Source organism: Pseudomonas sp. GW821-FHT10C09 (assembly GCF_059415465.1).
In genome coordinates, this window is the sequence record NZ_JBWKNG010000022.1 from 54,899 (window position 1) to 112,404 (window position 57,506).

Genomic DNA, 57,506 nt, shown 5'->3' on the forward strand with positions numbered 1-57,506 from the left:
AATAAGAATTCTTTTGGTTACTGAGCTTGTAGACGTATACAACGCACGCAAGTTCCTTGGCTAGTGTCATTCTGACACGGTATGCGCGCTTAACAATTCAGGGGTGTTGAGGTTGGCCAGTCGAGGGTCATTGTCTGCGCATTGCAGGGCGGTAGCCTCCAGTTTGCGCATGATACGTCCAGGGCTGCGTTCACCTTCATTCCATGCCGTGTCGAACGCGGCGCAGAGCGCCACAGGGATAACGCACAGCAACGGTTCCCAATGTGCGCCCTGGCGCAGCATCAGCGGTTTGTCCGGATGCTGGCTGGCGGTTTCGCGCATGCTGTGGAGCAAGTCGGCGTTGATGCGGGGCACGTCGCACGGTAAGACCAACAAATAAGGATGACGGGCAGCCTTGAGGCCGGCGCGAATCCCGGCGAGGGGACCGGGGAAATCGCCTTCGTCGTCATGAACCAATTGATCGGCGTAAGGCGCGTAGGTGTCCAGGTTCCTGTTGCACGAGATGATCAAGTCATCGCTCAGGTCGCGGGTCTTGTGATGCAGGTGCGCGATCAGCGGCTTGCCGTGCCATTCCAGCAAGCCCTTGTCCTGCCCGCCCATGCGTTGGCCGCGGCCACCTGCCAGGAGCAGAATGGAGCAGGGTGGCAATGCTGGGTTCGAGGTCATGGCAGGTCTCCATGGGGGCGCTGAAAAAGTGAAGCGCTGTGATATAACACCGAGCTGTTTTTCCTACAACTGGACGAGCCTATGAAAGCCAAGGCTGATGTACCTTTCGCGCCGCTCAACATCGCGGTGCTGACAGTCAGTGATACCCGAACCCTGGAAACCGATACGTCAGGCCAGGTTTTCGTCGACCGCTTGAGCGCCGCCGGCCACAACCTGGCCGCTCGGGTGTTGCTTAAAGATGATCTCTACAAAATCCGCGCGCAAGTCGCCAACTGGATTGCCGATGAGGTGGTGCAGGTTGTGCTGATTACTGGCGGCACCGGGTTCACCGGGCGTGACAGCACGCCAGAAGCGGTGAGTTGCCTGTTGGACAAGCAGGTGGATGGTTTTGGTGAGCTGTTCCGGCAGATTTCCGTTGCCGACATTGGTACTTCGACCGTCCAGTCCCGTGCGCTGGCTGGTTTGGCCAACGGTACGCTGGTTTGCTGCTTGCCCGGTTCGACCAATGCCGTGCGCACTGGCTGGGATGGCATTCTCGCCGAACAGCTGGATTCGCGGCATCGCCCCTGCAATTTTGTGGCGCATCTGAAGCAGGCGGCACCCTGTGAATCCCGTGGGTAAGCCAGGTAAAGCCGGCAGCCTGATGCCGGTCGAGGTGGCGCTGGCGCGTTTGCTGGAAATGGCAGAGGCGTCGCCCATCCGCGAGCGTGAACGTTTGCCTGTGGCGCACGTTCAGGGGCGCGTGCTCGCCGATGACCTGATTTCAACCCTTGATCTGCCACCTTGGCCAAACAGCGCCATGGACGGCTACGCCCTGCGGGTCGCTGACTGGACGGGTGAACCGTTGGTGGTCAGTCAGAAGATATTTGCAGGACAGGCGCCCGAACCGCTGCAACCTGGTACCTGTGCCCGAATCTTTACCGGTGCACCGGTGCCAGCAGGCGCCGACTGTGTCGAGATGCAGGAAAATGCCGAGGTTCAGGTGGATGATCGAGTCCGTTTCATCGAGCCCATGACCCCCGGTCAAAACATCCGGCCTCAAGGTCAGGAAACAACGGTTGGCGAGCTTGTTTTGCCGGCCGGTACGCGCCTTGGATCAATCGAACAGGGCTTGGCGGCGTCGCTGGGATGCGCTGAGCTCGATGTCGTTCGCAAGGTCCGTGTTGCGGTTCTCTCAACCGGAGATGAATTGGTTGAGCCGGGCCAGGCCCTGGGCCCGGGACAAATCTACAACAGCAATCGCGTATTGCTGTGCAGTTGGTTGCAACGCCTGGGTTGTGAAGTCATCGATGCCGGTATTCTTCCAGATGATTTGGTGACCACTCGTGCTCGTCTGGGCGAGTTGGAGGATGTTGATCTGATCCTCTCAACTGGTGGGGTGTCGGTCGGCGAAGCCGATTTCCTGGGCATCGCCTTGCGCGAAGCCGGCGAGTTGACGCTGTGGAAACTCGCCATCAAACCGGGAAAGCCGCTGACCTTCGGGCATTTTCGCGGTGTGCCTGTGATTGGTTTGCCCGGCAATCCGGCGTCGACACTGGTCACTTTTGCGTTGTTGGCAAAACCCTATCTTCTGCGCCGTCAGGGTGTAAAAGAGGTCGAGCCGCTGAAGTTTCAGGTGCCGGCAGGGTTCGTCTGGCCAAAGGCTGGCAATCGTCGAGAGTACTTGCGTGGACGCCTGGAGAATGGCCGGGCGATCATTTACAAGAATCAGAGCTCCGGCGTACTTCGCAGTGCCGCCTGGGCTGACGGCCTGGTTGAAGTGTTGGAAGATCGCACGTTGATCGAGGGTGAACAGGTAATGTTCATTCCTCTGAGCGAAGTCCTGAACTGATCTCGTAGTGCCCATTTGCCGCAAGCCCGATAAAGCTGTCGGGTCTTGCGTGCATGGCCAACGCTTAACGAACCAGAAGTGTCACGACCTGATCGAAGCGGCTGTTGGCAACCCAACCCAACAGCCCGAGGACGACCGCTGCCCCGCCTGCCGAATAGGCAAGTCGGTGCTTGATGGATTTGACGTCATTGCGCACTTCATCCATGTCTCTTCGGATGTATTTCAGATGAGTTTCCAGTTCAATGACGCGAGGTTCCATGTCAGCTCCTGCAGCGGGTTTTGCGTTGTTATTGAATTCAGCCTGAGGATTGGCGCGATTTTCCGAGAACGGCTTCGCCGGGTTGAACGGTAACTTGATGTCATGAGTTTGCATGGAGAAAAACGCTCCTTGCATCAACGCCCTTTGAATGGCCGAAGCTCGTATGGCGTGTGTTTTTTGTAGCCCTTGATGAGTGTCTGATCATTGCTTGCACATCCCTGTGTATTTGCTTTTGATGACGGATAGCCGCCGACTCCAAGGTGTACCAATCGCCCTCATGGGTCAATTGAGCCGATTCCTCATATATCGTAAGAAAATATCCCGACCTGTAGGACCGCAAACCTCCGCGCCTCGAAATATCTCAACGCCGAGCGACCTTTATAGGGGGCAGTGAGGTCAACATCTCCAGAATGAATTCCAATCAGGAGCTACAACAATGAGTGAGCGCAAGGCGCTGTTGATTCTGCATGGCAAGCAGGCACTCAACGAGGAGGTACGCGCGGCCATCGAAGGTAAGCGCAATCAGGGGTGGACACTGGCCGTCCGACTGACCTGGGAAGCGGGTGACGCGCAGCGATTGGTGGAAGAGGCGCTGAGCGCAGGCTATACGCAACTGATTGCCGGTGGCGGCGATGGCACGTTGCGCGACATTGCCGAAGCCCTGGCGGCGCACCCGAATCAGGCCAGCCTGGTCTTGATGCCATTGGGTACCGCCAATGATTTTGCTCGCGCGGCTGGCGTGCCTCTAGAACCAGCGCTGGCACTGGATCTTCTTGAGGCTGCACCACACGCTATCGATCTGGGAGAAGTAGGAGGGCAGGTCTTTCTGAACATGGCCACCGGCGGTTTCGGCAGCCAGGTCACGGCGAATACGTCGGAAGACCTGAAAAAAGTCCTCGGCGGCGCAGCGTATCTGTTCACCGGCTTATCACGCTTCAGCGAGTTGCATGCGGCTTATGGCGAGTTGCAGGGGCCGGATTTTCATTGGCGCGGCGAGCTATTGGCGCTCGGTATCGGCAATGGTCGGCAGGCGGGAGGCGGGCATGTGCTGTGCCCCGAGGCGCTGGCTGACGATGGTCTGCTGGATATCAGCATTTTACCGGCGCCACAGGAAGTGGTCGGTACCTTGAAGAACCTGCTGGCCGATGGCTTTGGCATCGACAACATGTTTGTGCGTGCTCGTTTACCCTGGGTCGAGATCAAGGTTTCGGAAGGTCTGCACATCAACCTTGATGGCGAACCTCTGGAGGGTGACAACCTGCGGTTTACGGCGCGTGCCGCGGCATTGCGCGTGCATTTGCCGGAGAATTCCCCGCTGTTGAGTGCATCGCGGTCAGCTAATCGTCCAGGCTGATGATTTGTTCGCGTACGGCAAACAAAACCAGGCCGGCCACATCGTAGATCTGCAGGCGCTTCATGATCTGCGAGCGGTGGGTTTCAACGGTCTTGATACTGAGGCCCAGGCCATTGGCGATTTCCCGGGTAGATTTTCCGCGAACAATCAGTCGCAGGATTTCCAGTTGCCGGGCCGTCAGGTTATGGGATTCGTGCGTTTCCGGCTGTTGTTTCTGGTTCCGGATCAGCGCCTGGTTGATCACCGTGTGGGCGATGGCAGGGCTGAGGTAGCGTTCGTTGTTGCGCAGGGCATCCAGGGCATGTTCCAGCTCGGTGGCCGTGGTGTCCTTGAGCAAATAGCCATGGGCGCCAGACTCCAGGGCTTGCATGATGAGCGCGGGATCGGTGTGCATCGACAGGATCAGCACCTTGCTTTGCGGGCGCACCCGCTTGAGTCGCTGCAAGGCTTCAAGGCCGCCGGTCTCCTTCATGGAGATGTCCAGCAGAACAATGTCAGGGGACAGTTTCTCGACCATTTCGAGCAGCTGCGAGCCGTCATTGGCCTCGCCAACTACCGCATAGCCGGGAATGTCCAGCACCAGGGCGCGTACGCCTGCCCTGATCAGCGAGTGGTCGTCCACCAGAAGTAAATTACAAGTCAATGCAAAACCTTATTCGTACTGGCCCGTTCGAGCGCACGCGGCGCCCAGGGGAAGAGTGCTTCGATTTGAGTACCTTTGCCCGGCTCGCTGGTCACGGCCAAGGTACCGCCCAACTGATCGATCCGTTCTCGCATCCCGGCCATCCCACGCTGCCCCTCTCGACCGGGATCAACCGCAGGTGCGAAACCCTGGCCGTCGTCGCTGATGAATAATGTCAGGCCTTGGGGCGTGCGTTGCAGTCGTACCAGAAGATTTTTCGCTTCGGCGTGACGCAAAATATTGGTCACTGCTTCCTGGGTGATTCGAAAGGCCGCCACTGCCATTTCTTCCGGTACACCGGTCAACCGTTGATGGCATTCCAGGCTCCAGTGCACCGAAGTATTGGCCAGGGTCTTGAGCAGATGCGCACGCAGACTGGCTTCCAGCCCGAGGCTCGCCAACTGCCTGGGATTAAGAATGGCGGAGACGTCACGAACCTTGGTCAGGGTTTCTTCCAGTGTGTCGCAGAGCACCGAGCATTGGGCCTGCATTTCATCAGGCATCCGGCGTCTGAGCCATTCACTTTGCAGTTTTGCGGCGGTCAGCAACTGGCCAATATCGTCGTGCAATTCTCGACTCAGACGATGGCGTTCATTTTCCTGTACTTCCAACAGGCGGTCCGCCAGCTCTTGCGGTTCGAATTTTATCGACTTGCCAGAGAGGCGATCCTGGACCCAGACGCAGGCCAGTGCCGCGATATTGAGCGCCAACAAGCTCAGTGCAAGGGGGGTGGAGAGACCGAAGACCAGCAGGCTGCCAAGTACCGAGCAGGTGCACAGCAATAGCGTGAACCGTCGAGCGTTTTTCTGGAAAGGTGGCCATGAGGTGACTGACTTGAGGCTGGCGTACATAGCGGATGGAGCCAATGAATGTTCGCTGCGGGCAGACCGGCCATAGTGGCTGACGGGTCTCTGTCTGAAAATCTGTAGTGACTCGTCTTGAGCAGAGCGGGCTCCAGTGGTTGAACTACAGCCTTTATCGGCCTGCTCTGATCTGAAGTCCACTTTGCCATTAATTGGCGTCAACTAATGGGCGGCATAATACCACTTAAGATACCGTTGGTCGCGCTTGGTATATATGTCCATAAAGTCAGGAAATAACGCCGTGGACGATAGTTCCACTATGGAAAAGTTTTACGGAGGGGAGTAACGATTAATATCGAGTTGTCGCGCAAAGGTATGAAGTATTCAATTGCGACATGAGCCCACTCAGTTATAGAGCGGCTGCATGGCAATTAGAATATGCACTGCTAGTTGTCTGACTAATTCAAGCCTGCCGTTCCGAATAGGAAACGAGCGTAAACGGTTTGGAATTAGCCGGTAACTGAAAATGACTCTGTCCGACCTGAAGCGCAAAGGCTTCGATCAGGGAGGTCTGTTCGCTGTCGTCCAGGCTGAGCTGCCCGGTGGTCTGATCGATGAGTTCGAGTTGCCAGGCCATCAACGTGAAGCAATCCTTCAGCGCGCCCAGTGCTTGCTCGTGCAGGTCGATGTGGGTGTGGGCGTGGTTCAGCAAACCGTGAATATGCAGGGAAAATTCCGACACGGCTTCAAGCGCCAGGGCATCGGCGCGGCTCGCCAGTTTGAGCAGGCTGCTCAGCATGCAATCGATTGCGTCCTTGTCATTGCTGATCAATTGCAGGTGGCTCAGGCACTCCTCCGATTTGGCCAGGAGGGTTTCCGCCTCGACAAGAAACTCGGGTAAGCGCTGAGCCCACTGCTTAGGTTTGTTCGGCATGCTTATCTCCACAACGTCATGTCAAATGAGGGGATGTCGCGTATGTCGACCAGGACGTCCAACGTCCCGACGCTGCCATGCCGGCATGAGATCGCGCTCCTGCAGGCCTGAGGGCAGGCTTGGGAACTCGAGAGGGTGGATGGCCACTTACCTGCGATCGCACACAAAAGCCTGACTCCGTTCATGCAATGAGAATGGCGTCACATTAATGGCTATTGGATATTGCGAATATCAGGTTGGACCTGATTGTTACTAGGGGAATCCCTTACGCGAGGGAACCTATCGTGCAAACCATGGTCGCGCGGCAGGGAGTGAAGCAGATGAATCGCAGATGCAGTAAAGCATGATGTTAATGTGACATCAATGCTCGATCGTGGCATTTTGTCTCAGGGTCAAGATCTGCCATTAACAGCCGATAACCCACTTTAAGTGAATTAATCAGAACAAGCCCAGGAGTCATTAATGGCCGGCATTCTCGACACGGTAGACCAACGCACGCAACTGGTGGGTGAGAATCGCCTGGAAATTCTCATGTTTCGCCTGGCCGGCCGGCAATTGTTCGCGATCAACGTCTTTAAAGTGCAAGAAGTGCTGCAACTGCCCAAGCTGACCCTGATGCCCCAGCGCCATCCGTTCGTCTGCGGCGTGGTCAATCTGCGCGGCCAGACGTTGCCGGTGATCGATCTCTCCCAGGCCATCGGCATGCGCCCGCTGATTCCGAGTCCGACCAGCACGATCATCGTCACCGAGTACAACCGGTCGGTGCAGGCGTTCCTGGTTGGCGGTGTGGACCGCATCGTCAACATGAACTGGGAAGCCATTCTGCCACCGCCGGCCAGCGCCGGTCGTCAGCATTACCTCACGGCGATCAGCAAGGTCGATGACCAGTTAGTGGAAATCATCGACGTCGAGAAAGTCCTGGCCGAAATCGTGCCGTACAACGCCAAGGTCTCGCGCGAAAAACTCGACGACCCGGTACTTGAACGCGCCCGTGGCCGTGAAGTGCTGTTGGTCGATGACTCCAATGTCGCACTGTCGCAATTGCGCGACACCCTGGGTCAATTGGGTGTGAAGATGCACATTGCCAGCGACGGTCTGAAGGCGCTGAACATGCTCAAGGCCTGGGCGGATACGGGCGTGTCCATGACCGACAAACTGTTGATGGTGTTCACCGACGCCGAAATGCCGGAAATGGACGGCTATCGCCTGACTACTGAAATCCGTAATGACCCGCGTCTGCGTGGCCTTTATGTGGTCCTGCACACCTCCCTGTCGGGCAGCTTCAACGACTCGATGGTGAAGAAAGTCGGCTGCGACAACTTCCTCTCCAAATTCCAGCCGGACAAGCTCGTCGACGTGGTGCGCCAGCGCCTGATGCTCGACGAAGTCCCGGCCTGATCACGACCTGTGGGAGTGTCCTGTTTTCTGCCTTTGATTCGGTGACCCAGCTCGTATAGGGTGGCCTTTTTTGACCATCAGGGAGCTGGCCATGCTGCGTCTGAGCGCGCTTTACCGTTATCCGTTGAAATCCGGCAAGGGCGAAACCTTGCAACAGGTCGGCCTCGACAAACTGGGGCTGGACGGTGATCGTCGCTGGATGCTGGTAGATGAGGCCAGCGGACGCTTCCTGACTCAGCGCGCCGTCGCGTCCATGAGTCAGTTGTCGGCGTTGTGGAATGCCGACGGTGGCTTGACCCTCAGCGCCCCGGGTCGCTCGCCGATCGACATCGCCTTGCCCTCCGGCAATGCTGAACTGCGTGGCGTCACGATCTGGCGCGACACCTTGCGCGTGCCGGATGCCGGTGACGAGGCGGGCGCCTGGGTCAGCGAGTTCATTGGCAAGCCGACGCGCCTGGTGCAGGTTCCCCTTGATCGAGCGCGCATGACCGAGGCCGGTTACGGCAAGGACGATGATCAGGTGGCGTTCGCCGATGGTTATCCATTGTTATTGATCGGGCAGGCGTCCCTGGAAGACTTGTCGCAAAAAGTCGGACGGTCCTTGGAAATGCTGCGCTTTCGACCGAACCTGGTGATCGAGGGCAGCGAAGCCTATGCCGAAGACAGCTGGAAGCGTATTCGCATCGGCGATGTCGAGTTCCGGGTGGTCAAGTCCTGCTCACGCTGCATTCTGACCACCATTGATCCGCAAACCGGTGAGCGCAGCAATGACCGGGAACCGTTGGCCACGTTGCAGAAATACCGTGCCGAGACCGACGGCGCGATGTTTGGGCAGAATCTGGTCAACGACAGCAATGGTCGTCTCGAAGTCGGGATGCCGGTGACGATTCTCGAATAAAAAACCCCTGAATGAAAAATGCCCGTGTCCAAAGACACGGGCATTTTTTTATCGCTTTGAAAACCCGGGGGGTTAGCCGCGGTATTCACACAGGTAAGCGGTGTCGACGGCCACTTTCAGCTGGAATTTGCTGTTGGCAGGCACGTTGAACTGGCTACCGGCGGCGAAGGTTTCCCAGTCGCTGCTGTCAGGCAGTTTGACGGTCAGGGCGCCGCTGACCACGTGCATGATTTCACGTTGGCTGGTGCCGAATTCGTATTCGCCCGGAGCCATGACGCCAATGGTCGCAGGACCTTCAGCGGTGCCAAAGGCGATCGACTTGACGGTGCCGTCGAAGTACTCGTTGACTTTAAACATGGGCGATTCCTCGAAAAGGGCTAAAAAGGGCCGGCCAGTATGCACAAGGCTTTGAGTGCCGTCACCACTCTAGGTGGGGAGAGTCAGCGGTAATAAGCGTGCTGTATTGCGTGCATCTTCCAGTGCCCGGTGTTGCTGCCCGGTGAATTGCATGCCCGCCAGTTGCAGGGCGCCATTGAGCCCCAGCGGGCGTTCCAGGCGCCGGGCCTTGGCAAAGCGCTGCTTGAGGTTCATGTGCGGCACGCGGCTCAAGGCGCTGTCGAGCTGCAGACGCTCCCACTCCTGAACCAACTGTTTGCGATCGTAGTCGCCCCAGCTCGCCCAGCCTTCCAGGCGTGAATGATGCTGGCTCAGCCAACGCTCAAACGCTGGCCAAACCTCGGTCAGCAGTTGCGCGGTATCGATATTGCCTTGGGTGATGTGCGTCAGCTCCCGGCAAAACGGTGTCAGCAGGGGCCGCCGCAGTGGTCGCACGAAACGCTGGAAATGGTCCAGTTCGCGACCTTTACGGTCCACCAAGGTGGCACCGATTTCGATGATTTCCATTTCCGTTACTGGCCAGCCACCTTCATCGGTGGTGGCTTCCAGATCTATCACCAGCCAGTGAGGCATCGCAGGTTTCCTGGTATCCGCGTCCTGATAGGGCTTGAGCGTAGCCAAACCCGGCGGATCCGCCTAGCGGCTTATTCGACCTCCAACAAAATCTGACGATTTTTGACCTGATCGCCAACCTGAACCTGCAAGCGTTTCAGTACGCCGTCGATGCCCGACTTGAGCGGATGCTCCATTTTCATGGCTTCGAGCACCACCAATAGCTGGCCTTTGCTAACTGTGCTGCCCTCACTGACCAGGACGTCAACGATGGCGCCGTCCATCGGTGCCTTGAGCGTGCCGGAACTGACGCTGGCCTGACTGCTGGCCAGCGCCTGGGTCCGATCCAGCAACTTCAAACTGCCGGGGCGGGCGAATAACCACAGATGCCCGGCCTCGAGACGATAGGCATGACGCTGGTGGATGCCGTCGATCTCCAGCATTGCCCAGCGCCCATCGCTACGGATGATTTTCAGTTTGAGCAGTTGCCCGGCGACCTGAACCTGAAACGCACCGTCAGGCAAGGCGTTCAATTCCACCGGCCAATCCTGGTCATTCAGACCGATGCGATAGTGCAACGGCACACTCGCATTGTTGCGCCAGCCCGCCAGCGGTGCCGGATGAGCCTGTGCCGACGCTTGATAGAACAATGCCGCAGCGATGGCCAGCTCAAAGGCGCTCGGGACATGCGCCTGCAAGCACGGATCGTCAGCAAAGCAGGTCGGGATGAACCCGGTGCTGAACTCGCCGCTGATGAACTGCGGGTGTTGCAGCAGGCTGGCAAGCAGGCGCTGATTGCTCTGTACGCCCAGCAGCACGCTGTCCTGCACCGCCCGCAACAACTTGCGCCGGGCCTCTTCACGGGTTGCACCGTGGGCGATGATTTTGCCCAGCATCGGGTCATAGAACGGGCTGATGTCCTGGCCTTCAAGCAAGCCATGATCGATCCGCACACCGTTTTGCAATGCCGGTTCCCACGCCATGACTTGACCGGTTTGCGGTAGAAAGTCGTGAGCGGGATCTTCGGCGTACAAACGCACTTCCATGGCATGCCCGTTGAGCTGAACCTGCTCCTGTCGCAGCGGCAGCGGCTGTCCTTCGGCGACGAGCAGTTGCCAGGCCACGAGGTCCAGCCCGGTGATCAGTTCGGTCACCGGGTGTTCCACTTGCAGCCGGGTGTTCATCTCCAGAAAGTAGAATTGCCCGCGTGCATCCAGCAGAAATTCCACCGTGCCGGCGCCAACGTAATTCACCGCCCGACCGGCCTTGAGCGCGGCCTCGCCCATGGCCAGGCGCAACTCGCTGGTCATCACCGGGCACGGCGCTTCTTCGATGACTTTTTGATGGCGGCGCTGGATCGAACAGTCGCGCTCGCCGAGGTAGATCAGGTTGCCGTGCTGATCTCCAAACAGCTGAATCTCGACGTGACGCGGGTCGATCAAGGCTTGTTCGAGAATCAGTTCGTCGCTGCCAAAACCATGCTGCGCTTCGGAGCGTGCAGTGCGCAGTTGCTCCAGCAATTCACCGGCATCCTGCACCAGGCGCATGCCACGTCCGCCCCCGCCAGCACTGGCTTTGATCATCAGTGGGTAACCGATGCGTTCGGCTTCGCGACTCAGGGTTGCGTCGTCCTGTTCGGCGCCTTGATAGCCTTTCACACAGGGCACGCCCGCATCGATCATGGCGATTTTCGACAGGCGTTTGCTGCCCATCAGCTCAATGGCTTCGGGGCTGGGGCCGATGAAGGTGATCCCTGCGTTTCGGCAGGCAAGGGCGAAGCCAGCGTTTTCCGAGAGGAAGCCGTAGCCGGGGTGGATCGCATCGGCGCCGGTGCGCCGGGCAGCGTCGATGATGGCCGGGATGTTCAGATAAGACTGCTGCACCGGGGCCGGACCGATGTTGACGGCTTCGTCGGCCATTTGTACGTGCAGGGCATCGGCGTCGGCGTCGCTGAAGACGGCGACGGTGCGATAGCCCAAGGCCTGGGCGGTGCGCTGGAGGCGGCAGGCGATTTCACCGCGGTTGGCGATCAGGATTTTTCTGAGTCCGGGCATGGGGTCTTCCCTTGGTTTTTGCGGTGGATGTGATGGCCTCTTCGCGAGCAGGCTCGCTCCCACATTTGATTTGTGTCGTTCACAAAACCTATGGGAGCGAGCCGGCTCCGGGCGGCGTTCCGACGAAGCTTTTAGGAAGCCCACCCCGGTTTACGCTTTTGCACAAAAGCCATCGTCCCTTCGACGCCTTCCGCCCCCGTCACCGCTTCGCTAAACCACTGCGCCGCGTCATCCAGCAGCGCATCCGACGGTTGTCCGGCGCTCGCCAGCAGCAGTTTTTTTGTCGTCGCATTCGCCCCCGGCGCACAGCACAGCACATGGGCGAGGATTTCATCGAGGCGTTCGGCCAGCGCTTGCGCGTCATGCTCGACAAAATGCACCAGCCCCATCCGTCGCGCCTGCGTACCGTCGAAACGCGCGGCGGTCAACGCCAGGCGTCGAGCCTGGGTCAGGCCGATGCGCTGGACCACAAACGGGGCGATTTGCGCGGGCAGCAAGCCGAGGCTGGTTTCCGGCAAACCGAACTGCGCCAGGTGATCGGCCAGGGCGACGTCACTGACACACGCCAGACCCAGGCCACCGCCCAACACCGCGCCTTGCAGCACCGTAATCACCACTTGCGGCGCGTGTTGCACCTCTTGCAGCAGTGCGCCGAACGCCCGGTTCAACTCGCGATAGGCGTCCGGACCTTGGGCACGTGCGCTGGCCATGTCCTTGATGTCGCCACCGGCACAGAAATGCCCGCCGGCACCGCCGATCACCAAGGCCCGGACCGCTCGATCATCGCGCACTGCTGCCAGTACCGCGCGCAGTTCGGCGACCATCTGCAGACTCATGGCATTGCGGATTTCCGGGCGATTGAGGGTGATGTGCAGCACGCCGTTATGTGGCTCCAGCAGCAACGTCTGGCAATCGGGCAGAGTGCTCATTTCTTTTTCCCCGGCAGGATGCCCATGAGCTTGCAGATGATCCCCAGCATGATTTCATCGGCGCCACCGCCAATCGACACCAGCCGCACGTCGCGGTAAGCGCGGGCCACCGGGTTGTCCCACATGAACCCCATGCCGCCCCAATATTGCAGGCAGCTGTCGCTGACTTCACGGCCCAGGCGCCCGGCCTTGAGTTTGGCCATGGAAGCCAGGCGGGTGACGTCCTGGCCTTTGATGTATTGCTCGGTGGCCTGATAGACCAGCGCCCGCAGGCATTCAATTTCGGTTTGCAGCTCGGCCAGACGGAAGTGGATTACTTGATTGTCGATCAGCGCATTGCCGAAGGTTTTACGTTCCTTGCAGTACTCGATGGTGCTGTCGACGCAATATTCCAGGCCCTTGATCATGTTCGCCGCGCCGAACAGGCGTTCCTCCTGAAACTGCAGCATTTGCATCATGAACCCGGCGCCTTCATGGCCGATGCGGTTGCGCTGCGGCACACGCACATTGTCGAAAAACACTTGGGCGGTTTCCGAGCTGCGCATGCCGAGCTTGTCCAGGTGCGAGCTGAGGCTGATGCCGGGCGTGTTCATCGGCACCATGATCAGCGACTTGTTGATGTGTGGCTTGTCGTCCGAAGTGTTAGCCAGCAGGCAGATGAAATCGGCGCTCGGCGAGTTGGTGATCCACATCTTGCTGCCGTTGATCACGTAGTCATCGCCGTCCTTGCGGGCGGTGGTTTTCAACCCGGCGACGTCGGAGCCGGCACCGACTTCGGAAACGCCGATGCAGCCGACCTGTTCGCCGGTGATGGCCGGGCGCAGGAATTCTTCACGCAACTCATCGGAGCCGAAGCGGGCGAGGGCGGGCGTGCACATGTCGGTCTGCACGCCGATGGACATCGGAATGCCGCCGCAATGGATGGTGCCGAATTCTTCGGCGGCGACGATCGAGTAGCTGTAGTCCAGCCCCATGCCACCGAATTTTTCCGGTTTGGAAATCCCCAGCAGGCCGAGGTCACCGGCCTTGCGGAAGATCTCGTGGATGGGGAAACGACCGGCCTTTTCCCATTCCTCGACGTGCGGGTTGATCTCGTGATCGACGAACTGGCGGACGGTGCGGCGCAGTGCTTCGTGTTCCTGGGTGAAGATCATTTTTATTGTTCTCCTAAAGACCGGTCTAGAACCTGGCGACGCCAAAACTGTTGGTTTGCAGCGGCCGCACTTCGGCCTCGTGACAGATATCCAGCAAGTAACCGAGTAACGTCCGGGTATCCCGCGGATCGACCAGCCCGTCGTCCCACAGGTTGGCGCTGCCGTAGAGGGCGGTGGACTGGCTGTCGAGTTTCTGCGCGGTGACCTGCTCCAGCATGTCGAGCATTTTCGGGTCCGGCACCAGACCGTCCTTGAGCTGTTTGGCTTCGGTGACGATGCGCAGCACCTTGCCGGCCTGGGCGCCGCCCATCACGGCGGTGCGACTGTTGGGCCAGGCGAAGATGAAGCGCGGGTCGAGGCCACGCCCGCACATCGCGTAGTTGCCGGCACCATAAGAGCCGCCGACGACAATCGTCAGTTTCGGCACCCGAGCGTTTGCCACCGCCTGAATCATCTTCGCGCCGTGCTTGATCACGCCTTGCTGTTCCGATTCGGTGCCGACCATGAACCCGGTGGTGTTGTGGAAAAACAGCAGTGGCGTCTGACTCTGGTCGCACAGCTGGATGAATTGCGCGGCCTTGCTCGCGCCCTTGGGCGTGATCGGGCCGTTGTTGCCGATGAAGCCACAGGCACGCCCCTGGATTTTCAGGTGGCCGCAGACGGTCTGCTGATCGAACTCAGCCTTGAATTCGAGGAAGCTCGAACCGTCGGCGATACGCGCGATGATCTCGCGCACGTCATAAGGTTTTTTCGGGTCGTCCGGGATCAGGCCCAGCAGCTCGTCGATGGGGTAGAGCGGCTCTTCCCAGCGCTGTTCCGGGCGCCGGGGCAACTGATCGTTCCAAGGCAACAGACTGACAATCTCGCGCACCTGACGCACGCCGTCGGCATCGTTCTCGGCCAGGTACTCGGCGGTGCCGGCGGTTTGTGCGTGCATCTCGGCGCCGCCGAGTTCTTCGTCAGTGGCGACTTCACCGGTCGCCGCTTTCAGCAGGGGCGGGCCGGCGAGAAACAGCTTGGCTTTGCCGCGCACGACCACCACGTAATCCGACAGTCCCGGCTGATACGCGCCGCCCGCGGTGGCCGAACCGTGTACCACGGTAATCTGCGGCAATCCCATGGCCGACATCCGCGCCTGATTGGCGAAGCTGCGCGCGCCTTCGACGAAAATGTCCGCGGCGTAATTCAGGTTGGCGCCACCGCTTTCGGCGAGGGTGATCACCGGCAGTTTGTTCTCCATGGCGATCTGTTGCAGGCGCAGGGACTTTTTCAATCCGCTGGGGGAAATGGTCCCGCCCTTGATCGCGCTATTGTTCGCTACCACCAGCACGCGCACGCCGGACACATAACCGATCCCGGCGATCAAACCACCACCGGCCGCACTGCCGTCCTTGTCGTCGTGCAGCTTGTAGCCGGCCAGGCTCGCCAGTTCGAGGAACGGCGCGCCGGGGTCGAGCAGCAGGTTAAGCCGTTCACGCGGCAGCAGTTGGCCACGCTTGTCGAATTTCGGCTTGGCTTCGGCAGCCTTGTTCAACAGGTTCTGCTCGAGCTGGCGCACGTGTTCGATCACGGCCAGCATCGCGTCGCGGTTCTGGGCGAACTGCGCGTTGAACGGGTCTACCTGGGATTCAATCACCGGCATGGGCTATTCCTTGTCCTTGAGTACGTCAGGTAAGTACGCGCGGTGAAAACCGTTGTACGACTCACTGTTCGTAGCCTTGTGAATCGGCCACGCCCGCCCGCCGAGGCTGGCAGCGCCGTCGATGCGCAAGGTGCTGCCGCTGACAAACGCCGCGGCCGGGCTGAGCAGGAACACAATCGCCGCGCTGACTTCCGATTCGGTACCGATGCGTTTCAGCGGCACGTGTTCGCGCAAGGTCGGAATTACCGCTTTGAATGCGCCTTCGTAAGTGTCCATGCCACTGGACGCGATCCACCCCGGCGCCACTGCATTGACCCGTACCCCGGCGTAACCCCATTCGAAAGCGGCGGTCTTGGTCAGGTTATCCATGCCCGCACGCGCCGCGCCTGAATGCCCCATGCCGGGCATGCCGCCCCACATGTCGGCGAGCATGTTGACGATGGCGCCGCCATGCTTGCTCATGGATTGATTGAACACTTCCCGGGCCATCAGGAAACCGCCGACCAGATTGGTGCGGACCACGGTTTCGAAACCTTTCTGATTGATCGAGGCCAAGGGGGAAGGGAATTGCCCGCCGGCATTGTTGACCAGCCCGTGGATCGGCCCGTATTTGCGAATCAACTCGCTGACCAGGTGCTTGACCGCTTCCTCCTCGCGAATATCGCACGCGGCCCAATCCGCCTTGCCGCCGTCTTCGGCAATCTCGGCGGCGACGCTTTTCAACTTGTCGGCCTTGCGCCCGACCAGCAGCACATGCGCGCCCAGCGCTGCCAGTTCATGGGCGGTGCAACGGCCGATGCCGCTGCCGCCACCGGTGACAAGAATGGTTTGGCCCGCAAACAGATCGGTTTTGAAGATCGAATCGTAAGCCATGGCGGCAGTCCTCTAGTTGACCTGGTCGGCGATGCGCTGCGGCACCGGAATCTGGATTTCCAGCAGCTGCTGGGCGAAGGCCTTGCCTTGCGGGTCGATCCGCAGGCTGGCCACGCCACCGCCGCCGAGGGCGTTCTCCAGGAGAAAATTCAGGCTGTGGGTGCCGGGTAAATACCAACGCTCCACACGCCCGTGAACGGGGTCGAGGACGTGGCTCATCCAGTCGACCATGACCTCCGGTGTCAGCGCTTCGGCGATCCACGGCAGGTACTCGGGCTCGCGGGCCATGACCCCGATGTTGCTGTGATTGCCTTTGTCGCCGGAGCGCGCGACGGCGAGTTTGATCAGGGCCACGCTGGCGTCGGCGCGGTCGCCGGGCTGCGGTGGGTCGAACGGGGCAGGCAAGTCATCCGGATCGAGCACATCGACGGCGGGCAGGGCGCAGGGATGGCGCTGGCCGTTGAAATCAATGTCCAGCGTGCAGGCGGTTTTGTCGATAAGGAAGGAGAACAGCCGGATCAGCGGATACACCGTTGGCCGTCCGCCAACAATGCCGGTCAGCCCCGGCGCCATGCCCGTTGCGGCCTGGGCGATTTCCCGGGAGAACACGATCAACGCCTGTTTGCTCGGGTGGCGCACGGCGAGTTTGATCACCACTTCGCGGCTGTCCGTGCGCTGGCCGTGGGGGCCGTACGTGGCCTCGCTGCCGAGCAGTTCGATGCTCACTTCGCTGTAGGGTGCCCAGCCGCGCTGGCGAAAAATATCCGAAGTCTTGTTGATGATCGCTTCGCTGACCCGACGCGCCTTGTCCACCGCATCGATGCCGGCGATCAGGCAACTGGCGGTGCAGCGGAAACCGTCCGGGTATGTCGCGCTGACCTTGTACTGATCGGTCGGCGGCAAGCCCTTGGCGCCGTGTACTTGAACCGCGTTTTTGCCCTGTTGTTGAAGTTTGACCTGAGTGAAATCACAGACCACATCCGGCAGCAGGTAAGCCCGAGGATCGCCGATTTCATAAAGCATCTGCTCGCCGACGGTCAGAGCCGTGACCAGGCCGCCGGAGCCTTGCGGTTTGCTGACGATGAACTGGCCGTCGGCGCTGACTTCGACGATGGGGAAGCCGATGTGTTCGTAGTCGGGCACGTCACGCCAGTCGGTGAAATTACCGCCGGTGCATTGGGCGCCGCATTCGATGATGTGGCCGGCCAGCGCAGCTTGGGCCAGTTTGTCGTAGTCGTGCCAGGACCAGCCGAATTCGTGCACCAGTGCCGCGCTGACCACGGCGCTGTCGACCACGCGCCCGGTGATGACGATGTCCGCACCCAGGCGCAAAGCCTCGACGATGCCCGGCGCGCCGAGGTAGGCGTTGGTCGATACGCACAGGGGCGGCAATGGCGCGCCGCTGAACATTTCATGAATGCCCTGGCTGCTCAGCTGTTTGAAGTGCGGTTGCAGGTCATCGCCCAGCAGCACGGCGATTTTCAGCGCCACGCCGGCCTTGTCGCAGGCGGCTTGCAGGGCGGCGGCGCAGGCGAGCGGGTTGACCCCGCCGGCGTTGCTGATGACACGAATGTTTTGTTCGGCAAGTTGCGCCAACAAAGGGCTGAGGACTTCGATGAAGTCGCCCGCATAGCCGGCCTGCGGGTCTTTCATCCGTGCGCCGGCCATGATCGACATCGTGATTTCGGCCAGATAGTCGAAAACCAGGTAGTCCAGGCGTCCGCCTTCCACCAGTTGCGCGGCGGCGGTCGAGGTGTCGCCCCAGAAGGCGCTGGCGCAGCCGATGCGAATCGTTTTAGGCACAGTCAACTGCATAGCCACCTCCCAGTGAAGTGAATCGAGACTACCAAGCAAGCGCTTGGTTTGTAAACGCCTGAAATATCTTCTGCCCGAGCGCTTGCTTGGTTGTCCTTGCCAGCTTAAATTGCCCGCGCAACCCCGTTGTTTTAGCGGCGAGCGGCGTATTTGATTGATCGACTGTAGGAGAGAACGGGTGGACGAGCAAAAAGCCCTGAGGGTCATGCGCGAATTGGTCGACAGCGGCCAATTGACCGACCCGGACAGCGCCCGCGGCAAACTGCTGCAAGTGGCGGCTCACCTGTTCCGCAACAAAGGTTATGAACGCACCACCGTGCGCGATCTGGCGGGTGCCGTGGGCATCCAGTCAGGCAGTATTTTTCATCACTTCAAGAGCAAGGACGAAATCCTTCGCGCCGTGATGGAAGAGACCATCCGCTACAACACCGCGTTGATGCGTGCGGCCCTGGCCGAGTCCGCCAACGTCCGCGAACGGGTGCTGGCGCTGATTCGTTGCGAGTTGCAGTCGATCATGGGCGGCAGCGGCGAGGCCATGGCGGTGCTGGTGTATGAATGGCGCTCGTTGTCCGAAGACGGGCAGGCGCAGGTATTGGCGCTGCGTGATATTTATGAAGAACTGTGGCTGCAGGTGTTGGGCGAAGCCAAAGAGGCAGGTTTCATTCGCGGCGATGTGTTCATCACGCGGCGTTTCCTGACGGGCGCATTGTCCTGGACCACCACCTGGTTTCGCGCTGACGGCAGCATGAGCCTCGATCAATTGGCCGAGGAAGCCTTGATTCTCGTGCTGGAAGAAAAACAATAAGGTTGTGCCAATCTAAGGAAACTGGCTAAGTGGCCGAAACCGCCTAGCTTGAATGCATTGATGCGTATTTTTTGGGGAGTGGGTTGTTTTGATGTCTTCGCCAATCAGGATGGCTTCGCAGCTTTTGCTGGCGTCGCTTGCGGCGCTCTGGGTATTGCCGTCCCACGCGGCACAACTGGTACGAGTGGGGGCGGCGCATTTTCCGCCCTATACCATTCGCCCGGAAACCGGTGTCGACACCGGCCTGCTGCCACAGCTGGTCGAGGCGTTGAATCGCGAGCAAAGCGATTATCAATTTGTCCTGGTGCCCACTTCCATTCCCCGGCGCTTTGGTGATTTCAAGCAGGGTCGGGTCGATATGGCGATTTTCGAAAACCCGGATTGGGGGTGGAAGGACATTCCGCACATCGACGTCGATATGGGTCTTGAAGACGCCGAGATTTTTGTCGCGCAACGCCTGCCGGATCGGCAGCAGAACTATTTTGCCGACCTCTCCGGCAAGCGGCTGGCCCTGTTCAGCGGCTATCACTACGAATTCGCCAACTTCAATGCCGACCCGAAATTCCTCGCGCAAAACTACAACGCGACGCTGACCTATTCCCACGACAGCAATTTGCTGATGGTGCTGCGCGGGCGGGCGGACATTGCCCTGGTGACGCGCTCGTACCTGAGCGATTACCTGCTGCGCAATGAGAAAGTCGGCGATCAGCTGTTGGTGTCCCAGCGCATCGATCAGGTCTATCACCACTACGCCATCCTCCGTCCCTCCGCGCCCATCACTGGCGAAGCGTTCGGCAAGTTGCTGCAAGGATTGCGCGACAACGGCCAGATGCTGAAGATTTTCGATCCATACAAAATCGCCGTGGTGCCGGTGCCGCGAACCTGATATCGCGTCACAGTATTTGCGCACTTGTCTTAAATTTCCGGCCCCGGCTCACGTCACATCGTTGAACTGTCGACGATTAACGTGAGCCCGACCCATGCCCGATTTGAATGACCTGACTGCGCTGGCCTTGCCAGCCGAAGGGCCGCTTGTAGCGGATGAAAGCGAAAATCGCCTGCACCTCAGCCTGCAAGGGCTGCCGTTGATTCAGCTGCGCCTGACCCGCGAGCCCGAGTTACAGGTGCAGGTGGAAGAGCACTTTGGCCAACCGCTCGGACATGGCATCCGGACGGCGTGTTATTGGCTGTTTGCCCGTGATCCTGCTTGCCAGCGCCTGGCCTGGCAACTCGATGAAGTCCCCGACGATGCACTGCTCAGCGGATTGCTGATTCCCACCGAAGTCGTCGGCCAGTATTACTGCTTGCGTACCCTGTTCTGGCAATTGCCTCAGCCATGGCTGGGTGAATCGCTGACCGTCAGTTATCCGCAGCATAAGGTCATCAGCAACGGCAAGCGTCATCCACTGCGCCCACCGAAGCCGCAGGGCGAGGTCTATCGGCGCTTTGATGCGCATCTCGGTGCCTGGATTTCCCTGCGCACGGTGGACATTGAATTGGACCTGGAACGTTTCAATCGCTGGCAGAACAGCCCGCGCGTGGCGAGTTTCTGGCAGGAGGAGGGCAGTCTCGAACAGCATCGCGACTACCTGGACAAACTGGCGGCGGACCCGCACACGGTAACGCTGATCGGCTGTTTCGATGATCAGCCGTTTGCCTACTTCGAAGCGTATTGGGCCAAGGAAGACCGCATCGCGCCGTTCTATGACGTCGATGATTACGACCGTGGCATCCATATGCTGGTGGGTGAAGAAAATCACCGGGGGCCGCACAAAGTGGCGAGCTGGTTATCGGCGCTGGTGCATTACCTGTTTCTCGACGATCCGCGCACGCAACGGGTGGTGGCCGAGCCTCGCGCCGATAACGCGAAGATGATCGGGCATATGCAGGGGCAGGGTTTTTACTGCGAGAAGGAGTTCGACTTCCCGCACAAGCGCGCGGCGTTGATGGTGGTGGGGCGGGAGCGGTTTTTTGATCGGTGTGCTTTGGCTTGATGCTTAAGGCTCAGGACCTGCATGGGTCTTGAGTCTGCCTTCGCGAGCAGGCTCGCTCCCACAGTAGATCTTCAGTGTTCACAAATCACGTGTTCACCGTAGATCCAATGTGGGAGCGAGCCTGCTCGCGAATGGGGCAACGCCGATTTCAGCTCTTAGCGACGAGCAAAAGTATCCGCCCGACTCCCCGACACCTTGCGGCAATGCACCAGCGCATCGCGAATCATGAAGTTCACCAGGGTCGGCGATACGCCGAGTTCCTTGGCGATGTCCTTCTGCGGCACTCCGTGCAGGCGGTACATCTCGAAGGCGTAACGGGTGCGGCTCGGCAACTCCGTCAGCGCATCGGCGATGTGCTCGAGGGTAGAGAAATTGATGTGCGAGGTTTCAGGTGAAGCGCCTTGAATCACCACGTTCAGACCTTCCTCTTCAGGGCCGGAATACTTCTGCTCCAGCGCCTGCTTGCGGTAATGGTCGATCGCCAGGTTGCGCACGATCTGGAACAGGTAGCTGAGCTGAGCCTTGAACGAGGACGTGATCGCCGGTGCTGATTGCAGCCGGAAAAATGCATCCTGCACCACGTCTTCAGCGCGTGACCTGCAACCGGTAATGCGGGCTGCAATCTTGACCAGAATCAGTCGATTGTCGACGAAGGCCTGAAGTAGCGGTGAATCGCACCTGCTTGTGGATACTTGTTCCGTCATGGAAATCACCCTGCTGCCAATAGGTTGGTGGGACGGCACGAAACCTGCGCCGTCCGACACGTCGAGCGACAAATTAGGCTGAATGATAATGATTGTCAATTGAGAAAGAGAAGTAATGCGCCTCGTTGGTGCAAAGTGCGAACTGCCGCACGCCGACGCCCTCGCTTGCACCACCCATCCCCGCTGGCTATCCGGCCTGTCGACTAATTATTTGCAGACGTCATCCGTTCTCATTGGTGAAAGGCGCCGGGCAAATCCCGGCCACAGCCGCATTCCCAATGCCTTGCGCGGTCGGCGAAGACCGCGTCCTGCACGCCTTCCCATGGGCGTGACGCCAGAAAACCGATTCCACTTGCAAGCCGAAATCAGGCAGGAAAACTCATGACCGACGCGTTCGAACTCCCAAGCACACTGGTCCAAGCCCTACAGCGCCGCGCGGCCCTGACGCCGGATCGGGTGGCCTTGCGTTTTCTTGCCGACACCCCGGATCAGGCTGTAGTCCTCAGCTACCGCGAACTGGATCGGCGTGCGCGAACCATTGCCGGTGCGTTGCAAGCCGAGGCGGAATTTGGCGATCGCGCGGTGCTGCTGTTTCCCAGTGGCCCGGATTACGTCGCCGCGTTTTTTGGCTGCCTGTATGCGGGGGTGATTGCGGTGCCGGCCTATCCGCCGGAGTCGGCCAAACGTCATCATCAGGAACGCCTGCTGTCGATCATCAGCGATGCCGAGCCGCGCTTGCTGCTGACCAGCGCTGATCTGCGCGACGCGTTACAGCAGATCGAAGGTGCGCCACCGCTGCTTTGCGTCGACACCCTCGACACAGTATTGGCGGATCGCTGGGTCGAACCAAACCTCGAAGGCGACCACATCGCCTTCCTGCAATACACCTCCGGTTCCACCGCATTGCCCAAAGGCGTGCAAGTCAGCCACGGCAATCTGGTGGCCAACGAATTGCTGATTCGCCACGGCTTTGGCATTGATCTGAACCCTGACGATGTGATCGTCAGTTGGCTGCCGCTGTACCACGACATGGGTTTGATCGGCGGTCTGTTACAGCCGATTTTCAGCGGCGTGCCGTGCGTGTTGATGTCGCCGGCGTACTTCCTCGGCCGGCCGTTGCGCTGGCTGGAAGCGATCAGCGAGTACGGCGGCACGATCAGCGGCGGGCCGGATTTTGCCTATCGGCTGTGCAGCGAGCGGGTCAGCGAGTCGGCGTTGGAGCGACTCGACCTGAGCGGCTGGCGTGTGGCGTACTCCGGTTCCGAGCCGATTCGTCTCGATACCCTGGAGCGCTTCACCGAGAAATTCGCCCCGTGCGGTTTTACCCCGGACAGTTTCATGGCGTCCTACGGCTTGGCCGAAGCGACGCTGTTCGTGGCCGGCAGCCCTCGTGGCCGGGGCATTGGCAACCTGCGCGTGGACGATCAAGCCCTGGCGCAAAACCGCGCGGAACCGGGCGAGGGTAGCGCGATCATGAGTTGTGGTATCAGCCAGCCGGATCACGCGGTGTTGATTGTCGACCCGGTTGCGCTCACTGAACTGGCCGACAACGCTGTCGGTGAAGTCTGGGCCACCGGGCCGAGCATTGCCCTCGGCTATTGGCGCAACCCCGAGGCCAGCGCCAAGACCTTCGTACAGCACAAAGGCCAGACCTGGTTGCGCACCGGTGACCTGGGGTTTATGCGCGACGCTGAACTGTTCATCACCGGGCGCCTGAAGGACCTGCTGATCGTTCGCGGTCATAACCTTTATCCACAGGACATCGAGCAAACCATCGAGCGGGAAGTGGAGGTGGTGCGCAAAGGTCGCGTCGCTGCATTCGCGGTCAATATCGACGGCCAGGAAGGCATTGGCATCGCCGCGGAAATCAGCCGCAGCGTGCAGAAAATCCTGGCGCCCGAAGCGCTGATCAAAGCCATCCGCCAAGCCGTGGCCGAGGCGTATCAAGAAGCGCCGAGTGTGGTGGTGCTGCTGAATCCGGGCGCGCTGCCCAAGACGTCGAGCGGCAAGTTGCAACGCTCGGCGTGCCGCCATCGTCTGGCGGATGGGAGTCTCGACAGCTATGCGCTATTTCCGTCAGCGGCCACCGAGCGTGAAGCAAACACCGAATCCGCTTCTGAGTTGCAAACCCTGATCGGCCAGATCTGGTGCGAACAATTGCAGGTCAAACAGATCCATGCCGACGACCACTTCTTCCTGCTCGGCGGCAACTCCATCGCCGCCACCCAAGTAGTCGCGCGTCTGCGCGAAGCACTCGGCCTGGAGCTGAACCTGCGCCTGTTGTTCGAAGCGCCGACTCTCGGCGCATTCGCCAATGCAGTGGCTCAGCAACAACAGGATGGCGGCCTCGCCCAAGGCGCGATCACCCCGTTGCCGCGCACCGACGCCATGCCGCAATCCCTGGCGCAAAACCGCCTGTGGATCACCTGGCAACTCGACCCGCACAGTAGCGCCTACAACATTCCCGGTGCGTTGCGCTTGCGTGGTGAATTGGATGAAGACGCGCTGCGCGCCAGTTTCCAGCAACTGATCGAGCGCCACGAATCCCTGCGCACGCGGTTCTTCGAGCGTGACGGTGTGGCGCTGCAACAGGTGGATGCAGCCACCCGGTTCAACCTGCAATTGATCGACATCAGCGACCTGCCGGCCGCCGAGCGTGAAGCCCGCGCCGAGCAGATCCGTGAGGACGAAGCGCGTACCCAGTTCGATCTGGAGAAAGGCCCGCTGCTGTGGGTGACGCTGGTGCGCCTCGACGATGAAGATCACCAGTTGCTGGTAACGATGCACCACATCATCGCCGACGGTTGGTCGCTGAACGTGTTGATCGACGAGTTCTCGCGCCTGTACGCCGCTGCATCCCAGGGACAACAAGCAACACTTCCTGCGTTGCCAACCCAGTACGCCGACTACGGCAGCTGGCAGCGCCAATGGCTGGCGCAAGGGGAGGGTGAACGACAACTGGCTTACTGGAAAGCCCGGTTGGGCGATGAGCAGCCGACGCTCAACCTGGCCACCGACCACCCGCGTTCGGCACAGCACACTCACAGCGCGGCGCGTCATTCCGTCAAGCTGGACGCGACCTTGAGCGACGCCATTCGCCGGACCGCGCAGGTGCATGAATCAACCCCGTTCATGCTGCTGCTCGCCGCGTTCCAGAGCCTGTTGCACCGCTACAGTGGCCAGCGCGACATCCGCATCGGCGTGCCGAATGCCAACCGTCCACGCCTGGAAACACAGGGTCTGATCGGCTTCTTCATCAACACTCAAGTGCTGCGTGCCGAAGTGGATTCGCGGCAGCCTTTTGTTGAGCTGTTGGCGCAAACCCGTCAGAACGCATTGGGCGCCCAAGCGCATCAGGACCTGCCGTTCGAACAACTGCTCGAAGCGTTCCCGCAAGCCCGTGAACAAGGTCTGTTCCAGGTCATGTTCAACCACCAGCAACGGGACTTGAGCGCACTGCGCCGGTTGCCGGGATTGCTTGCCGAAGAGCTGCCGTGGCACAGCCGCGAAGCCAAGTTCGACCTGCAACTGCACAGCGAAGAAGACCAGAAGGGTCGCCTCAGCCTGTCCTTCGACTACGCCAGCGAACTGTTCGACGCATCGACCATTGCGCGTCTGGCCGAACACTTCAGCAACCTTTTGCGCGCCATTTGCGAACAACCCGACACGGCCATCGGCGACCTGCCGCTGCTGACGTCGAGCGAGCACGCTGAGCAAGCAGCCTGGAACGCTGAGCCTTGCACGCCGGCCAGCCAATGGCTGCCGCAACGGCTCAACGAACAGGCAAAACTGACACCGGAACGCATCGCCCTGCTGTGGGACGGTGGCGCCATGGACTTCGCCGACCTGCACACCCGAGCCAACCGCCTCGCGCATTACCTGCGCGACAAAGGCGTCGGCCCGGACGTGTGCGTGGCCATCGCTGTCGAGCGTTCGCCGCAATTGCTGATCGGCCTGCTGGCGATCATCAAGGCCGGTGGCGCGTATGTGCCGCTGGACCCGGACTACCCGGCCGAACGCCTGGCCTACATGCTCGGCGACAGCGGCGTCGACTTGCTGCTGACCCAAACCGGGTTGCTTGAACGTCTGCCGGTCACCGAGGGCGTCAGCGTGATTGCCATGGACGCGCTCAACCTCGACGGTTGGCCGAGCCATGCGCCGGGGCTGCATTTGCATGGCGACAACCTCGCCTACGTGATCTACACCTCGGGTTCCACCGGTCAGCCGAAGGGCGTCGGCAACACCCACGCAGCGTTGGCCGAGCGGCTGCAATGGATGCAAGACACCTATCGCCTGAATGACACCGACGTGCTGATGCAAAAGGCGCCGATCAGTTTCGACGTGTCGGTGTGGGAATGCTTCTGGCCGCTGATCACCGGCGCCCGTTTGCTGATGGCCGGCCCCGGTGAACACCGTGACCCGCATCGCATTGCGCAGTTGGTCCAGCAGTACGGCGTGACCACGCTGCACTTCGTACCGCCCTTGCTTTCGTTGTTCATCGACGAGCCGCTCACTGCTGAATGCACCAGCCTGCGCCGCATATTTTCCGGCGGCGAAGCCTTGCCGGCAGAACTGCGCAACCGTGTGCTGGAACAATTACCCTCCGTGCAACTGCACAACCGTTATGGTCCGACCGAGACCGCGATCAACGTCACCCATTGGCAGTGCACCACGGCCGACGGCGAGCGTTCGCCGATTGGCCGTCCGTTGGGCAACGTCATCTGCCGCGTGCTCGACGACGACCTCAACCCCGTACCGGCGGGCGTACCCGGTGAGTTGTGCATCAGCGGCATCGGGCTGGCGCGTGGGTATCTAGGGCGTCCGGGCCTGACCGCCGAACGTTTTGTCGTTGATCCGCTGGGCGAGCAGGGCGCACGCCTGTATCGCACCGGCGACCGTGCGCGCTGGACCGCCGACGGCGTGATCGAATACCTCGGCCGGCTCGATCAGCAGGTCAAATTGCGCGGCTTCCGTGTCGAGCCGCAAGAAATCGAAGCGCGGTTGCTGGCGCAGGATGGCGTAGCGCAAGCCGTGGTGCTGGTGCGCGAGACAGCGGTCGGCGGGCAGTTGATCGGCTACTACACCACCACGGAAACCAGAGAAACCGAAGACGCCCAGATCACACGCCTGATTACCGCGCTAGCGGGCGAGCTGCCGGAATACATGGTCCCGGCGCAGTTGATGCGCCTGGAGCAAATGCCCCTGAGCCCGAGCGGCAAGCTCGACCGTCGCGCCTTGCCCGAGCCGCAATGGCACGTGCGTGAACACGTCGAACCGGTCACTGCGCTGGAACAACAGATCGCCGGCATCTGGCGCGAAGTGCTGGGCCAGACGCAAATCGGTCTGCGCGACGACTTCTTCGCCCTTGGCGGGCACTCGTTGCTGGCCACACAAATCATTTCCCGCACCCGCCAGTCCTGCGACGTCGAATTGCCGTTGCGTGCGTTGTTCGAGAACAGTGAACTGGGCGCGTTTGCCGAGCAGGTTCGGCTGATTCAGGTCAGCGGCCACACCAACAAGCAACCGCCGATCGAGCAAGTCGACCGCAGCCAACCGGTGCCGTTGTCGTATTCCCAGCAGCGCATGTGGTTCCTCTGGCAGATGGAACCGGACAGCCCGGCGTACAACGTCGGTGGCATGGCGCGGTTGCGTGGCGTGCTCGATGTCGGGCGTTTCGAAGCGGCGCTGCAAGCGCTGATCATGCGCCACGAAACCCTGCGCACCACGTTCCCGAGCGTCGACGGCGTGGCCCGGCAACAGGTGCATGGGCAAACCGGAATGCGCATGGACTGGAAGGATTTTTCCGCACTGGCGGGTGAAGTCCGCGAGCAACGCGTCCAGCAACTGGCTGACGACGAGGCGCACACGCCGTTCGATCTGGAAACCGGCCCGCTGCTGCGTGCCTGCCTGGTCAAGACCGCCGAACACGAACATTACCTGGTGCTGACCCTGCACCACATCGTCACTGAAGGCTGGGCGATGGACATCTTTGCCCGGGAGCTGAGCGCGCTTTACGAAGCCTTCGTCGATGACCGCGAATCACCGCTGGCGCCGCTGCCGGTGCAATACCTCGATTACAGCGTGTGGCAACGGCAGTGGCTGGAGTCCGGCGAGCGTCAGCGCCAACTCGATTACTGGACGGCGCAACTGGGCCGTGAACACCCGTTGCTGGAACTGCCGGCGGACCGTCCGCGTCCACCGGTGCAAAGTCACCAGGGTGAACTGTTCCGTTTCGACCTGAGCGATGATTTGGCGGCACGCGTGCGCGCCTTCAATGCGCAAAACGGTTTGACCCTGTTCATGACCATGACCGCCGCGCTGACCGTGCTGCTTTACCGCTACAGCGGCCAGACTGATCTGCGCATCGGTGCGCCGGTGGCCAACCGGATTCGCCCGGAAAGCGAAGGGCTGATCGGTGCGTTCCTCAACACCCAAGTGCTGCGTTGCCAACTCGATGGGCAGATGTCCGTCGGTGAATTGTTCGAGCAGGTGCGCCACACCGTGATCGAAGGCCAGTCCCATCAGGACCTGCCGTTTGATCATCTGGTGGAAGCGTTGCAGCCACCGCGCAGCGCCGCGTACAACCCGCTGTTCCAGGTGATGTGCAATGTGCAGCGCTGGGAGTTCCAGCAGAGCCGCACCCTGGCCGGCATGACCGTCGAGTACCTGGCCAACGATGCGCGGGCGACCAAGTTCGACCTCAACCTGGAAGTCACCGACCTTGATCATCGTCTCGGTTGCTGCCTGACCTACAGTACAGATTTGTTCGATGAACCGCGCATCGCGCGCATGGCCGGGCATTGGCGCAATCTGCTCGAAGCGTTGCTGACCGACCCGCAACAGCGCCTCAGTGAACTGCCGTTGCTCGACACCCGCGAACAGCAAGCATTGCTCGATAGCCTTGGCGTCGAGCCGGGCGAGCATCGCCTCGATCAGTGCATTCATCACCTGTTCAGCGAGCAGGCACTGGCCCGCAAAGACGCGCCGGCCCTGACTTTTGCCGGGCAAACCCTGAGTTATGCCGAACTCGACAGCCGCGCCAATCAACTGGCCTGGATGCTTCGCGAGCGTGGCGTTGGCCCGCAGGTGCGTGTCGGCCTGGCGCTTGAACGGTCGCTGGAAATGGTCATCGGCCTGCTGGCGATTCTCAAGGCTGGCGGTGCCTATGTGCCGCTGGACCCGGAATATCCGCTGGACCGTTTGCACTACATGATTGAAGACAGCGGCATCGGTCTGCTGCTCAGCGATGCAGCGATGTTCGAAGCGCTGGGCGAGTTGCCAACAACGGTCGCGCGCTGGTGCCTGGAAGAGGACACGGCCGGGCTGGTCAATTACCCGACCACCGAGCTGCCGTTTATCAGCCTGCCGCAACATCAGGCCTACCTGATTTACACCTCCGGTTCCACCGGCAAGCCGAAAGGGGTGGTGGTGTCTCACGGTGAAATCGCCATGCACTGCCAAGCGGTGATCGAACGCTTCGGCATGCGTCCGGACGACTGCGAGCTGCATTTCTATTCGATTAACTTCGATGCCGCGACCGAGCGTTTGCTGGTGCCGTTGCTGAGCGGTGCGCAAGTGGTGTTGCGTGCGCAGGGGCAGTGGGATGCGCAAGAAATCTGCGGCCTGATTCGGCAACATCACATCAACATCCTCGGCTTCACCCCGAGCTACGGCAGCCAGTTGGCGCAATGGCTGGCGACCCAGGGCGAAACCCTGCCGGTGCGCATGTGCATCACCGGCGGCGAGGCCCTGACCGGCGAGCACTTGTCGCGGATTCGCGCAGCCTTCAAGCCCAGCCTGTTTTTCAATGCTTACGGCCCGACCGAAACCGTGGTCATGCCGCTGGCCAGTCTCGCGCCTGAACAGCTGGAAGAAGGCTTGGGTAGCGTGCCGATTGGCAGCGTGATCGGTGCGCGGGTGGCTTACATTCTCGACGCCGATCTGGCGTTGGTGCCACAAGGCGCGACCGGCGAGTTGTACGTCGGCGGCGCCGGTCTGGCGCAGGGTTATCACCAGCGTCCGGGCATGACCGCCGAACGTTTTGTCGCCGATCCGTTCGCCAACAATGGCGGACGCCTGTACCGCACCGGCGACCTGGTGCGTCAGCGTGCCGACGGGTTGGTGGAGTACCTCGGACGCATCGACCATCAAGTGAAGATTCGCGGTTTCCGTATCGAGTTGGGCGAGATCGAAACGCGCCTGCTGGAACATGAATCGATCCGTGAAGCCGTGGTGCTGGCCCTCGACACACCGAGCGGCAAGCAACTGGTGGGCTATCTGGTGACGGAGGTCGCCGAGCAGGACGAAGCGCAACAAGCCGAACTGCGCGAATCCCTCAAGTCGCACCTCAAATCCCAACTGCCGGATTACATGGTGCCCACGCACCTGATCCTGCTGGCCAGCATGCCGCTGACCGCCAACGGCAAACTGGACCGCCGTGCATTGCCGGCACCGGACCCGGAGCTGAATCGTCAGCAGTATGTTGCACCGAGCAATGCACTTGAACTGACCCTGGCCGCGATCTGGTGCGAAGTGCTGAACGTCGGGCAGGTTGGGCTCAACGACAATTTCTTCGAACTGGGCGGCGATTCGATTCTGTCGATCCAGGTGGTCAGCCGCGCGCGGCAACAGGGCATCCATTTCAGCCCGCGTGACCTGTTCCAGCACCAGACTGTGCAGACTCTGGCCGCGGTGGCGACCCGCACTGAACAGGTCACTGCCGAGCAAGGCTTACTCACCGGCGAGTCGCGTCTGACACCGATCCAGCATTGGTTCTTCGATACCGACATCCCCGAGCGCCAACACTGGAACCAGGCATTGCTGCTGGAACCGACCGTGGCGCTGGAGCCCCATCGCCTGGAGCAAGCGCTGCTGGCGGTGATCGAACAGCATGACGCCTTGCGCCTGCGCTTTACCCAAACCGATGCGCACTGGCGCGCCGAACACCAACCGCTGTCCGATGTCCCCGTGCTGTGGCAAGTACGTGTTTCGTCGATGGACCAATGCACCGCGCTGTTTGCCGATGCCCAGCGCAGCCTTGATCTCGAAGCGGGGCCGTTGCTGCGTGCGCTGCTGGTCGATGGGCCTGAGGGACAACAACGGCTGTTCATCGCCATTCACCACCTGGTGGTCGACGGCGTTTCGTGGCGCGTGCTGCTGGATGATCTGCAAACGGTTTACCGTCAACTGGACGCGCAACAATCGGTCAACCTGCCGGCGAAAACCAGTGCGTTCAAGGACTGGACGGCGCGCTTGCAGGCGTACGCTGGCAGCGAATCCCTGCGCGAAGAACTGAGCTGGTGGCAGTCGCAACTGGCCGGCCCAAGCGTTGAATTGCCCTGCGAGCGTCCTCAGGGCGGGCGGCAGAATCGTCACGCGCACACCGTCAGCGTGCGCCTTGATAGCGAGCGCACCCGCCAATTGCTGCAACAAGCGCCAAGCGCGTACCGCACGCAAGTCAACGACCTGCTGCTGACGGCACTGGCCCGCGTGCTGTGCCGCTGGAGCGGCGCCGAATCGACGCTGATTCAACTGGAAGGCCACGGCCGCGAAACCCTGTTCGACGAGATCGACCTGACCCGCACCGTGGGCTGGTTCACCAGCGCCTATCCGTTGCGACTGACCCCGATCGGCGGGCAGGGCGACTCGATCAAGGCGATCAAGGAACAATTGCGCGCCGTGCCGCACAAAGGTTTGGGGTATGGCGTGTTGCGTTATCTGGCCGACGACCTCTGCCGACAGGCGATGGCCGGGCTGCCGGCAGCGCCGATCACCTTCAACTACCTCGGTCAGTTCGACCAGAGCTTTGGCGTGGATGCCTTGTTCCGTCCGCTGGATGAAGCGGTCGGCGCGGCCCACGATCCGCACGCGCCGCTGCCCAATGAGCTGAGCGTCGACAGTCAGGTCTACGGCGGTGAACTGGTGCTGCGCTGGACCTTCAGCGCCGAACGCTATGACCCGCAAACTATCTCCGACCTGGCTGACGCTTACGTACGTGAACTGCACAGCCTGATCGAACATTGCCTGCAAGACGAGGCGGGTGGCCTGACACCGTCGGACTTCCCGCTGGCGAAACTGACCCAGACGCAACTCGACGCGCTGCCGGTTCCGGCCGCCGTGATCGAAGACGTCTACCCGCTGACCCCGATGCAGGAAGGCATGCTGTTGCACACCTTGCTGGAGCCGGGCACCGGGCTCTACTACATGCAGGACCGCTACCGCATCAACAGCGAGCTCGATCCGCAGCGTTTCGCCCAGGCCTGGCAAGCGGTGATTGCCCGTCACGAAGCCTTGCGTGCGTCATTCTGCTGGAACGTCGGCGAAGACATGCTGCAGGTTATCCACAAGCCGGGCAGCACACCGATCGAGTACCTCGACTGGAGCGCGATGCCCGAAACCGAGCAGGAACCGACGTTGCAGGCCCTGCTGAAAAGCGAGCGTGAGGCCGGGTTCGATCTGCTCAATCAGGCCCCGTTCCACCTGCGCCTGATCAAGGTCGGTGCGGCGCGTTACTGGTTCATGATGAGCAACCACCACATCCTGATCGATGCCTGGTGCCGTTCGTTGTTGATGAACGATTTCTTCGAGATCTACACGGCCCTCGGTGAAGGCCGCGAGGCGCAACTGGCCGTGCCGCCACGGTATCGCGACTACATCGGCTGGCTGCAACGCCAGAGCCTGACTGACGCGCGGCAGTGGTGGAAAACCAACCTGCAGGGCTTCGAACGCACTACGCCGATCCCGAGTGATCGACCGTTCCTGCGCGAACACGCCGGTGACAGCGGCGGCATGATCGTCGGCGACCGCTACACCCGGCTTGATGCCCGTGACGGTGCGCAATTGCGTGAATTGGCGCAGGCGCATCAGCTGACCATCAACACCTTCGCCCAAGCGGCGTGGGCGCTGGTGCTACGGCGCTTGAGCGGTGATCGCGACGTGCTGTTCGGTGTCACCGTGGCCGGGCGCCCAGTGGACATGCCGCAGATGCAACGCACCGTGGGGCTGTTCATCAACAGCATCGCGCTGCGGGTGAAAATGCCCGAAGACGATCAGCGCTGCAGCGTGCGCCAATGGCTCAGTGGTTTGCTCGACAGCAACATGCAACTGCGCGAGTACGAATACCTGCCATTGGTGAGCATTCAGGAACACAGTGAACTGCCCAAAGGTCAGCCGCTGTTCGACAGTCTGTTCGTGTTTGAAAACGCCCCGGTGGAAGTGTCGGTGCTGGACCGTGCGCAAAGCCTCAACGCGACCTCGGACTCGGGCCGCACCCACACCAACTTCCCGCTGACGGCGGTGTGTTATCCGGGCGATGACCTGGGTTTGCACCTGTCTTACGACCAGCGTTATTTCGACGAATCGACCATCGAGCGCATGCTCGGTGAGTTCAAGCGCTTGCTGCTGGCGCTGGTCGAAGGGTTCCATGGCGACATGGCCGACTTGCCGCTGCTGGGGGCCGAGGAGCAGGAATTCCTCATCCATGGTTGCAACCAGAGCGAACACGATTACCCGCTGGAACAGAGCTATGTCGCGTTGTTCGAAGCGCAAGTTGCTCGGCATCCGCAGCGGATCGCCGCGAGTTGCCTCGATCAGCAACACAGCTACGTCGAACTGAACCAGCGCAGCAACCGCCTCGGTCACGCCCTGATCGCCGCCGGTGTCGGGCTGGATCAACCGGTGGCGTTGCTGGCCGAACGTAATCTCGATCTGCTCGGCATGATCATTGGCAGCTTCAAGGCAGGGGCGGGGTATCTGCCGCTGGACCCGGGGTTGCCGAGTCAACGTCTGAGCCGGATCATCGATCTGAGCCGTACGCCGTTGCTGGTGTGCACTCAGGCCTGCCGCGAACAGGCGCTGGCGTTGCTGGATGAGTTCGGTTGCGCCCAGCGGCCTAAATTGTTGGTCTGGGAAGAGGTCCAAGCGAGCACTGTTTCGATGGGCAATCCAGGCATTTATAGCGGGCCGGATAACCTCGCCTATGTGATCTACACCTCGGGCTCCACCGGTTTGCCCAAAGGCGTGATGGTCGAGCAGCGCGGCATGCTCAATAACCAGTTGAGCAAGGCGCCGTACCTGAACCTCAGTGATGCCGACGTGATCGCCCAGACTGCCTCGCAAAGCTTCGATATTTCGGTCTGGCAGTTCCTCGCCGCGCCGTTGTTCGGTGCGCGGGTGGACATCGTGCCAAACACCATCGCCCATGATCCACAGGGGCTGTTGGCGCATGTGTCGGCGCAAGGCATCACCGTGCTGGAAAGCGTGCCGTCACTGATCCAGGGCATGCTTGCCCAGGAACGCATGAGCCTCGACGGTCTGCGCTGGATGCTGCCGACCGGTGAGGCGATGCCGCCGGAACTGGCGCACCAATGGCTGTTGCGCTACCCGCAGATCGGCCTGGTGAATGCCTATGGCCCGGCGGAATGCTCGGACGACGTGGCGTTCTTCCGCGTCGACCTGGCCTCGACGCGCGGCAGCTATTTGCCGATTGGTACACCGACCGACAACAACCGTTTGTACCTGCTCGATGGCGCACTGGAACTGGTGCCGCTGGGTGCGGTGGGCGAGTTATGCGTGGCCGGCACCGGTGTCGGTCGCGGCTATGTGAGTGATCCGTTGCGCACGGCGCAGGTGTTTGTGCCGAACCCGTTCGGCGCACCGGGGGATCGGTTGTATCGCACTGGAGACCTGGCCCGCCGTCGCAGTGACGGGGTGCTGGAGTACGTCGGGCGTATCGACCATCAAGTGAAGATTCGCGGATACCGCATCGAACTGGGGGAAATTGAAGCGCGCCTGCATGAACAGCCGGAGGTCCGCGAGGCGGCGGTGGGGGTGCAGGAAGGGGTGAATGGCAAACATCTGGTCGGCTATTTGGTCGCGGCTGATTCCGCCTTGAGTCCGAGCGAACGACTGGAACGCATCAAGCAACGCCTGCGCGCCGAACTGCCGGAATACATGGTGCCGCTGCACTGGTTGTGGCTGGATCGCATGCCGCTCAACGCCAACGGAAAACTCGATCGCAAGGCACTGCCGGCGCTGGAGATCGGCCAGTTGCAGAGCCAGGATTATCTGGCGCCGCGCAATGATCTGGAACAGACGCTGGCGGACATTTGGGCTGAAGTGTTGAAGGTCGAGAAGGTCGGTGTGCGCGACAACTTCTTCGAGCTGGGTGGGCATTCGTTGCTGGCGACGCAGATTGCGTCGCGGGTGCAGAAAGCGCTGCAACGGGATGTGCCGCTGCGGGCGATGTTCGAGTGCAGCACGGTGGCGGAGTTGGCGGAATACATTGATGGGTTGGCGGCGAATGACATTACCGAGGAGAAGGTGGATCGGCTGAATGACTTGATGGCGGAGTTGGAGGGGTTCTGATTCTTTAGCGTCTGGTAAGGCCTCTTCGCGAGCAGGCTCGCACACATTGGAATGCAATTACCTGTGGGAGCGAGCTTGCTCGCGATGGGGCCGGTACAGACACTCCAACTGTTGACTATGGGGCCACCGCAGCACAGTCTCCCCGCTCCAGTTTTCACCAAGGAACCCGTCAATGCCCTTCGCAACGATTGAGGGTCAAGCCCTCCATTACCTGGATCAAGGCACCGGCCCGGCGGTCCTGCTGGCCGGCAGTTACCTGTGGGACCAGGCCATGTGGGCCCCGCAGATCGCCGCCCTGTCACCGCACTACCGGGTCATCGCTCTGGACCTGTGGGGCCACGGCGAATCCGGGCCGCTGCCCGCCGGCACGCAATCGCTGGACGACATTGCGCGTCAGGCCTTGGCGTTGCTCGATCATCTGGACATCGATCGCGTCACGCTGGTCGGCTTGTCGGTCGGTGGCATGTGGGGCGCGCGGCTGGCGCTGTCTGCACCGCAGCGAATCAACGGTCTGGTGCTGCTGGACACCTACCTCGGGGTCGAACCGGAACCGACTCGCCAATACTATTTCTCGTTGTTCAAACAGATTGAAGACACCGGTGTGATCTCGGCGCCGTTGCTCGACATCGTGGTGCCGATTTTCTTCCGTCCGGGTATTGACCCGCAGTCGGCGCTGTATCAGGAATTTCGCGCGAAGCTGGCTGCACTGCCGCCGCAGCGCCTGCGTGAAAGCGTGGTGCCGATGGGGCGGATTACCTTTGCGCGTGATGATCTGTTGCCGCGTCTGGGGGCGTTGAATCCTGAAACCACGCTGGTGATGTGTGGCGATCAGGACAAGCCGCGGCCGCCGTCGGAAGCGAAGGAAATGGCTGAACTGATCGGGTGCCCGTCTGTGCTGGTGCCGGAGGCGGGGCATATCTCCAGCCTGGAGAATCCCGGATTTGTCACTGAGGCGCTGCTGAAGTTTTTAGCCGAGGTAAATTAGTTGATTCTACTGGCCTCATCGTCGGAACGCCGCCCGGAGCCGGCTCCGGGCGGCGTTCCGACGAAGGGGCCGGTAAGGCCTACTTAGGTCCCAAAATCTTCGCCAACTTGTCCGGCGAAGGTGCGCCCTGCTGCTGTTGCAGTTCACCCTTGTCATCCATATAGAAAATCGCCGGAGTCGCCTGCAGCTCCAGGTCTTCCATCAATTGCATGTTCGCCGCCAGTTTCAGCTGAATCGCCGGCGGCACTTCCTTCAGCGCCTTGAGCGAACTCTCCTTGCCAGCCTTTTCGTGTTCTTCCAGCGCTTTGCTCGGGTCCTTGGCCGCCAGCAATGCCGCCGATTTGCCCGGGCTGTCTTCGCGAATGATCCCGACCATGATGTGCCTCAGCTGTACTTTGCCAGCCTTCACCCACGGCCGCGCCTGCTCCCAGAACACATTGCAGTAAGGGCAGTTCGGATCGCTGAACAGGTACACGACACGCGGGGCATCCTTTTTACCGTCGCCGATCCAGTTACTGGCTTCCATCTTGCCCCAGACTTCCTTGGACATTGGCGCGTAGACCAGTTTCTGCAACGGCGCCGTGGACAGGTCATTACCGTCGGCATCGTAGAGGTTACCCAGCAACACGTGTTTGCCATCCGGGGTCAGGTACAGCGCCATGCCACGGTTCTGGTATTGCGCGGCATAACCGCGCAAGCCATCCGGTGCATCGAACTGGCCGACGATTTTCGCACCCTTGGCTTCAATCTTCTTGATTGCTTCAGGCAGTTCTTCGGCGGCCTGCACCGACGGCAGGTGCAGCAGGGCGGCGCCCAGGGTCAGCGTCAGCAGGTGGCGGAGGCGGGGCATGGCAGTTTCCTTGGAGAAGTGGACGGTGCGGCAGAAGAAGGGCTGTCGAAGTTTTCCAGGGCGCGGGCCAGGCTGGCTTCCGAGAGTTCGCCCAGGTGGCTGCCCAACAGGCGACCGTCATTGCTATAGAACAGCGTAGTCGGCAAAGCCATGGAACCCACGGCCTGCCCCAGACGACCGCCGCCATCGAACAGCACGTTGGTCAGGCTCAAGCCCTGGGTTTCGAGAAAGGTGGCGACGCTTTGCATGCTTTCGGCCTGATTGACGAACAGGAACGTCAGGTCCGGGCGATGTTGCTGGGCGTTTTCCAGTACCGGCATTTCCCGACGACACGGCGGACACCAGGTGGCCCAGAGGTTGATCACCAGCGGACCACCCTTGTAATCGGCCAGTTGCACGGTTTCACCGGCGGCATTGCGCAGGCTGATTTCCGGCAGGCGCGTGCCTTGCTCGTAAATGCTCAGGGAGACGGTCGCCAGCAGCCAGAACGCCAGGCCGCTGCCCACGCCGAATCCCAGAGGACGGCGCAATCCCGGCCGACGCCAGCCGCGATATAACGTGGCCAACAGCAGCACAATCACCCCCGGCCAGGCCAGAAAACCACCGTCGCGCAGGTCGATGATTTGCCATGGATCGTTGCGATAGTGCATCCAGTAAACCGCCACAAAACTGATCCGGGCCGCCAGCATGCCCATCAGGAACAGGCTGAACAGCACCGACTCGGGGTTCTCGCCACCCCGTTTGGCCACCCGCCAGCCGACAAACGTCGCCAGTGCCAAGGCACTGATCAGCAGCAGATGGTTAAGCGCGATGGCAAAGGTGCCGAGGGTAAAGGTCAGCATTAACGGGCGTCTCGGGTAGTGGTCCAGCGTTGCAGGAAGGTGTCGGCATCGACCTCGCCGGTGATGCGCTGGCTGCGACGCTCTTCGCCGTCGGCGCCGATCCACAGGAAACTCGGTGGCCCCGGCACTTTATAACGGCCGAGCAGTTCGCGGCTGGCGGCATTGTCGGCGGTGACGTCCAGCCGGAGCAAGCGCACATCGCTCAACGCGTCCATCACCTTGGCTTTGCCGAAGACCTGTTTTTCCATGACTTTGCACGAGGTGCACCAGTCGGCGTAGTAATCGAGCAGCACCCATTGGCCCTGCGCTTGCGCCGCATCCAGTTCCCGTTGCAACGCTTGCGGGTCTTTGATCGTGGTGAAGGCCTCGTGGCCGACCGGTGCACCGGCACTGGCCGTGGTTGAACCGCGGTAGACCTGCAGCGGCTGAAACAAATCGTCACTGCCACCGGCGGCGCCGATCATCAACAGGCTGCCCCACAATCCGAGGAGCAATGAACCGGCACCGAACACGTGCGCCGTTCGACCAAAACCACTGGACTGGCGCCAGGCGCTGTAAGCCGCTACCAGCAACAGTGCGCCGCACAAACCGATCCACAGCGACTCATTCAGCACCGGACGCAACATCAGCAACGCGGTGGCGAGGAACAGGAAACCGAAGATGCCTTTGAGCAGGTTCATCCAGGCACCGGGTTTGGGCAGGAAGCGGTTACCGATGGTCACCAGCAACAGCAGCGGCACACCGATGCCGATGCCCATGGCAAACAGAATCAGCCCGCCATGCAGCGCGTTACCGCTTTGCGCGATGTAGAGCAGGGCGCCGGCCAACGGCGCGGTCATGCACGGTCCTACCAGCAAACCGGACAAAGCGCCCAACGCACCGGCGCCGACCAGGCTGCCGCCACGCTGATTGCGCGATACGTTTTCCAGGCGGTCGCGAACCGCCACCGGCAGTTGCAGTTCGAAGAAACCGAACATCGGCAACGCCAGCAGTACAAATACCGCCGCGAAACCGCCCAGCAGCCACGGGTTTTGCAACAGCGCCTGCAGGTTAGCGCCGAGCAGCGCGGCTAACACGCCCATCGCTGCGTACACCAACGCCATGCTCACTACGTAGCTGCCCGCCAGGGCAAACCCACGTTTGGAGGTGGCGCCGCTGCCCACGATCAAACCGGCCAAAATCGGCAGCATCGGCAATGAGCAAGGCGTGAATGCCAGCAACAGGCCCAAACCGAAAAACACCAGCAAGCTCCAGCCCAGCGCCCGTTGTTGCAGGTCGCTGGCCAAGGCCTGATCCGGTGCTTCGTTTGCGGTAATCGGCGCGACACCGCCCAGATCCACGACCTGGGTCTGCGGCGGATAACACAAACCAGCATCGGCGCAACCCTGGAAGCCCACCTTGACCTGCCCGGTAGCACCGGCCGGGATCTTCAGTTCCAGACCCTGGCGGTAAACCTGTTGCTCGCCAAAGAACTCGTCACTGTGCGCTTCGCCTTCCGGCAAGACGGGATGCTGATCAGCAGGCAAACCATCGAATTTCAGGCGTTTTTGGTAAAGGTAATAGCCGTCGGTGATCTGCCAATAGAGCTGGGTTTCACCGGATTCAAGGCGTTCGGAGGTGAAGACAAACGCCTTTTCCACCGGCAGGAATTCAGGTTTGGTATCGAACGGATTGCTCCCTGCCTGGGCCATACCCGAGATCAAGAGGACAAAAAATAAAAACAGACGACGCATGGGTAAGCCTTATCCCTGTGCAAGTGAGTTTCACAATGGGAGGCGGCGATTAACCGATGATTAACCGCACGCCGGTGAATCTTCAGCCGCGCTGCAAGCCCGGCCACGTCCTGTCATTGACTGCGTGAGGGCCGGATTGCAATCGATTGAGTTGCAGGTTGTAGATCAGGTATTGATTGTTCGTCAGGAAAACGTAGAAATAGTTGTCGGCAAAAGTTCGGTCTTTTTGTACGCCTGTAATAATTCGATTGGTATAACGTTCCAGTCCTGGCCAGTAAGTAATGCTGATCTGGCTTTTGGCGTAATCAAAAGAAAGGTGATTGCCGTCATTCATGATGAACTTGAATATGAACTTTTTCCCGGTGACGTCCCACCATGTACCTGCCACGATACGGTCGAAATAAGGAAGCAGCGGTGCCCATATAGAATCTTTAACCGGTTTGATATAACTGACGGTATCGGCGTCTTGATCATATCGACAGACAGTGGGTATGTCGCCCACATAGAAGAATAACCAGGAGGCATCCAAGTCAGCGCCACCGATATCATAGGACAAGCTGGTTGTGGTGAAGCCGAATCGCAGATTTTTGGCATGAGAATGGAAGTCGCCCCAATTGCCTTGCGATATGGCACTTGGGTATCCCTCTGGGATTTTTTCGTCCTCGTTGCTGTACCTGGAGTATTTATTGATATCTTTGAAGAAGAAGTGAATACCATCTTTTCCAGAGCGCCAGTCAATGGCGACAAAATTTTTTAGTTGGGGCATATACTGATTCCTTTCAGTGGGTGGAAGACTTTTGGTTTCTCAATAGATGTCTTCGTTGTTTAAGTTTCGGTTATTTAAGTTGTGCTGCGGAATGAAGCTTATCGTTTTGCGTGCATTTATCAGTATGTTTTTTTGGGGTCGTTTGTTTCGCTTTGCAACTAAGCAATATTAAGAGTACGTTCAAGGAAGTGGATGAGAGAAATCGATACTGTTCGTCAGCCACCGCTCTTGCCATAATTGCGCCTTAATCCTCGCCTGTTTGACTCGCGTTTTTACTCCTGGGAGCGCCCATGCACGTACTGGTTTGTGAAGACGATGAGCTGATCGCCAGCGGCATTGTTGCCGGGCTTACCGCACAGGGCCTGACGGTCGAGCACGTCGCCACCGCGTCGTCTGCGCGCGCGATGCTCAAGGTCGCTGAATTCGACGTCATGGTGCTCGACCTCGGCCTTCCCGACGAAGATGGCCTGAAGCTGTTGCAGCAACTGCGTCATAACGGTCTGGAGATTCCGGTGCTGATTCTCACCGCGCGCGATTCAGTGACGGACCGGGTCGATGGCTTGCAAGCCGGTGCTGATGACTACCTGCTCAAACCGTTCGATCTGCGCGAACTGGCTGCGCGTCTGCACACGTTGCTGCGCCGGGTGGCGGGGCGCAGTGTCAACCTGATCGAACACGGTGCGCTGACCTACGACCCCAGCAGCCGCGAAACCCTGCTCGGCGGTCAACCGGTGGACTTGTCGCGTCGCGAGCAGGCGTTGCTGCAAGCCTTGCTGCATAACCGCGGGCGCGTGCTCTCCACCGAGCAACTCAAGGACAGCGTCTACGGTTTCAACGACGAACTGGAAAGCAACGCCCTCAACGTTCACATCCATCACCTGCGGCGTAAACTCGGTAACGGCATCGTCGAAACCGTGCGCGGCCTGGGCTATCGCCTGGGGCCGGCTGATGGCGGAGAATCCTCGAAGTGATGAGCCTGCGTTTGCGCCTGAGCCTGACCCTCGGCGCCGCGTTTGCCTTGATCTGGGCGCTGGCGGCGGCCTGGATGCTCAGCGACCTGCGTAATCAAATGATGTTTTCCCTCGACCAGCGGCTGGTGGCTTCAGCGCGCATGGTCGCCGGCCTGATGGAACAATTGCCCGCGTTGCCGACCAAGGGCGAGGGCACCCATTTCAGCGCTGAACAGTTGAATATCCCCGGCGGCATGGCCTGTCAGGTCAGTTCGTTGCGCGGCGAAATCCTCGCCCGCAGCCACACCGATCCGCAGCAAACCCTGGAAGCCGAGAAAATGGGCTTTCACGACCAAATGATCGACGGCGCGCCGTGGCGCAGCTTCACCCTGGCGCGCGGCGATCTGCGCATCACCACCGCCGACCGGCAAATCGAGCGCGAGGCGCTGAACATGTCGATCCTGCTGGCCGCCTCAGTGCCGGTGGGTGTGGCGTTGCTCGGCTGTCTGTGCCTGTTGTGGCTGGGCATCGGCCAAGGGCTGGCGCCGCTCAACCGGATGCGCGATGCGCTGATGCGGCGCAGCGCCGATTCCCTCGAGCCGTTGCAGATCCAGCCGTTGCCCAGCGAGCTGCAACCGCTGCTGGACACGCAGAATCAGCTGTTCCAGCGCATCGGCAAGACCATTGAACGTGAACGACGTCTGACCGGCGATGCGGCGCACGAACTGCGCAGCCCCCTGACCGCGATCAAGACTCACCTGCAAGTGGCACGCATGACCGACGGCGCGGCGCGGGATCAATCCCTGGCCCGGGCTGAAGAGGGCGCCGACCGCATGCACCGGACCCTTGAACAACTGCTGTTGCTGGCGCGGGTCGAGGGCAGCCTGTCATTCGATGACGGCGTTCAGTGCAGCGCTGAACAAGTGGCGAAACTGGCCATTCAGGACGCCGCCAGCGGGGATCGGCAACGCATCAAGCTGCAGATGCCGAACACGTTCTCCAGTGCGCCGGTGCAAATGCCCGCCGTGTTGTCGATTGCCGCATTGCGCAACCTGTTGGACAACGCCTTGCGTCATACCCCTGGCGATGGCGCCGTGGAATTGAGCCTGGAAACCACCGGCAATCGTGCGCGTTTTCTGGTGCGCGACCATGGGCCGGGGATTGCCGAAGACGATCTGCAACACCTGACCCAGCGCTTCTGGCGCAATGGCCAGAGCACCGGTTGCGGCTTGGGGCTGGCGATTGTTCAGGCGATTGTCCAGCGCTGCGGCTGCACGTTGCGGTTCGACAGCCGACCGGATGGGTTGCGGGTTGAGCTGACCATGCCCCTGCAAACAATCTAACCAACACCCCCCAACCCCTGTGGGAGCGAGCTTGCTCGCTCCCACAGGGGGGCTTGTGTTGCACACCAAATGTAATGTTTCTCCATTAGTCACCCGCGCCCCGGAGCGCTATCGTCCCCGGCAGCTTTTTCTCAATGGATTGAGGTAACAGCGCCATGGAAGCATCGGTTCATATCTGCAAGGCAACCTCCGCCGACGCGGGCATCATCAGCCGCATCGTCGAGCGCTCCATTCGGGTTGGGTGCGTGCTGGATCACCGCAATGACCCGCGAACCGTCGCCACCTGGGTCCAGAACAAAACCATCGAACACGTCCAGCCCTGGCTGACTGACCAACGGTTGTACCTCAACATCGCCCTGTTGCACGACAAACCGGTCGGCGTCGCGATGGCCGCCATCAGCGGCAGGGTCGCGTTCTGTTACGTGCAGCCGGAATGGTTCCGCCGAGGTGTCGGGCAGACGCTGGTGCGCGACCTTGAAGGCTGGTTGATCGATCACGGCGTGCACTTGGCACGACTCAACAGCACCCGAACCGGCGAGGCCTTCTATCGGCATCTCGGTTACCAGGCCTGCGCTGAAACCTTCGCGGTGGCGGGGCTTCAGGCGGTTCCCATGCACAAAGCGTTGTCGACGGTCTAAATCCTTGAGCCCCTGATGCGTTTCCAGAACAGGAAACCTTATTGAGGGGTCGAGAAATGTCAGTCGCTACCAGCCTTATCGAAGATCAGCCGGCCCGGATTGTCCCGATGCCTGCCGAAACGCTGTACCAGTTCAATGAATCGCCGCTGCTGGCCCGTCAAAACCAGCAGGAATCCAATGCCCGCAGCTACCCGCGGCGCATTCCCCTGGCGCTGAAACGTGCCAAGGGCATTTATGTCGAGGACGTCGAAGGTCGCCATTTCATCGACTGTCTGGCCGGTGCCGGGACGCTGGCACTGGGGCACAACCATCCGGTGGTGATCGAAGCGATCCAGCAAGTGCTGAGCGATGGGCTGCCGCTGCACACCCTCGACTTGACCACGCCGGTCAAGGACCAGTTTGTGCAGGACCTGTTTGGCCTGCTGCCGCCTGCACTGGCCGCCGAGGCGAAAATCCAGTTCTGCGGCCCGACTGGTACCGATGCGGTGGAAGCCGCGCTGAAACTGGTGCGCACCGCCACCGGACGCAGCACCGTGTTGTCGTTCCAGGGCGGTTATCACGGCATGAGCCAGGGCGCATTGAGCCTGATGGGCAGTCTGGGACCGAAAAAGCCATTGGGTGCCTTGCTCAGCAGCGGCGTGCAGTTCATGCCGTATCCGTACGATTACCGTTGCCCGTTCGGCCTCGGTGGGGCGCAGGGCGTGCAGGTCAATCTGAGCTACCTGGAAAACCTGCTGAATGATCCCGAGGCCGGCGTGCAATTGCCGGCGGCGGTGATTGTGGAAGTGGTGCAGGGCGAAGGCGGCGTGATTCCGGCGGATCTCGATTGGTTGCGCGGTGTGCGTCGCATCACCGAAAAGGCTGGCGTGGCGCTGATCGTCGATGAAATCCAGAGCGGTTTCGCCCGCACCGGCAAGATGTTTGCCTTCGAGCACGCCGGGATCATTCCGGACGTGGTGGTGATGTCCAAAGCCATCGGCGGCAGCTTGCCGCTGGCAGTGGTGGTTTACCGCGACTGGCTCGACACCTGGCTGCCGGGCGCACACGCCGGGACCTTCCGTGGCAATCAGATGGCCATGGCCGCCGGTTCTGCGGTGATGCGTTATCTGGTCGAACACAAGGTGTGCGAGCACGCGGCCGCGATGGGCGAGCGCTTGAGCGAACACCTGCGCATCCTGCAGCGGGACTTCCCGCAGATGGGTGACATCCGTGGTCGCGGCTTGATGCTCGGCGTCGAACTGGTCGACCCGAACGGAGCGCCGGACGCTCAGGGCCATCCGCCGATATTTGCTGCACTGGCGCCACTGGTGCAGCGCGAATGCCTCAAGCGCGGGTTGATTCTCGAACTGGGTGGCCGTCATGGCGGTGTCGTACGCTTCCTGCCGCCGCTGGTGATCACGGCGGCTGAAATCGATCAAGTCGCCGGGATTTTCGGCCGGGCCATGGCCGCGGCTACCGCCAGTCTCTAAATTTCTTGGCGCCCTGAACGTTCTTTCTACATAACGGCTGCGCACGCCGCGCAGCCCACCCTACAGCGATGGAGAAACGCCCATGACTTCAGTATTCGACCGCGAGGACATCCTCTTTCAGGTCGTGGTCAACCACGAAGAGCAATACTCGATCTGGCCTGACTACAAAGCCGTGCCGGAAGGCTGGCGCACCGTGGGCAAGAGCGGTTTGAAGAAGGAATGCCTGGCATACATCGAAGAAACCTGGACGGACATGCGTCCGCTGAGTTTGCGTCGCAAGATGGAAGAGCAGGCGGCAGTGACTCACTGATTGAGCGTGCGAAAAAAGCCCGCTGAACCGAGAAGGTCAGCGGGCTTTTTCATGTCCGGAGTTTGTGGCGTTTGTGAGGCTGTCTTCGCGAGCAGGCTCGCTCCCACAGGGGATTTGTGTGATGCCGCAGATCCAGTGTGGGAGCGAGCCTGCTCGCGAAGAACGATAACGCGGTCCAACTGACTTAAGCGCCGTTCAACCCCTTGATCACCAAATCCACATTCCCTTCCAGTTCGGCCACCGGATCCGCCGCATCCACGCTCAACACCACCAACCGGCTACCGGCCTCGGCAATCGCCGCTTTCACCGCGTCCGAAGGCTGCCGATGATGCAACACCACCGCCACCTCATTGTCCTTCAGCGTCGCGCCCAATTGCTTGAGCGCTTCAGGCGTCCACTCGGCATCCGGGCGCGCGTCAATCCCGATCAGCTCCAGATTGAGCCCGCCAATCAGATAGCCGAAGTGATCGCTGAGGCTCATCACACTGAGATTGTCAGCACTGGCCAGCCGCGCTTCGCTGTCGGCGCTGAACTTGAGCAAACGCTGTTTCAGCGCCGCCAGGTTAGCCTCGATTGCAGGCTTGGCTTCTGGCGCCAGGCGTACCAGATCAGCGGCCATCACGTCCGCCATCCGCCCCATGTTGTTGCTGGACAACCACGGCTGACTGTTCAAACCCTCGACCTTGTTGCCCGGCTGCACGGCGATGCCGGGCAGGGCGCCGTCCACCGGGCGCGCCGCATCGACTTCAACGATGCGAATGTTGCTGCGGCGGGAGATCGGATACAGCGGATCATCCGCCCACAGCGAACGCAGGCCGATCACCGCATCGGCGTCGGTCGCCAGTTTGGCCAGCGCCGGGGCGCCACGGCCGGTGAAATACGCAGTCTGACGGCTGCCGGGCAGGTTCGCCGGTGCGGCACGTTCAAGGTTGATTTGGGTGCCCTTGAGCAGCACTTCGCCCAAGCCATAAGTGATCGGCAAGGACGCCAGCACGTGCAGCGGTTTGGCGTTTTCTGCCGCTAAAGTTGTATTGGCCAGCCCACACAACGCAACGGCCAGGGTCAGTTGACGCAGAGAAAAAGACATTTATCCGAGATTCCCTTTGAGGCTTGGGACGACTCCGCGCGCAATGGCGGACAGGGCGAAGGCGATACCGGCCACCAGAATGATCGCGGCACCGGACGGGATCGGCAGATCAAAGACAATCGGCGCCAGAATCCCGCACAGCGTGCTGACCGTGGCGATCAGCACCGAGCACCAGAAAAAGCCCTTCAGCGATTGGCTGAGCAAGCGCGCGGCGGCTGCCGGTATCACCAACAGCGCGCCGACCAGAATCGCGCCGATGACCTTCACCGCGGCGACGGTGATCAGTGTCACCAGAATCACAAACAGGTAATCCAGGGTCTTCACCGCCACCCCGCGCACCGCCGCCAATTGCGGGTTGAAACTGGCCAGCATGATGCGGTTGTACAGCGGCAAGGCCAGCGCCATGACCAGCGAACCGACGATGGCCAGGACCGCCAGGTCGTTGCCGTTGACGGTCAACACCGAACCGAACAGCACGTTTTCCAGAATGTGCACGTTGATCTTGCCCGCCAGAATCAGCAGCAGGCTCGCGCCCAATGCCAGCGACACCGACAGGAACACACCGATCAAGGTATCCGGCGCCAGACCGGTGCGGTTGCGCAGGTAGTTGAGCAAAATGCCGAACAGCAGGCAGTAACCAAACAGGCTGCCGTAAGGCCCGGTGTAGGGTTCGCCGAGCAGGATGCCGATGGCCACGCCGGTCAGTGCCGCGTGACCCACCGCTTCGGAGAAAAACGCGAAGCGCTTGACCACCACCAGCGTACCCAAACCACCGAGCACCGGGCCGATCAACAGGCCGGCGAGCAACGCGTTGACCACAAATCCGTAGGCCAGCGCCTCGGGCAGATACCCCGAAGACGCCCAGCCCTGAATCATCAAGCGAAAGGCTTCATAGCTCATCAGGCAGCGCTCCGTGGATGGGTGGAGAACAGGGTCAGCAGACGTTCCGGGGTCAGCGCCTGTCTCGGCGTGGCATCGAATAACACCCGGCGATTGAGCCCGGTGACGCGATCTGCCAGACGCCCGACGGCCTCCAGATCGTGCTCGATCCACAGCACGGTGATGCCGCTTTGGCGCCAGTCGCCGAGCAGCCGTTCGAACACCTGGATACCGGCTTCGTCCAGCGCCGACATCGGTTCGTCGAGCACCAGCAGTTGCGGTGCCGGGATCAGCCCTTGCGCCAGCAGCACCCGTTGACGCTCACCACCGGACAACGCCCCCATGCGTCGTTTGCGTTTGTCCTGCATGCCGACCCGTTCCAGCGCCTCGCCAATCGCGGCAGCGTAGTGCTTGCTCAACCCGAGAAACGCCGGACGGCGCTGGCACATGGCGGCCATGAAATCGTCGACGGTCATGGGCAGGCCGCGATCAAACTCCAGCGCTTGCGGCACATAGCCGATGGTCCCGGGTTCGCCCGGCCATTGCAGGCTCAGGCGGCCCTGATGCGGCATCTGCCCGAGCAGGGTCTTGATCAGCGAACTCTTGCCTCCACCGTTGGGACCGACCAGCGCGTGCACGCTGCCGGGCGCGACCTGAAAGGTCACGTTGTCGAGGATCGTTGTGCGCCCGAGCGTCAGGCTGACATCGGCGAAATCCAGGGTCGGGCCGGTGCTTTGGACAGCGAGGTTTTCTTGTGCGGTCATTGGCCCGACTCCTGTATCGCCCGGACCACGGTGTTGAGGTTACCGGTCATTTCCTTTTCGTACTTGTCAGCGGTGTATTCGCCATAGGAAATGTGCGACAGCGGGTACAGCTTCACCCCGGATTCACGCTGGATGGTATCGACGTAGGTGGAGGGAAAATCCATCTCCGAGAAAATCACTTTCACGTCCAGTTCGCGCAGTTGGTCGATGGTTTTTTTCAACTGGCTCGGGCTCGGTTCGATGCCATGGGCGGGTTCGACCACCGCAGTCACTTCCAGGCCGAATTCGCGCAGCAGGTAATCGTAAGCCGCATGAACCGTGGCCACGCGCAGTTCGGCGTTGGGGGCCTGGGTCAGCTTCGCCAGGGCGTCGGCGCGCATCTGCCGCAGACGTTTGCCGTAGGCGCGGGCGTTTTGCGTGTAGGTCTTGGCGTTGGCCGGATCAAGCTTGCCCAGTTCCCGGGCGATGTTGTTGACCTGGGCAATCGAGGCACTGATCGACAGGAACGTGTGCGGGTTGACCACCTTGCCGGCACCGCGTGCGGCGACGCCGGTAGCGGCCAGCAGCGGCACGTTTTCGTTGGCTTCGATCACCGGGATGTTCGGGGTTTCGCTGGCAGCGATCATGCGGTCGGCGAAGTCGTCATGACCGACGCCATTGAGCACGATCACGTCCAGCCCGCTGATGCGCTTGATGTCCTCGGCGCGGGGTTCGTAGGCATGCGGATTGAAACCGGCCGGAATCAGCGGCACCACATCGGCATTGTCGCCGACGATGTTGGCAACGTAGCTGTAATAAGGGTGCAGGGTGATGCCGATGCGCAGGCGTTTGGCGTCGTCGGCATGGGTCAGAGGAGTCAGCAGGCAAGCCAGCAAGCCGACCGATAGCAGGCGCAGGAAAGATGAAATAGGCATGGGAAAGCGGTCTTCTCTCGGATGAAGGCGAGGGGTCAGTGCCGGTGCTGGCGGGTCACGCCGGCATCGAATTGCGCGACGATCAATTGCCAGCCGGCGCTTTCGAGGGCTGCGTCCGTCAGGTCGGTCGGGGCTTTTAGGTCGGCGGCGCGGTTGAGCCAGATGTCCGGCGCCTCGGTGCCAGCAGTCAGGCGCATCAAAAACGAACCGGCCACGGCGGGTGTCTGGCTCTGGCCGAAGTAAGCCTTGGCGTCGAGCAATTGCCAGGCATGGGCGCCACGGCTGACAGAGCTGGCGTCCTGGGCGAACGGTGCAAATCCTTCCTCGGCGAGGGCTTCAGGTGTTGGCAGGGTTTGCTGTTCCTGTTGCAGCAAGTGAATCTCGTCCAGCGTCACCCGCAGGTCGGCGTAGATCCCTTGCTCGGACGCACTCAAGTCGCGGCGGGCATCCAGTTGATGGCTGCCGACGCTGCTTACGGCCTGGGACTCGTGGCGCCAGGCAACCACCGAACCGGCCACCGCCAGAATCATCAGGCACAACAGCAGCACATAAAGGGTTTCGTGGCCGGCACCAGCCGGGCGCACAACGTGTGTGGTAGGCGTACTCATGGTGATTCGATGTCCGCTTGGTCGATTTCGACGACGTGGCCGGGACCGGCGTCGAACAGCACATAAAACTCCGCGCCGGGTTTCTTGAAGGTCAACGTGGAATCGGCGCCGAGCTTGCCCGGCACCAGAATGGTTTCGTCGTAGCCGATCACGTCCAGGGTCACGCCCGGCGCCCCACTGCCGTCGGAGAACCCGCCGGTGCATTTGATCTGTTCGGCATCGACGGCTTTGCATTCGCACATCGGGTTGTGCGCCAGCGCGCTGGCACTGAATCCGGCGCAGAGCACCAGCAACACGGTTTGGAGTGGGCGAAAAACGCGAATCATGGTTTGCCTCCTTGTTGGTTCAGCCACGCGACGGTGGCCGGCGATGCCTGGCTCAGGGGCAGGGCGGCCTGGTGCATTGCGCCGTCCCAGCCTTCCATGGTGATCCACAGCTCGGTGTCAGCCTTGGTCTTTTCCGGGATCGGCACCATGGCGGCCATGCGGTGTGGCGTGCCGAAGAAAATCACCCCGGCGGCCCGCAGGCTGCGCGGTTTGCCGATGCGCAAGTAAGTCGCCTTGACCTGATCGCGGCAGCTGTCGCACAGCGCGGCGGTGAAGTTCTTCATGTGGCCGGCCGGTCCGTCCAATGTGGGGGCTTCGTTGCGCAACTCGGCCAGACGCAGGCTCCACGGACCGACCTGGACTTCTCCGATCTCTCGCTCACCCAGCCCGGTATCGCCGCGAAACAGTGCCGCGTCAGCGAAGTATTTGGGCATGAACCCCAGCGGCACCAACAACAGCAGAACGTTGATGTGGAAGCGCCATTTCAGCCAGAAGCGGCGCAACATCGAGTCCGGTGTTTGCTTGACGTGTGCGTTCATTGGCTGACCTCCGTCGCGGCTTGCACCCGTGGCTGTTTGTGGCTGCGCTTGAGGGCGTTGGCGGTGGCGAGGGCGGTGCGTTTGGTCCAGATCAGCAGGCCGCTGAGGACCATCATGCTCAGGATCAAACCGAAGAAAAACCAGATCAGCTTGATCCAGATCCCGCCGAAATCACCGGTGTGCAAGGGGCGCATGGACTCGGTCACCAGCTCCAGGCCGGTGCGGTCCGACAGCAGGCGTGTGGCAGCGACGTCGCCGGTGTAGGGGTTGATGTCGGCCGTCTGGTACATCAGCGGATACCAACTGCGTCCCCCCACCGAGAGGTAGCTGTAGGCATTGGCGGGCAGGCTGACGAAGCTGTCTTCGAGGCCGGGAATGCGTTCCTTGGCCTGGGCAATCGCGGTTTCGAGACTGATCGTCGGTGCGGGCGAGCCATCTGTGGTCACCGGCACACTTTCACGCGGCACCACCAGGGCCACCGGCGCGGTGGAAATCGAGATCTGGTTATCGAACATGAACGCCTGAATCAGGAACCAGGTGCTGGTGACAGAAATCACCGCAATGAACCAGATCGACCAGATACCGCTGAGGCGATGAAAGTCGCCCCAGAAAATCCGTGCGCCATGACGAATGCGCAGGGTCGGTCGGAAGAAGCCTTTCCAGAATTTTTTGTAGACCACCAGCCCAGTGACCAACGAGGCCAGCAACGGCAGGCTCAAGAAGGACACCAGGTACCAGCCCCAGCTGTAGCCATTGGTGAACGGCACCAGCCACCAGCCGTGCAGCGCGCGGGTAAACGCCTTGAAATCGAAGGCCGGGGCGGTGCCCTGAATGACGCCGCTGTACGGGTTGACGTACACGGTCACCGAGCGGCCGTCGGGGTAGCTGACGCTGACATCGAGGGCGAAGTGGGATTCATCGGGGCGGCTGATGGATTCGACCAGCGTGTCCGGCTCGGCCTTTTTGATCGCCGCTATGATCTGGTCATAACTGAGCAACGGCGCATCGTTCGACGGCTGGCTGGCGCGCATTTGCGGGTTGGCCAGCCAGACGATTTCCTGACTGATCACCGCCAATGTGCCGGTGACGCAGACAATCAGCACGAAAAACCAGATCGGCAATGCCAGCCAGCTGTGGACCAGAAACCAGAGTTTGGAACGGGATTTCTTCGACATGATTAAAGGTCTTGTATCGATGAGAGAACCTCTGCTGCGGGCTTCCCAGCGATGAGGTCCATGAAAAGGCCGGCGGTGGCTGTTGCCTGCGCACGCCGACTGCATCTCTATAAGACGGATGAGGAACAGAAATCCCGAAGGGGGAGATGAAAGTAAATGTTTCTTATTGGCGGTTAGTCATTACAGGAGCGGATTTGAGGTGCTGGGGATGGCCCCTTCGCGAGCAGGCTCGCTCCCACAAGATCACCGCTGTACCTGTGGGAGCGAGCCTGCTCGCGAAGAGGGCCGGTCAGGCACTGAAAATCTCAACCTTGTTGAAACATCTCCTTCGCCCGCTGCTCAATCTGCGCCTGAGTCAGGTCTTCCTTGCGCGTAGCCAAAAACCACAAATGCCCATACGGATCCTTCAACGTCCCGGAGCGGTCGCCGTAAAACTGATCCTTGACCTCGGACACCACCGTGCCGCCCGCATCAATCGCCTGTTTGTAGGACTTGTCCACATCCGTCACATACAGATGCAGGCCCACTGACGGCGACTTGTCCGGGTTGCTCAACGGTCCCTGATCGCACGGCGTGCCGAGCATGATCGGGCAGTCGCCGATCCTCAGTTCGGCGTGACCGATGCCGCCATCAGGCATGGCCAGGCGCATGACTTCGATGGCGCCAAAAGCCTTCTTGTAGAACTCGATCGCTTCGGCTGCTTTTTGAATGCCCAGATACGGGGTGATGCTGTGATAACCCTCTGGAATGGGTTTGACGCTCATGATGAATCTCCCTGTTTGTTGTTGTGGGTGGAAAGTCTCCTGCGCCGATTTCCGGCCGATTAAATATAGGTCAGCGTCGTGTTGGCAGCCGGGGACCCGACGAGCAGCCTCACTGTTCAGCCATCAACAGCGCAGCAGCAGATTGCTCGGCTGCATCATCAGAAACGCTGAAAAACACCCGTCAAACCCACGAAATCATGGGTGATGAACCTCGGCACAGAAGCTGCAATAGCTCTGTTAAACACTGTTGTCGAGACCGTCACATGCCTGAATCTGCCGTTTATCCGATCAACCCGCCGGCCGCCCATCGGATCGCCGACGAAGCCGAAGCCCTGCGTGTCGCCGAGCGTGTCGCCGCTGTATTGCTGGAGCAGGACGCTGAGCGCGACCGCACGCGCCAGGTCCCCGCCGATGTTGTCGATCTGTATTCCAACAGTGGTTTATGGGGCATCAGCGTGCCTCGCGAGTTTGGTGGCGCACAGGTGTCCTATGCGGTGCTGGCGCAGGTCATCGCGATCATTTCCGCCGCCGATCCGTCGCTGGGGCAGATTCCGCAAAACCACTATTGCCTGCTGGAATATATCCGCCTGCAAGGCACGCCCGAGCAACAGGCGCACTTCTTCGAGTTGGCACTGCAGGGCCATCGCTTTGCCAATGCCTTGTCGGAAACCGGCGGCAAAAACGTCCAGGACATTCAGGCGACGATCCGCCGTTATGGCGACGGCCATGTGATCAACGGGCGCAAGGGTTATTGCACCGGTTCGCTGTACGCCCACTGGCTGGCGGTGCTGGCGCTGGACGAAGAGCAGAAGGGTCAATTGGCCTTCGTCCAGCGTGGAACCCAAGGGCTGGTGATCGTCGACGACTGGGACAGCATCGGTCAGCGCACCACGTCCAGCGGCACCGTGCTCGCCGAGGATTTGCACGTCAGCGCATTCAATCTGTTCCCGACCTACCGTTCCTATGAAACCCCGACGCTGGCCGGCCCGTTTGCACAATTGACTACCGCGGCCATCGACGCCGGCATCGCCCGTGCGGCACTGCGCGACACCATCGCCTTCGTCCGGCAGTTCGCTCGGCCGTGGATCGATGCGGGTGTGGAAAAGGCCAGTGAAGATCCACTGACCATCATCCAGGTCGGTGGCCTGGAGATTCGCCTGGAAGCCGCCGAAGCCTTGCTGGAACGGGCAGGGCGAGCGCTGGATGCGGCGCGTCCGGCACCCGATGAAGATAACGTCGCCCAGGCTTCCCTCGCGGTGGCCAAGGCCAAAGTGCTGACTACTGAAATTGCCATCGAAGCCAGCAACAAACTCTTCGAACTCGGCGGCACCCGCTCGACCCTGAAGAAGCACAACTTCGACCGCCATTGGCGCAACGCCCGGGTTCATACCCTGCACGACCCGGTGCGCTGGAAATACCACGTGGTCGGCAACTGGCTGCTCAACGGCGTGAAACCGCCACGCCATGACTGGTCGTGATTGATGGCCGAGTTGCTGAAACATATCTATTGGGCGGACATCGCCCAAGCTTGCCTCGACACCCTGAGCATGCTCGGCGCTGCACTGGGCTTCACCGTGTTGTTGGGTCTGCCGTTGGGCGTGGTGCTGTTCCTCACCGGCAAGCGCCAGTTGCATGAAGCGGTCGGCGTTTACCGGGTGCTGTCGGTGATCGTCAACATGCTGCGGTCGTTGCCGTTCATCATTTTGCTGATCGTGCTGATTCCCCTGACCACGCTGCTGGTCGGCACTTCGCTGGGGGTGCCTGGGACCATTCCACCGCTGGTGGTCGGTTGCACGCCGTTCTTTGCACGGCTGGTGGAAACCGCTTTGCGCGAGGTGGATCGCGGGGTTGTGGAAGCGACCCAGGCCATGGGCGCGAATACGTGGCAGATCATCCGCCACACCTTGTTGCCCGAGGCGCGGGGAGGGTTGTTGGCGGCGGTCACGGTGACCGCGATTGTGCTGGTCGATTACACGGCGATGGCCGGCGTGATCGGCGGCGGAGGACTGGGTGACCTGGCGATCCGTTACGGCTACCAGCGTTTTCAGACCGACGTCATGGTGGTCACTGTGGTGCTGTTGTTGATCCTGGTCCAGGCCCTGCAAATGACCGGCGACCGATTGGTGGCGCGCTACAGCCGACGATAAGTTTTATCCAAAAGAAAGCAATCAGGCCCCACGTCCACCCCACGACGGCCACTCAATCTGCCTAGGAGCGCAACATGAAAAAGACCCTGGCCATTCTGGCTGCCTTAGTGTCGTTGAGCGTTCACGCCAACGAAAAACTCACCGTCGGCGCCACTCCGGTCCCGCACGCGGAAATCCTCGAATTCGTCAAACCGACCCTGGCCAAGGAAGGCGTGGACCTGGACATCAAGGTCTTCACCGATTTCATCCAGCCCAATCAGCAGTTGGCGTTGAAGAACCTCGATGCCAACTATTACCAGTACCGGCCGTTTCTCGATGATTACAACAAGACCCGCCACACCGATCTGGTGCCGGTGGTCGGCGTGCACATTGAACCGTTCGGCGCCTACTCGACCAAGATCAAAAACATTGCCGAGCTGAAGGATGGCGCCACCGTGTCGATCCCCAACGACCCGGTGAACACCGGTCGTGCGCTGGTGCTGTTGCACGAAGCCGGGCTGATCAAACTCAAGGACCCGAGCAACACCCTGGCCACGCAGCGGGACATTATCGACAACCCCAAACACCTGAAGATTCGTGAGCTGGAGGGCGCATTGCTGGCGCGTTCGGTGAGTCAGGTCGACCTGGCGTTTGTCTTTGCCAACTACGCGCTGGAAGCGGGGATCGACACCAACAGCGCGCTGATTGTCGAGAAGGGCAAGAGTTTGTACATCGAGTTTCTGGTGGCGCGGCCGGACAACATCAATGACCCGGGCTTGCAGAAACTGGCCAAGGCGTTGAATTCGGATGAGGTTCGGCAGTTCATCCTGACCCGGTACAAGGGGCAGATTGCGCCAGGGTTCTAGATCTTCATTGAATGTAAGGACGCCATCGCGAGCAGACTCGCTCCCACAGTTGACCGGAGAACGCGGTCTCCTGTGGGAGCGAGCCTGCTCGCGAAGGCCGCGACGCTATTTCTGGCCTGGCCCAGATTCCAGCAGCTGCGCCCCCGGCCCCTGTTCCCCCAGCACATCACCAAAGTTGCGCAACGGACATGCCTCCATCGACAAACACCCACACCCGATGCAGCCATTCAGTTTGTCGCGCAGCAACGTCAGCTGATTGATCCGCTCATCCAGGTCCCGGCTCCATTGCGCCGACAGCACCTTCCAGTCCGCCGCCGTCGGTGCGCGGTTATCCGGCAGCGATTTCAGCGCCTCACCGATCTCCGCCAACGGAATCCCCAGGCGTTGCGCGACTTTGATCAGCGCCACCCGCCGCAACACTTCCCGTGGATAGCGCCGCTGGTTGCCCTGATTTCGCGTGCTTTTGATCAGCCCCTTGGATTCATAAAAGTGCAGCGCCGTGACCGCCACGCCGCTGCGGGCGGCCAATTGGCCGACGGTGAGTTCCTTGTGCAGATTGTCCGGGGTGATCATTTAAAAATCCTGCTTGACCTCTAGTTAACTCGAGGTTTTACCCTGCAGGCCTTCGGATCGCAAGATCCGCCTGGCACGTGAGGGGACTATTCATGCAATCGTCAGAGAACAATCGCAGCTTCACCCAACTGATCGAGTTCGAGATCGAGCCGCATCAGCAACCTGCGCTGGTGACGGCGTTGTCCCGGCAGACCGAGCGTCTGGCGCGGGATTTCAGTGGTTTTCTGAGTGCCAGCATCCAGGCCAGCGACGACGGCCGGCGGGTGCTCAACTACCTGCAATGGCAAACCCGCGCGGCGGGAGAGGCGGCCTTTCGCAGTTTTGAAAGCGGCGAACAGGATTTCTGGCAACTGATCCGTGCCCATCAGGCGAAGACCGTGACGTTCGGCTCGTTCCAGGTGCTGCACAGCCTGGCGCTCAGCCACGACAACGCGCTGCACTGCCGCCTGGTGGGTTAAATCGACAACTGCATCACCCGCTCGCCCTGGACATTCTCCATTACCCGGCGTTTGTTCACGGCCAATTCGCCGATCTTGATCAGCCGCGTGCGCGTCACGTTCCGGCTTAGGCCCAGCAGGGCAGCGGTGTGCACCTGGTTGTAATGGCAGAAGCGATAGGCGGCGCGCAACAAGGCGTCTTCGACTTTTTCATGCAGTGCGCCGGCCTGTTCTGCGAAGAGCTTTTGAAAGGCTCGATCCAGCAGGGCTTCCGGTGAATCGTCGACACTGGAGTGATAGTCGTCCTGGCGCTCGATGCGCATGTTGGACAGGCGCAGGTCATCGCGTTCGATCACGCCGTTGCGGCAGATCAGCAACGTGTGGTGGATGACGTTTTCCAGTTCGCGGATGTTGCCCGGCCAACTGTAACTGCGCAGTTTCAGTTCGGCTTCTTTGCTGATGGTGATGCTGCCGTAGCCCAGGCGCCGGCTGTAGGCGTCGATGAAGTGGCGGGTCAGCGGCAGGATGTCACCGGGGCGCTCGCGCAAGGGGCTCAGCTCCAGGCTGACCACATCGAGGCGGTAATAAAGGTCTTCGCGAAAATGCCCGGCGTTGATGGCTTTTTCCAGTTGCACGTTGGTCGCGGCCAGCACGCGCACGTCGATCGGAATGCTTTTACGCGAACCGAGCCGCACCACTTCGCGCTCCTGCAACACGCGCAGCAGCTTGACCTGAATCGCCATCGGCAGATCACCGATTTCATCGAGGAACAACGTGCCGCCATCGGCCTCTTCGAACCAGCCGGCCTTGGCGCTCAACGCGCCGGTGAACGCGCCTTTTTCGTGGCCGAACAGCTCGGCCTCGACCAGCGATTCGGAGAAGGCGCCGCAGTTCACCGCCACGAACGGCCGGTTGCGCCGGGCGCTGAGGTTGTGGATGTGCCTCGCCACCAACTCCTTGCCGGTGCCGGTTTCACCAATGATCAGCACGCTGGCTTCACTGGGCGCGACTTGTTGCAGATGGGCGAGCAAGGCCTGGGATTTCGGGTCTTCGAACACTTGCGCGGTGGCACGGATCGAAGTCGCCAGCGCGGGCGAGGGCGGTAAGGTCAGCAGTTGCATGGGGTTAGCTCCATGAAGAGAAGGCTAGGAATAGAAAGTCGGAACGGGCAAGGCCTGGTTCAGCGCCCAGTCACCCAGCTCATGGAGTTTGTAATCCACCGGGTCGTGCAGGGTTTGCGTGCGCAGGTTGCGCCAGTGACGGTCGAGTCGCAGGGACGCGTGAGTCGAGCGCGCGCCGGTGACTTCGAACAAGCGGCTACACAGCTCCAGGCCGTTACGCGTGGCGGCGACTTTCGCGGTGGCGATGGCGGTGGCCAGATGTCCACGTTCTTCGGCGCTGAGGTTCGGGCCTTTTGCCCAAGCCTTGTCGAGCAGTTCGGCGGCGCGTTCCAC

49 protein-coding genes (1 of these 49 cut by a window edge) are annotated in these 57,506 nt (G+C 60.8%); 19 read left to right on the forward strand and 30 right to left on the reverse strand.

All coding sequences use genetic code 11. The features are described 5' to 3' along the window. Positions 1-66: 66 nt before the first annotated feature. Positions 67-666 carry a molybdenum cofactor guanylyltransferase MobA gene (gene mobA, locus AC07N8_RS22125; RefSeq protein ID WP_493145855.1) on the reverse strand — a complete coding sequence of 200 codons (600 nt, stop codon included), beginning with the start codon at positions 664-666 and terminating at the stop codon, positions 67-69. Between the two features lie 81 nt (positions 667-747). Between mobA and moaB the strand changes: the two genes are divergently transcribed. Beyond that, positions 748-1,287 (forward strand): molybdenum cofactor biosynthesis protein B, encoded by a 540-nt coding sequence (gene moaB, locus AC07N8_RS22130; RefSeq protein WP_007895059.1) that lies wholly within the window; start codon positions 748-750, stop codon positions 1,285-1,287. Between the two features lie 22 nt (positions 1,288-1,309). Next, positions 1,310-2,497 carry a molybdopterin molybdotransferase MoeA gene (locus AC07N8_RS22135; protein ID WP_493145885.1) on the forward strand — a complete coding sequence of 396 codons (1,188 nt, stop codon included), beginning with the start codon at positions 1,310-1,312 and terminating at the stop codon, positions 2,495-2,497. A gap of 64 nt (positions 2,498-2,561) precedes the next feature. Here the strand turns inward: AC07N8_RS22135 and AC07N8_RS22140 are convergent, their stop codons facing one another. Continuing rightward, positions 2,562-2,870 (reverse strand): hypothetical protein, encoded by a 309-nt coding sequence (locus tag AC07N8_RS22140; RefSeq protein ID WP_483841239.1) that lies wholly within the window; start codon positions 2,868-2,870, stop codon positions 2,562-2,564. 322 nt (positions 2,871-3,192) lie between these two features. Between AC07N8_RS22140 and yegS the strand changes: the two genes are divergently transcribed. Beyond that, positions 3,193-4,110: a lipid kinase YegS gene (yegS, locus tag AC07N8_RS22145; protein WP_483841238.1), complete on the forward strand. Its 918-nt coding sequence runs from the start codon at positions 3,193-3,195 to the stop codon at positions 4,108-4,110. Here the strand turns inward: yegS and AC07N8_RS22150 are convergent. From AC07N8_RS22150 to AC07N8_RS22160, 3 genes are all read right to left on the reverse strand, one after another. After that, positions 4,094-4,753: a response regulator gene (locus AC07N8_RS22150; protein ID WP_483841237.1), complete on the reverse strand. Its 660-nt coding sequence runs from the start codon at positions 4,751-4,753 to the stop codon at positions 4,094-4,096. The two genes, yegS and AC07N8_RS22150, sit on opposite strands and share 17 nt — an antisense overlap. After that, the gene (locus AC07N8_RS22155) at positions 4,750-5,643 is read right to left on the reverse strand and encodes a sensor histidine kinase (protein WP_483841450.1); all 894 of its coding nucleotides are present in this window, start codon (positions 5,641-5,643) and stop codon (positions 4,750-4,752) included. The genes AC07N8_RS22150 and AC07N8_RS22155 overlap by 4 nt, the downstream gene beginning before the upstream one ends. Before the next feature lie 415 nt (positions 5,644-6,058). After that, positions 6,059-6,529: a hypothetical protein gene (locus tag AC07N8_RS22160; protein ID WP_493145856.1), complete on the reverse strand. Its 471-nt coding sequence runs from the start codon at positions 6,527-6,529 to the stop codon at positions 6,059-6,061. Positions 6,530-6,991: 462 nt separating this feature from the next. Between AC07N8_RS22160 and AC07N8_RS22165 the strand changes: the two genes are divergently transcribed. Both AC07N8_RS22165 and AC07N8_RS22170 read left to right on the forward strand, forming a co-directional pair. Further along, the gene (locus AC07N8_RS22165) at positions 6,992-7,927 is read left to right on the forward strand and encodes a chemotaxis protein CheV (RefSeq protein WP_123432604.1); all 936 of its coding nucleotides are present in this window, start codon (positions 6,992-6,994) and stop codon (positions 7,925-7,927) included. 91 nt (positions 7,928-8,018) lie between these two features. Next, entirely contained in the window at positions 8,019-8,825 is an 807-nt protein-coding gene (locus AC07N8_RS22170) for an MOSC domain-containing protein (protein WP_493145857.1), read from the forward strand. Between the two features lie 72 nt (positions 8,826-8,897). Here the strand turns inward: AC07N8_RS22170 and ppnP are convergent, their stop codons facing one another. From ppnP to AC07N8_RS22210, 8 genes are all read right to left on the reverse strand, one after another. Further along, the gene (ppnP, locus tag AC07N8_RS22175) at positions 8,898-9,182 is read right to left on the reverse strand and encodes a pyrimidine/purine nucleoside phosphorylase (protein ID WP_007940055.1); all 285 of its coding nucleotides are present in this window, start codon (positions 9,180-9,182) and stop codon (positions 8,898-8,900) included. A 69-nt stretch (positions 9,183-9,251) separates the two neighbouring features. After that, entirely contained in the window at positions 9,252-9,794 is a 543-nt protein-coding gene (locus AC07N8_RS22180) for a 3'-5' exonuclease (RefSeq protein ID WP_483841234.1), read from the reverse strand. Positions 9,795-9,865: 71 nt separating this feature from the next. Further along, a complete protein-coding gene (locus tag AC07N8_RS22185) occupies positions 9,866-11,827 on the reverse strand; it encodes an acetyl/propionyl/methylcrotonyl-CoA carboxylase subunit alpha (protein ID WP_493145858.1) in 1,962 nt (653 codons plus the stop codon). 131 nt (positions 11,828-11,958) lie between these two features. Further along, entirely contained in the window at positions 11,959-12,756 is a 798-nt protein-coding gene (locus tag AC07N8_RS22190; RefSeq protein ID WP_493145859.1) for an enoyl-CoA hydratase-related protein, read from the reverse strand. Next, positions 12,753-13,910 carry a citronellyl-CoA dehydrogenase gene (gene atuD / locus AC07N8_RS22195; protein ID WP_483841231.1) on the reverse strand — a complete coding sequence of 386 codons (1,158 nt, stop codon included), beginning with the start codon at positions 13,908-13,910 and terminating at the stop codon, positions 12,753-12,755. The genes AC07N8_RS22190 and atuD overlap by 4 nt, the downstream gene beginning before the upstream one ends. A gap of 25 nt (positions 13,911-13,935) precedes the next feature. Beyond that, positions 13,936-15,552: a geranyl-CoA carboxylase subunit beta gene (atuC, locus tag AC07N8_RS22200; protein WP_493145860.1), complete on the reverse strand. Its 1,617-nt coding sequence runs from the start codon at positions 15,550-15,552 to the stop codon at positions 13,936-13,938. Positions 15,553-15,555: 3 nt separating this feature from the next. Next, the gene (locus AC07N8_RS22205; protein ID WP_493145861.1) at positions 15,556-16,425 is read right to left on the reverse strand and encodes an SDR family oxidoreductase; all 870 of its coding nucleotides are present in this window, start codon (positions 16,423-16,425) and stop codon (positions 15,556-15,558) included. A gap of 12 nt (positions 16,426-16,437) precedes the next feature. Then, a complete protein-coding gene (locus AC07N8_RS22210; RefSeq protein ID WP_493145886.1) occupies positions 16,438-18,228 on the reverse strand; it encodes an acyclic terpene utilization AtuA family protein in 1,791 nt (596 codons plus the stop codon). Between the two features lie 190 nt (positions 18,229-18,418). Here AC07N8_RS22210 and AC07N8_RS22215 point away from each other — a divergent pair, with 190 nt between their 5' ends. From AC07N8_RS22215 to AC07N8_RS22225, 3 genes are all read left to right on the forward strand, one after another. Next, complete coding sequence (locus tag AC07N8_RS22215) at positions 18,419-19,045, forward strand: TetR/AcrR family transcriptional regulator (RefSeq protein WP_483841228.1); 627 nt, start codon at positions 18,419-18,421, stop codon at positions 19,043-19,045. A 91-nt stretch (positions 19,046-19,136) separates the two neighbouring features. Further along, positions 19,137-19,931, forward strand: coding sequence for a substrate-binding periplasmic protein (locus tag AC07N8_RS22220; RefSeq protein ID WP_493145862.1), 795 nt, complete (start codon positions 19,137-19,139; stop codon positions 19,929-19,931). 94 nt (positions 19,932-20,025) lie between these two features. After that, positions 20,026-21,039: a GNAT family N-acetyltransferase gene (locus tag AC07N8_RS22225; protein WP_493145863.1), complete on the forward strand. Its 1,014-nt coding sequence runs from the start codon at positions 20,026-20,028 to the stop codon at positions 21,037-21,039. Positions 21,040-21,194: 155 nt separating this feature from the next. Here the strand turns inward: AC07N8_RS22225 and AC07N8_RS22230 are convergent, their stop codons facing one another. Continuing rightward, positions 21,195-21,743: an RNA polymerase factor sigma-70 gene (locus tag AC07N8_RS22230; RefSeq protein WP_027925770.1), complete on the reverse strand. Its 549-nt coding sequence runs from the start codon at positions 21,741-21,743 to the stop codon at positions 21,195-21,197. 381 nt (positions 21,744-22,124) lie between these two features. Between AC07N8_RS22230 and AC07N8_RS22235 the strand changes: the two genes are divergently transcribed. Beyond that, the gene (locus AC07N8_RS22235) at positions 22,125-35,108 is read left to right on the forward strand and encodes a non-ribosomal peptide synthetase (protein WP_493145864.1); all 12,984 of its coding nucleotides are present in this window, start codon (positions 22,125-22,127) and stop codon (positions 35,106-35,108) included. A gap of 172 nt (positions 35,109-35,280) precedes the next feature. Continuing rightward, the gene (locus tag AC07N8_RS22240) at positions 35,281-36,093 is read left to right on the forward strand and encodes an alpha/beta fold hydrolase (protein WP_493145865.1); all 813 of its coding nucleotides are present in this window, start codon (positions 35,281-35,283) and stop codon (positions 36,091-36,093) included. A gap of 79 nt (positions 36,094-36,172) precedes the next feature. On the opposite strand, the gene dsbG is transcribed toward AC07N8_RS22240, so the two are convergent. From dsbG to AC07N8_RS22260, 4 genes are all read right to left on the reverse strand, one after another. Then, the gene (dsbG, locus tag AC07N8_RS22245; RefSeq protein ID WP_493145866.1) at positions 36,173-36,943 is read right to left on the reverse strand and encodes a thiol:disulfide interchange protein DsbG; all 771 of its coding nucleotides are present in this window, start codon (positions 36,941-36,943) and stop codon (positions 36,173-36,175) included. After that, positions 36,919-37,785, reverse strand: a complete 867-nt coding sequence (locus AC07N8_RS22250) for a TlpA family protein disulfide reductase (protein ID WP_483841222.1) — start codon at positions 37,783-37,785, stop codon at positions 36,919-36,921. Before AC07N8_RS22250 ends, dsbG begins: the two co-directional genes overlap by 25 nt. Next, positions 37,785-39,518, reverse strand: a complete 1,734-nt coding sequence (gene dsbD, locus AC07N8_RS22255) for a protein-disulfide reductase DsbD (RefSeq protein WP_493145867.1) — start codon at positions 39,516-39,518, stop codon at positions 37,785-37,787. The genes AC07N8_RS22250 and dsbD overlap by 1 nt, the downstream gene beginning before the upstream one ends. A gap of 82 nt (positions 39,519-39,600) precedes the next feature. Next, a complete protein-coding gene (locus AC07N8_RS22260) occupies positions 39,601-40,284 on the reverse strand; it encodes a hypothetical protein (RefSeq protein ID WP_493145868.1) in 684 nt (227 codons plus the stop codon). A gap of 290 nt (positions 40,285-40,574) precedes the next feature. Here AC07N8_RS22260 and AC07N8_RS22265 point away from each other — a divergent pair, with 290 nt between their 5' ends. The 5 genes from AC07N8_RS22265 (at position 40,575) to AC07N8_RS22285 (ending at position 44,994) form a co-directional block, all read left to right on the forward strand. After that, a complete protein-coding gene (locus AC07N8_RS22265) occupies positions 40,575-41,255 on the forward strand; it encodes a response regulator (protein ID WP_140671008.1) in 681 nt (226 codons plus the stop codon). Then, the gene (locus AC07N8_RS22270; protein ID WP_123432585.1) at positions 41,252-42,577 is read left to right on the forward strand and encodes an ATP-binding protein; all 1,326 of its coding nucleotides are present in this window, start codon (positions 41,252-41,254) and stop codon (positions 42,575-42,577) included. The genes AC07N8_RS22265 and AC07N8_RS22270 overlap by 4 nt, the downstream gene beginning before the upstream one ends. Before the next feature lie 155 nt (positions 42,578-42,732). Continuing rightward, the gene (locus AC07N8_RS22275; protein WP_483841217.1) at positions 42,733-43,215 is read left to right on the forward strand and encodes a GNAT family N-acetyltransferase; all 483 of its coding nucleotides are present in this window, start codon (positions 42,733-42,735) and stop codon (positions 43,213-43,215) included. 56 nt (positions 43,216-43,271) lie between these two features. Next, positions 43,272-44,684, forward strand: a complete 1,413-nt coding sequence (locus tag AC07N8_RS22280) for an aspartate aminotransferase family protein (RefSeq protein WP_493145869.1) — start codon at positions 43,272-43,274, stop codon at positions 44,682-44,684. A gap of 82 nt (positions 44,685-44,766) precedes the next feature. Then, the gene (locus AC07N8_RS22285; protein WP_483841215.1) at positions 44,767-44,994 is read left to right on the forward strand and encodes an MbtH family protein; all 228 of its coding nucleotides are present in this window, start codon (positions 44,767-44,769) and stop codon (positions 44,992-44,994) included. A gap of 184 nt (positions 44,995-45,178) precedes the next feature. Here AC07N8_RS22285 and AC07N8_RS22290 read toward each other — a convergent pair whose 3' ends face one another. From AC07N8_RS22290 to AC07N8_RS22330, 9 genes are all read right to left on the reverse strand, one after another. Next, a complete protein-coding gene (locus AC07N8_RS22290) occupies positions 45,179-46,081 on the reverse strand; it encodes a metal ABC transporter substrate-binding protein (protein ID WP_493145870.1) in 903 nt (300 codons plus the stop codon). Next, a complete protein-coding gene (locus AC07N8_RS22295; protein ID WP_007943275.1) occupies positions 46,082-46,981 on the reverse strand; it encodes a metal ABC transporter permease in 900 nt (299 codons plus the stop codon). Continuing rightward, positions 46,981-47,724: a metal ABC transporter ATP-binding protein gene (locus tag AC07N8_RS22300; protein WP_493145871.1), complete on the reverse strand. Its 744-nt coding sequence runs from the start codon at positions 47,722-47,724 to the stop codon at positions 46,981-46,983. The genes AC07N8_RS22295 and AC07N8_RS22300 overlap by 1 nt, the downstream gene beginning before the upstream one ends. Further along, positions 47,721-48,638 (reverse strand): metal ABC transporter substrate-binding protein, encoded by a 918-nt coding sequence (locus tag AC07N8_RS22305; RefSeq protein ID WP_493145872.1) that lies wholly within the window; start codon positions 48,636-48,638, stop codon positions 47,721-47,723. The genes AC07N8_RS22300 and AC07N8_RS22305 overlap by 4 nt, the downstream gene beginning before the upstream one ends. 35 nt (positions 48,639-48,673) lie before the next feature. After that, positions 48,674-49,246, reverse strand: coding sequence for a DUF6162 family protein (locus AC07N8_RS22310; RefSeq protein WP_493145873.1), 573 nt, complete (start codon positions 49,244-49,246; stop codon positions 48,674-48,676). Beyond that, positions 49,243-49,572, reverse strand: a complete 330-nt coding sequence (locus AC07N8_RS22315; protein ID WP_493145874.1) for a hypothetical protein — start codon at positions 49,570-49,572, stop codon at positions 49,243-49,245. The genes AC07N8_RS22310 and AC07N8_RS22315 overlap by 4 nt, the downstream gene beginning before the upstream one ends. After that, positions 49,569-50,111 (reverse strand): PA2404 family protein, encoded by a 543-nt coding sequence (locus AC07N8_RS22320; protein WP_493145875.1) that lies wholly within the window; start codon positions 50,109-50,111, stop codon positions 49,569-49,571. The genes AC07N8_RS22315 and AC07N8_RS22320 overlap by 4 nt, the downstream gene beginning before the upstream one ends. Further along, positions 50,108-51,286 (reverse strand): PepSY-associated TM helix domain-containing protein, encoded by a 1,179-nt coding sequence (locus AC07N8_RS22325; RefSeq protein WP_493145876.1) that lies wholly within the window; start codon positions 51,284-51,286, stop codon positions 50,108-50,110. The genes AC07N8_RS22320 and AC07N8_RS22325 overlap by 4 nt, the downstream gene beginning before the upstream one ends. Before the next feature lie 305 nt (positions 51,287-51,591). Further along, positions 51,592-52,050, reverse strand: coding sequence for a VOC family protein (locus AC07N8_RS22330; protein ID WP_310269213.1), 459 nt, complete (start codon positions 52,048-52,050; stop codon positions 51,592-51,594). A gap of 263 nt (positions 52,051-52,313) precedes the next feature. Between AC07N8_RS22330 and AC07N8_RS22335 the strand changes: the two genes are divergently transcribed. The 3 genes from AC07N8_RS22335 to AC07N8_RS22345 all read left to right on the forward strand — a co-directional run bounded on the left by AC07N8_RS22335 (position 52,314) and on the right by AC07N8_RS22345 (position 55,042). After that, on the forward strand, positions 52,314-53,528 hold the full coding sequence (locus AC07N8_RS22335; protein ID WP_493145877.1) for an SfnB family sulfur acquisition oxidoreductase: 1,215 nt from the start codon (positions 52,314-52,316) through the stop codon (positions 53,526-53,528). A 3-nt stretch (positions 53,529-53,531) separates the two neighbouring features. Continuing rightward, positions 53,532-54,197 carry a methionine ABC transporter permease gene (locus AC07N8_RS22340; protein ID WP_123432572.1) on the forward strand — a complete coding sequence of 222 codons (666 nt, stop codon included), beginning with the start codon at positions 53,532-53,534 and terminating at the stop codon, positions 54,195-54,197. Positions 54,198-54,271: 74 nt separating this feature from the next. After that, positions 54,272-55,042, forward strand: coding sequence for a MetQ/NlpA family ABC transporter substrate-binding protein (locus AC07N8_RS22345; protein WP_123432571.1), 771 nt, complete (start codon positions 54,272-54,274; stop codon positions 55,040-55,042). Between the two features lie 105 nt (positions 55,043-55,147). Here the strand turns inward: AC07N8_RS22345 and soxR are convergent, their stop codons facing one another. Next, complete coding sequence (gene soxR, locus AC07N8_RS22350; protein ID WP_483841204.1) at positions 55,148-55,615, reverse strand: redox-sensitive transcriptional activator SoxR; 468 nt, start codon at positions 55,613-55,615, stop codon at positions 55,148-55,150. A 92-nt stretch (positions 55,616-55,707) separates the two neighbouring features. Between soxR and AC07N8_RS22355 the strand changes: the two genes are divergently transcribed. Next, on the forward strand, positions 55,708-56,073 hold the full coding sequence (locus tag AC07N8_RS22355) for an antibiotic biosynthesis monooxygenase (protein WP_483841203.1): 366 nt from the start codon (positions 55,708-55,710) through the stop codon (positions 56,071-56,073). Here AC07N8_RS22355 and AC07N8_RS22360 read toward each other — a convergent pair. Next, on the reverse strand, positions 56,070-57,173 hold the full coding sequence (locus AC07N8_RS22360; protein WP_493145878.1) for a sigma-54 interaction domain-containing protein: 1,104 nt from the start codon (positions 57,171-57,173) through the stop codon (positions 56,070-56,072). The two genes, AC07N8_RS22355 and AC07N8_RS22360, sit on opposite strands and share 4 nt — an antisense overlap. A gap of 24 nt (positions 57,174-57,197) precedes the next feature. Further along, on the reverse strand, positions 57,198-57,506 hold the final stretch of the coding sequence (locus AC07N8_RS22365) for an acyl-CoA dehydrogenase family protein (RefSeq protein WP_483841201.1). Its footprint extends 894 nt past the window's final position; 309 of the gene's 1,203 nt are visible here — the last part of the coding sequence; its start codon lies off the right edge, out of view — the gene reads right to left on this strand; its stop codon occupies positions 57,198-57,200.

Coding starts and splice junctions, on each gene's coding strand:
- mobA (WP_493145855.1), bottom strand. CDS start 666: ATGACCTCGAACCCAGCATTGCCACCCTGCTCCATTCTGCTCCTGGCA.
- moaB (WP_007895059.1), top strand. CDS start 748: ATGAAAGCCAAGGCTGATGTACCTTTCGCGCCGCTCAACATCGCGGTG.
- AC07N8_RS22135 (WP_493145885.1), top strand. CDS start 1,310: ATGCCGGTCGAGGTGGCGCTGGCGCGTTTGCTGGAAATGGCAGAGGCG.
- AC07N8_RS22140 (WP_483841239.1), bottom strand. CDS start 2,870: ATGCAAACTCATGACATCAAGTTACCGTTCAACCCGGCGAAGCCGTTC.
- yegS (WP_483841238.1), top strand. CDS start 3,193: ATGAGTGAGCGCAAGGCGCTGTTGATTCTGCATGGCAAGCAGGCACTC.
- AC07N8_RS22155 (WP_483841450.1), bottom strand. CDS start 5,643: ATGTACGCCAGCCTCAAGTCAGTCACCTCATGGCCACCTTTCCAGAAA.
- AC07N8_RS22160 (WP_493145856.1), bottom strand. CDS start 6,529: ATGCCGAACAAACCTAAGCAGTGGGCTCAGCGCTTACCCGAGTTTCTT.
- AC07N8_RS22165 (WP_123432604.1), top strand. CDS start 6,992: ATGGCCGGCATTCTCGACACGGTAGACCAACGCACGCAACTGGTGGGT.
- AC07N8_RS22170 (WP_493145857.1), top strand. CDS start 8,019: ATGCTGCGTCTGAGCGCGCTTTACCGTTATCCGTTGAAATCCGGCAAG.
- ppnP (WP_007940055.1), bottom strand. CDS start 9,182: ATGTTTAAAGTCAACGAGTACTTCGACGGCACCGTCAAGTCGATCGCC.
- AC07N8_RS22180 (WP_483841234.1), bottom strand. CDS start 9,794: ATGCCTCACTGGCTGGTGATAGATCTGGAAGCCACCACCGATGAAGGT.
- AC07N8_RS22185 (WP_493145858.1), bottom strand. CDS start 11,827: ATGCCCGGACTCAGAAAAATCCTGATCGCCAACCGCGGTGAAATCGCC.
- AC07N8_RS22190 (WP_493145859.1), bottom strand. CDS start 12,756: ATGAGCACTCTGCCCGATTGCCAGACGTTGCTGCTGGAGCCACATAAC.
- atuD (WP_483841231.1), bottom strand. CDS start 13,910: ATGATCTTCACCCAGGAACACGAAGCACTGCGCCGCACCGTCCGCCAG.
- atuC (WP_493145860.1), bottom strand. CDS start 15,552: ATGCCGGTGATTGAATCCCAGGTAGACCCGTTCAACGCGCAGTTCGCC.
- AC07N8_RS22205 (WP_493145861.1), bottom strand. CDS start 16,425: ATGGCTTACGATTCGATCTTCAAAACCGATCTGTTTGCGGGCCAAACC.
- AC07N8_RS22220 (WP_493145862.1), top strand. CDS start 19,137: ATGTCTTCGCCAATCAGGATGGCTTCGCAGCTTTTGCTGGCGTCGCTT.
- AC07N8_RS22225 (WP_493145863.1), top strand. CDS start 20,026: ATGCCCGATTTGAATGACCTGACTGCGCTGGCCTTGCCAGCCGAAGGG.
- AC07N8_RS22230 (WP_027925770.1), bottom strand. CDS start 21,743: ATGACGGAACAAGTATCCACAAGCAGGTGCGATTCACCGCTACTTCAG.
- AC07N8_RS22235 (WP_493145864.1), top strand. CDS start 22,125: ATGACCGACGCGTTCGAACTCCCAAGCACACTGGTCCAAGCCCTACAG.
- AC07N8_RS22240 (WP_493145865.1), top strand. CDS start 35,281: ATGCCCTTCGCAACGATTGAGGGTCAAGCCCTCCATTACCTGGATCAA.
- dsbG (WP_493145866.1), bottom strand. CDS start 36,943: ATGCCCCGCCTCCGCCACCTGCTGACGCTGACCCTGGGCGCCGCCCTG.
- AC07N8_RS22250 (WP_483841222.1), bottom strand. CDS start 37,785: ATGCTGACCTTTACCCTCGGCACCTTTGCCATCGCGCTTAACCATCTG.
- dsbD (WP_493145867.1), bottom strand. CDS start 39,518: ATGCGTCGTCTGTTTTTATTTTTTGTCCTCTTGATCTCGGGTATGGCC.
- AC07N8_RS22260 (WP_493145868.1), bottom strand. CDS start 40,284: ATGCCCCAACTAAAAAATTTTGTCGCCATTGACTGGCGCTCTGGAAAA.
- AC07N8_RS22265 (WP_140671008.1), top strand. CDS start 40,575: ATGCACGTACTGGTTTGTGAAGACGATGAGCTGATCGCCAGCGGCATT.
- AC07N8_RS22275 (WP_483841217.1), top strand. CDS start 42,733: ATGGAAGCATCGGTTCATATCTGCAAGGCAACCTCCGCCGACGCGGGC.
- AC07N8_RS22280 (WP_493145869.1), top strand. CDS start 43,272: ATGTCAGTCGCTACCAGCCTTATCGAAGATCAGCCGGCCCGGATTGTC.
- AC07N8_RS22285 (WP_483841215.1), top strand. CDS start 44,767: ATGACTTCAGTATTCGACCGCGAGGACATCCTCTTTCAGGTCGTGGTC.
- AC07N8_RS22290 (WP_493145870.1), bottom strand. CDS start 46,081: ATGTCTTTTTCTCTGCGTCAACTGACCCTGGCCGTTGCGTTGTGTGGG.
- AC07N8_RS22295 (WP_007943275.1), bottom strand. CDS start 46,981: ATGAGCTATGAAGCCTTTCGCTTGATGATTCAGGGCTGGGCGTCTTCG.
- AC07N8_RS22300 (WP_493145871.1), bottom strand. CDS start 47,724: ATGACCGCACAAGAAAACCTCGCTGTCCAAAGCACCGGCCCGACCCTG.
- AC07N8_RS22305 (WP_493145872.1), bottom strand. CDS start 48,638: ATGCCTATTTCATCTTTCCTGCGCCTGCTATCGGTCGGCTTGCTGGCT.
- AC07N8_RS22310 (WP_493145873.1), bottom strand. CDS start 49,246: ATGAGTACGCCTACCACACACGTTGTGCGCCCGGCTGGTGCCGGCCAC.
- AC07N8_RS22315 (WP_493145874.1), bottom strand. CDS start 49,572: ATGATTCGCGTTTTTCGCCCACTCCAAACCGTGTTGCTGGTGCTCTGC.
- AC07N8_RS22320 (WP_493145875.1), bottom strand. CDS start 50,111: ATGAACGCACACGTCAAGCAAACACCGGACTCGATGTTGCGCCGCTTC.
- AC07N8_RS22325 (WP_493145876.1), bottom strand. CDS start 51,286: ATGTCGAAGAAATCCCGTTCCAAACTCTGGTTTCTGGTCCACAGCTGG.
- AC07N8_RS22330 (WP_310269213.1), bottom strand. CDS start 52,050: ATGAGCGTCAAACCCATTCCAGAGGGTTATCACAGCATCACCCCGTAT.
- AC07N8_RS22335 (WP_493145877.1), top strand. CDS start 52,314: ATGCCTGAATCTGCCGTTTATCCGATCAACCCGCCGGCCGCCCATCGG.
- AC07N8_RS22340 (WP_123432572.1), top strand. CDS start 53,532: ATGGCCGAGTTGCTGAAACATATCTATTGGGCGGACATCGCCCAAGCT.
- AC07N8_RS22345 (WP_123432571.1), top strand. CDS start 54,272: ATGAAAAAGACCCTGGCCATTCTGGCTGCCTTAGTGTCGTTGAGCGTT.
- soxR (WP_483841204.1), bottom strand. CDS start 55,615: ATGATCACCCCGGACAATCTGCACAAGGAACTCACCGTCGGCCAATTG.
- AC07N8_RS22355 (WP_483841203.1), top strand. CDS start 55,708: ATGCAATCGTCAGAGAACAATCGCAGCTTCACCCAACTGATCGAGTTC.
- AC07N8_RS22360 (WP_493145878.1), bottom strand. CDS start 57,173: ATGCAACTGCTGACCTTACCGCCCTCGCCCGCGCTGGCGACTTCGATC.